This is a genomic window from Hydrogenivirga sp. 128-5-R1-1 (genome assembly GCF_000171895.1).
Map to the genome: position 1 here is coordinate 1 of NZ_ABHJ01000005.1, position 55318 is coordinate 55318.

A 55318-nucleotide genomic window follows, 5' to 3' on the forward strand; every position below is an offset into this window, starting at 1 on the left:
GCAGAGCCCTCTGGAAGGAGCTCATACCGACCCTCGTGCCCGTCCACGACAAGGGGGATAAGCCTGTGGTCAGGAGGTTTGAGAACGAGCAGGAGGAAGCTATATGGGTTGCTGAGGAGGTGAGGACACTGCTTAAATCTCACCAGCCCAGAGATATAGCTGTTCTGATGAGGGTGTCCTACCTTACAGATGTCTTTGAGAGCACCTTCTTCAAGATGGGGATACCCTACAGGGTTGTGGGAACCCTGAGGTTTTACGAGAGACCTGAAGTCAAGAACCTACTCTACTTCTTGAGATTGCTTCAGAACCCTGCAGACGAGCCAGCCTTCAGGAGGGTCATAACCTACTTCCTGGAAGGTTTCGGACAGAGAGCTCTGGAGCTTACAAGGGAGGACTTCCGGGGAAACTGGATAGAGGCTCTCGGTAGGCTTGCGGATAGGCTTTCTTCAACCAGAAGCGCGAAGCTGGAATCCTTCCTTACCTTCTTTGACGAGCTCTGCAGGGAGAGGGAGAACTACCCTTACGTTATAGAGAGGCTCCTTGATGAAACGCCCTTCCTTGAGAGGGTTTTAAAGAAACACAAGGGAGATCCAAGGGAGAGGACAGAGAACGCCCTTGAGTTCCTCAGAACAGCCAAGGAGAAGCTGAAGGAGGGAAGCTCCCTTGAAGACTTCCTGAACGAAGCCTTCATGATGTCCTCGGAGGGAGTTGAGGAGAACGCCGTGAGTATCATGACAATTCACGCCGCCAAGGGGCTTGAGTTCGGTGCAGTTTTCCTTCCGAGGCTTGAAGAGGAGATACTTCCTCACAGGTCTGCCCTTGAAGACGAGGGGGAGCTTGAGGAGGAGAGAAGGCTCTTTTACGTTGCGGTTACGAGAGCCAAGGAGAAGCTCTACCTGTCCTATACGAAGGCTAAGGGTAGGAAGCCGAGCCGCTTTCTCTCGGACATACCCAAAAACCTTTTGAACCTGGAACACTTTAAGAAGAAAAATGGTAAGGTCTCATACAGCGTGGAGCTAAAGCCTAACCAGAGGGTCACCAAGGGAGCTATGGTAAACCACAGGGTCTTCGGTGTCGGTAAGGTGCTTGAACTTGAGGACGATAGAGCCCTCGTTGACTTCAAGGGAAAAAGGAAGACGATACACACCTCCTTTCTGGAGGTGCTTGATTAGATCCTGAGCAGGTCTCTGACGTGCTTTTCCATGTTCTCTTTGACGTAGGTAGCCTTCCTTAGCCTCCTCTTCCTCTTGGGGTCTTTCTTGGTGTTGTAGTGGGAACCTCCGCCTTTCCACCTCTTTATCTTTCCGGTCGCTGTAACCTTGAACCTCTTTTTAGCTGACCTGTTAGTCTTCATCTTAACCTTAGCCATCTCAGACCTCCGAGCGCAATATTATACACCTATTTCTTCTTCTTTGGGGCTAAGGTAAAGAGCAGGAATGGTCCCTCCTTCTTTGGTTTTACCTCAACCTCTCCGACGTCCCCGAGCTCTTCCACTATCTTCTTGAACAGCTTCTCCCCGAGCTCAGGATGTATGTTCTCCCTTCCCCTGAACCTTATCCTTACTCTGACCTTGTCGCCGTCTTCCAGGAACTCCCGCATGTGCTTTAGCTTCACTTTGAGGTCGTGCTCGTCTATCCTTACCTTCATCCTTATGTCCTTGACCTCTATCTGGTGTTCCTTCTGTTTCTTCCTCGCTTCTCTCTCCTTCTTCTTCAGCTCGTACTTGAACTTCCCGTAGTCCATTATCTTGCACACCGGTGGCTTAGCCTGGGGTGCTATCTCCACGAGGTCAAGCCCCTTCTCCTCAGCGAGCTTCAGAGCCTCCTGGGTTGGAACTATGCCGACCTGCTGACCTGTGTCGTCTATGAGCCTGACCTCCCGTGCCCTTATCTGCCTGTTAACGCGGTAATCCTGAACTTTACTCATCCAGCCTCCTTGAGAAGTATTATCGTTGAAAGGAAGAAGTTTAAAAGCAATACGAGGGTTGATAGGTAAGATACCTTTCTGAACCTGACCCTTTCGGGTGCGTCAAAGGAGTAGTTGTCAATACTCCCTAAGGTTTTCTTATAGCTTTTAAGCCACATAGAAATTGCCACGTTCAGAGAAAGCCCTGACAAAAGCAGTATTCCCAACCATTTATTGCCCAATATAAGATACACCAACAGCAAGAAAAAAGCAATCTTGTAAAAGCGCCACAGTATACGACCGTAAAACCTGCCTGCTGTATCTTTGTCCCTGTTAGTTCTCAAAAGCACGGGAGCCACAACGGAAACTATTAGAAACAGTGAACCTGCGTACAGGGAAAGGGCTGCTACTTCCATTCTCCCCTCTTCTTCCCGCTTAGCTCGCTCCTCATAACCCTGAAGGCAAACCCGGACAGGAAGAGAACGGTTATGAGTCCAATTATCGCCAGTATTAAGATGTACTTCAAATCACCTTCTCCGCGTGTCTTGAGGCGTGACACTGGATATTCACCGCAACGGGAAGGGAAGCTATGTGACAGGGGTACATCTCCACCTTAACGTCAACGGCTGTTACCGTACCCCCGAAGCCCATGGGACCCAGCCCGAGCTTGTTTATGTCCTCTATGAGCTCTTCCTCAACCTTGGCTATTAGCGGGTCGGAGTGCCTCTCACCGTGAGGTCTTAGTAGAGCCTTCTTGGCTAGGTAAGCACAATACTCAAAGTTCCCGCCTATACCCACACCAACGGTGAGCGGGGGACAGGCGTTCGGTCCTGCGTTCTTTACAGTTTCAAGTATAAACTTCTTTGCGCCTTCCCATCCGTCCGCGGGCTTCAGCATCATGAGCCTTGAGGTGTTCTCTGACCCAGCACCTTTGGGAGCGACAGTTATCTTGACTCTGTCTCCAGGAACCACTTCTGTGTGTATTATCGCCGGTGTGTTGTCACCTGTGTTCTTCCTCTCAAAGAGGGGATCCCAGACCATAGAAGCCCTTAGAAGACCCTCCTTCGTAGCCTGTCTTACACCCTCGTTCACCGCAGACTCAAGGTCGCCGCCCTCTATAACTACCTCCTGACCGATCTCTATGAAGACAACCGTTACGCCCGTATCCTGACAGTAGGGCATTTTCTCCTTCAGAGCTATCTCCGTATTCAGGAGTATCTGCTGGAGCACCTCTCTTCCGAGGGGAGACTCTTCCCTCTCAACGGCTTCCCTGAAAAGGGCTACCGTCTCTTCAGGTATCTCACAGTTAGCCTTTATGGTAAGTTCCTTAACAACCTCCGTTATCTCATGCGCTTGCACTCTTCTCACCGAGCATCACCTCCGCTATCTCAACGCTCTTCTTTACAGACTCCACAGACCTGTCCCACATCTGACGTTCTTCGTCTATCATAGGCACCTTTATTATGTCTTCAACCCCGTTGGCTCCGAGCTTTACGGGAACGCCAACGCAGAACCCTCTCACGCCGTAGTACTCTCCCGCCTCCCCGTCAAGGTAAACGGAGCAGGGGAGTATCCTTCTGCTGTTGGTCACCAACGCCTCAACCATGTCCACCACAGCTGCAGCGGGCGCGTAGTAGGCTGAGGTGCCCATCAGTTCAACTATCTCACCACCTCCGAACCTCGTTCTCTGTATTAGCTCGTTGAGCTTGTCCCTCGGTATTAAGTCCTTGAGGGGTATACCTCCAACGTTGGACATGGATATGAGGGGCACCATCTCGTCCCCGTGTCCCCCTATAACGTAGGCGTGTATGTCCTTTGGGGAAACCCTTAACTCTTCCGCTATGAAGGTCTTGAACCTGGAAGAGTCAAGAACACCCGCCATGCCTATGACCCTGCTCGCGGGGAAACCGCTGAGCTTTACCGCAGCGTAGGTCATTATGTCCACTGGGTTTGTGACCACTATGAGTATGGAGTTTGGGGCGTACTGGCGAACCCTGGATATTATCGTGGAGAGTATCCTGATGTTGGCTTCCAGGAGGTCTTCCCTTGACATTCCCGGTCGCCTCGGAAATCCTGCGGTTATGACCACTATGTCGCTATCAACCATGGGCTCGTACCCATCTCCTTCGGGAGACACGGTGAAACCGTCTATCTTGGTATCTATGTCCATGGCTGCGACCATCTGTTTCATATCAAGAGCCTTTCCCTTGACGGGCTCAAAGACCTTATCATCAACCTTTCTGGGTATGTCAAAGAGTCTTACGTCTGCAAATCCCTTTATTGCTATCAGACTGGCCACGTGCTCTCCCACGTTTCCCGCCCCTACTATTGATACCACCTTTCTCATAGCCATAGCTTCCACCTCCTCAGCTTCTAACCTCCTGAGCCTGCTTTCTCTTTATGTAGTTCAGCCTTCCGCCTCCGAGAAGGACTTCTATCTGGTACGGCGTCAGGTTGTATCTGCACTTTATCTCTTCACCCGTTGTCTTGTTTATAACTACCACATCTTTGCCTTCTCTCAGGCTATTGGCGAGCTCGGGTATCTCTATCTCGTCTCCGAGGGTGAACTTGTCGTAATCGTCCTTATCTATGAACTCCAGGGGAACTATGCCGAAGTTCACAAGGTTTGCGTGGTGGATACGGGCAAAGGACTTGGCTATCACCACCCTGACACCTAAGAACCTCGGAGCGAGAGCGGCATGCTCTCTGGAGGAACCCTGTCCGTAGTTCTCTCCTCCTACTATAACTCCGGCTTTGCCTTTCTCCTTTATAGCCTTTATTCTGGGAACGAACTCGGGGTCAACGTAGTGATAGACGTACTCAGAGATCGCGTAGATGTTTGACCTGAGGGGCAGTATCTTCGCACCCGCGGGCATTATGTGGTCTGTGGTTATGTTGTCGCCCACTATCAGAGACACTTCAGCGACGAGCTTGTCCGGTAACTCATCAAAGGGTGGCAGGGGCTTTATGTTGGGTCCTCTGTATATCTCTACCTTCTCCACCTCTTCCGGTGGCAACGGCTCTATGAACGCCTCGTCTCCGTAGGGGAACTTCTCGGGCATCTCAACCTTTATCCACTTGGCGCCCGTTTTCTCTGCGAGCTTTCTGGGGTCTACTATCTCTCCCGCTATGGCACAGGCAACGCAGGTCTCCGGAGAGGCAAGATAGACCTTCGCATCGGGTGTTCCAGACCTTCCCTCAAAGTTCCTGTTGAAGCTCCTTATGGAGACTCCACCGCTGGGGGGAGCGTAGCCCATACCTATACAGGGTCCACAGGCGCTCTCAAGTATCCTCGCTCCCGCTTTGAGGAAGTTGAGCAATCCTCCGCTCTCCGTTATAAGCTCAAGAGCCTGCTTTGATCCGGGTGCGACCGCAAAGACAACGTCAGGGTGAACCTTCCTGCCTTCAAGTAATTTTGCACTTCTGGTGAGATCCACGAAAGACGAGTTGGTGCAGGAACCGATGACCACCTGATCCACCTTTATGCCTTCTATTTCCCTAACGGGCACTACGTTGTCGGGGGAGTGAGGCTGGGCTATAAGTGGCTCAAGCTCAGAGAGGTTTATCTCAACCACCTCGTCGTACTCCGCATCTGGATCGGGCAGGAGCTCTACCCAGTCCTCTTCCCTTCCTTGGGCTTTGAGATAAGCCCTCGTTATGTCGTCCGAAGGGAATATGGAGGTAGTGGCTCCCAGCTCGGCACCCATGTTGGTTATGGTTGACCTCTCGGGGACAGATAGCTCTCTGACACCCTCTCCGAAGTACTCAAATATCTTCCCGAGACCGCCTTTGACCGTGAGCCTCCTTAAAAGTTCAAGGATTATGTCCTTGGCGGTAACCCACTCGGGCATCTTTCCCGTGAGCTTCACACCCACTATCTTGGGCATCTTGAGGTAAAAGGGCTCTCCAGCCATTGCGGCGGCAACGTCCAATCCGCCCGCACCTATGGCGATCATTCCCACTCCACCGCTGGTGGGTGTGTGGGAGTCAGAACCCAAGAGGGTCTTTCCGGGCTTTGCAAACCTCTCCACGTGAACCTGGTGGCATATCCCATTACCGGGCTTTGATAACCAGATACCGAAGCGCTTGGCAACGCTCATTAGGTACTTGTGGTCGTCGGGGTTTCTGAAGTCTGTCTGGAGCATGTTGTGGTCTATGTAGCTAACCGACAGGTCTGTCCTGACCCTCGGAACTCCCATAGCCTCAAGCTCAAGGTAAGCCATAGTTCCCGTTGCGTCCTGCGTGAGTGTCTGGTCTATCCTTATGGCTATCTCCTCTCCCGGTTCCATCTTTCCGCTCACGAGGTGCTCTTTGATTATCTTCCAAGCGACCGTGCCTTTAGCCATTTCCTACCTCCTGGTCTTAAAACGACGTTTTAGAAGGATTATCCTATTTTAAGCCTTTTGTCAAGAAAGGCAAAGGAGCTATGCAAGGTAAAATTACCAGCACAACCGAGCTCTCTTTTCAATAGAATAATCCTCCATGGGTAAGATAGCTTACGTTTTCCCGGGTCAAGGGTCTCAGTATGTAGGAATGTCCTACGACTTTTACAGGGAATTCCACCAGTCTGCGGATGTCTTCCACGAGGCTGAACAGGCTCTCAGGATGTCCCTTCCCGACCTGGTTGAGGTCGTCCTAAAGGGTCCAGAGGAGAAGCTCAACAGAACTATGTACACCCAGCCGGGCATACTGGTCGCCTCCTACGCCGTATACAGGGTGATGGAGGATATGGGCTTTCCCAAGCCAAACTACGTGGCAGGACACTCCTTAGGAGAGTACACGGCTCTTCTAGTTGCTGAGGGTATTGAGCTCTTTGAAGCTGTCAGGCTGACCTATCTGAGGGGAAAGTATATGCAGGAGGCTGTGCCCGAGGGTAAGGGTGCAATGGTGGCTGTACTGAAGATACCTCCTTCGGAGGTGGAGAGGATATGTGAGGAAGCCAGAGATTACGGGGTGGTTGAGCCGGCAAACTACAACTCTCCACAGCAGACCGTTATATCCGGGGAGAGGCAGGCTGTTGAGAAGGCGGGAGAGATCGCGAAGGCAAGGGGCGCAAGGGTGATACCCTTAAAGGTATCTGTTCCGTCCCACTGTTCCCTCATGAAGGACGCTGCTGATGCCTTTCGTCTCAAGCTTGCCCAGACGCCCATAAAGAACGTAAATCTACCCGTAGTCCAGAACTACACGGCGAGGGAACACACCATGGCTCACGAGATAAGGGAGAACCTTTACAGACAGATGTTCTCTTCGGTGAGGTGGTATCAGAGCGTTGAGTACATGGTTGCCGAGGGTGTGGACACCTTCATAGAGGTGGGACCAAAGAACGTTCTTTCCAAGCTTATACAGCAAACGTCTCCCGGTGTCAGGGTGTTCAACATAGAGAAGGTGGAAGACCTTGAAAAGGTCAAGTCCGCCCTGTAAATTTAGAAGCTTGGGAGGTAGTGCATGGGGGCTATAGGACCTTATCATTATAAGGTCTGGGTGATAGGAGATATCCTGGACAGATACGAGAGCTGTAAGAACGGTGCGAGAAAGCCCAAGGCAAAGCTTTTCGTAAAACCCAGTGAAGAGAAGAAGCTTAACAGGAACGCCTACTTTGAGAACGTGGTTATATACGCCGTGGACATAGAGAACATAATAGAGTCCCTTGAGAGTCCTCTGAGGGAGATAATAGCCGGAAGGTACTTTGAGGGCGACGTTAGAACCTTCATGGAGGACTTTGGGATAAGGAGCAGGAGGGAAGCGAGGAGACTGATAGTGAGGGCTGTTAACAAGTTCTTCCACGAGGTTGAGAGGTACAGGAGGAGTACCAAGAACACAGCTTAATTCTTGAAAAAGAGCCTCTCCTCCTCGTACCAGCCCCAGACGGTGGGGAACAGGTTCTCAAACTTATCGTAAGCTGCGAGCAGGCTCTTGGGCGTTGCTATGAATATCATGGGTTGCTGCTCAGTTATTATCCTGTACGCCTTTTTGTATATCTCCACTCTCTTCTTGAAGTTCAGCTCCACCGCTCCGCGGTCTATCAGCCTGTCAACCTCAGCCTCCCACTCCGTAGCCGGTTTCTTCTGTATCGGGTTCCACATGTGCAGAGTCCCAGAGGAGTGCCAGACGTTTCTCCCGAAGTGGGGGTCTAAGGAGCCGGTGAGCCCTATTATTACAGCCTCCCACTCGTAAGGTGGGGAGGTGAGCCTTGCAACGAGGGAGTTGAAGTCTATGGGCTGGAAGTGAACCTCAATCCCGATCTTCTTCAGGTCTTCCTTGATTATGTTCCCTATCGTTTCCCTCTCCTTGTTGCCCGCGTTGGTTATCAGGGTGAACTTGAGGTCGTGACCCTCGGAGTCTTCAAGTATCCCGTCCCCGTCCCTGTCCTTGAAGCCTATGCTTTCTAACAGTTCTCTCGCCCTCTTGAGGTCGTACTCGTAGGTTGGGTAGTACCTCTCATCGTAGTAAGGTCTGTTCGCCTCGGTTATGGGCGTATATAGAGGTTTCGCAAGCCCGTTGTAAACGAGGTAGCATATTCCTTCCCTGTCTATGGCGTGGGATATGGCTGTTCTGAACACTTTGTTCTGGAACCATTTGAGCTTGTGCTTTGCCACCTTGGCGTTGGGGTTCTGGTTGAACACGAGGAAGGTTGTTGAGGGTGTGGAGCCAAGGTCGTAGACCTTTATGTTCTCCCTATCAGTCCTGGCTATGTGCTGTATGTCCTGGGGTCTCAGACCTATGTAATCCAGCTCTCCGTTAGTGAACTTGAGGAGGGCTGTATCCGGATCGCCTATTATCACGCCCACCTTCCGTTTGATGTAGGGCAACCTCCGTTCCCTCTCATCCTTCCTGTAGTAGTAGGGATTTCTCTCATAAACTACCCTCTGTCCCTTTATGTATTCCTTTATGACCCACGGACCCGTCCCGACGATCTCCTCCAGGGGTGTGTTTACGTTCCAGGCTGTATTAAAGCTGCCCTCTCTCACGTGTTTCTGAAGTCTGTGCCTGGGCAGTATCTCGGCGCTGAGGGCGTTCAGGAAGGGGGCAAAGGGCTCTGGGAGGGTGAACCTCACCGCGTAGCGGTCTATCTTTTCGACCTTTATCTTCCTGCCCTTTATGGTGAGTATGTCTCTCGTAGAGGAGGGGATGTCGTCGTTGTAGTAAACCTCGTTGAAGGTGAAGACCACGTCGTCTGCCGTGAAGGGCGTACCGTCGCTCCACCTGACGTCCTCCCTGAGGTAGAAGGTCCATACCCTCCCATCCTCCGATACCTCCCACCTCCTCGCGAGGTCTGGTTTAACCTCCATTGTTTTTAAGTCCAGCCTCGTCAAACCGCTGAACACATCGCCTATGACCGCTGTTGAGGTAGTCTCCTGGGCGAGGGCTGGGTTGAGGGTCTTTGGATCACCGCTCAGGACGAAGTAGAGAGTTCCTCCCTCTCTGCCTGGCTTGGGGTTGAACTCTTCTGGAGAGACCTTTATAAGCTCAACCTTTCCCCCTTCCGGGGAGTTTGACATATGAAAGGGGAGAAAGGACAGAAACGCTACCAGCAGGGCTACAAGGACGGGTTTCATACCCTATTTATGATATACTTTTACAGCCATGATAAGGGTTGAGATAGTCACGCCTCAGGGTCTATCCTTCTCACGGGAGGTAAACTCCGTGAACATACCCACCGCGGAGGGAGAGATAGGCGTTCTCCAGGAGCACATGTACCTCATGACCCTCCTCAAGCCGGGACTCGTTTACTTTGACGGGAACGAGAAGGAGGGTATGGCGGTAACCTACGGTGTGGTTGACGTAACGCCCGAGAAGGTTCTTATCCTTGCGGAGGAAGCCTACGAGGTGGGTGACATAGACGTTGGTAAGGCTAAGCAGGAGTTTGAGGAGGCGGTGAAGAAGCTCGCTACCGCCCAGACGATGGAAGACATTAAAGAGTGGGAGAAGATAAAGGAGAAGGCTCAAGCCCTCCTTGAGGTAGTTGAAAGGGTCAGGTAAAGAGTTCACCTTCTTCCGGGGAAAGCTCCGCCTTATACAGCCTGAGGAGCACAGGGTATCCGTTGACCTCGTCGTTTTCCTCTCTCGCCTAAAGGGAATAAAGAGGAATACGAGGGTTGCAGAGCTCGGGGCAGGCTTCGGCTTTCTATCCCTGGTGATCGCCAGAAAGTTCGGGTGTGAGGTCTTCGCTCTGGAGAGAGATGATAAGCTCTTTCACCTCTTGGAGGAGAACGTTAGACAGAACGAGCTCGGGGATCTCGTGAAACCCGTTAAGGTGGACATAAGGGAGCACCGGGAACGGTTCAGGAGGGGCGAGTTCAACGCTGTCGTAACCAATCCCCCCTTCTTTCCGAGGGATTACGGTGTCGGCGACGGGGGCTTTCACTTTGAAGATGATACGGAGTTGAAGGACTTTGTGGAGGCTGCTTCCTACCTTCTCAGGGACGGAGGGTACTTCAATGTCCTCGTACCTGCATTCAGGCTCTACGAGCTCTTCCTTCTCCTTGATAAGTTCAACCTGCCACCGAGGTACCTGGGCGTGATGTATCCGACCGAGGATAAGGGTGGCAAGCTGTGTGCGGTCTCTTCGGTAAGGAACCGACCCGGTCCCCTGAGTGTGGACAGAGCTATAATCATAAACAGCAAGGAAGGTGGCTACACTCCAGAGGTTGAGAGCCTTTTAGAGGGTTTTCTCTGATGTGCTATAATAGACCGAATGAAGCTGCCTGAAAGGCTCGTTGAAAGGATTGCAGATAGAATAGTTGATGAACTGACGGGGGAGAAGATTATAGAACCCGAAGACCCTGAGCTCTTCAAGAGAAAGGTTATCTCCGTTTTCAAGAAGGCTGAGGAGGAGGAGAAGCTCCTTGACGAGAAGACGAAGGAGATCCTGAAGGAGAAGATGAACCTCCTTGAGGAGACAGACCTTGATTACAGGACAGCCTTTAAAGCCGTAAAGGCTAAGCTCGCCGAGGAGATGAAGATAAACGTGAACCGCAGGGAGAGGATGAACCAGGTCGCCAACATGATAAGGGACCTAATAATGGAGGACGAGACGGTTGAGATATACGAAGACCCTCCCCTGATAAGGAAGAGGGTTGCCGAGATCCTCAGGGAAGCCGTCAGGGAGGAGGAGGAGATAGAGCGCAGGGTCAGGGAGAAGATAAGGCAGTACTCAAGGAACATTCTTGAGGGAACTCCCGAGTGGAACATCCTCTACAAGAGGATATACGAAGACGAGCTCAAGCAGAGGGGGCTAGCCTAAGGCAGGTAGGCGATAGGGTTCTGACGTATCCCGTACTTTATAACCTCGTAGTGAAGATGTGGTCCCGTTGTCCTGCCCGATGATCCCACGTAGCCTATAACCCTGTTCTTAGAGACCTCCTCTCCCCGTTTGACCACCACCGAAGACATGTGGGCGTACAGGGTTATGTATCCGTATCCGTGATAGATGATCACCGTCTTGCCGTATCCCCTTATCCAGCCTGCAAAGAGCACGTAACCTGGGGCGGTGGCGACCACCTTGCTGCCGTAGAAAGCTCCTATATCAACCCCGGAGTGGAACTCCTTCGCACGCCCTCTCCTCCTCCAGCCGTAATCCGAGGTGATTATACCGACCACAGGCCATATGTCGGGTCTTGCGTTCTCAACGCTCCTTATGTCTATAAGCTCCCTGAACTCCTCCGGGTAGTTGTCGGTGAAGGGTTCCGCCGGCAGGGGCGTAAACTCCAGCTGTCTCTTGCCGAATACACCCCCGGCGAGCAGGACGATACTAAGTAGTAGAACCTTCCTCATCAAGGTAGAAGACATCGTCCGATATGGGGTCGTTCCATCTCTTAAAGCCGGGCAAGGTCTCTATCCTGTACCACGCCGACCTGTACCATATGTCTGTCGGGTTCTTCCTAACAGGGGCTATCTGGGCAGCCTTGGTCTCGGGGTGGTACTCCCAGTTCATGTAGTGGTTGAAGTCCTGAACTATGTCCGTTATGACGGTCCCGTACTCACCTATCAACGTCTCCTGAAACTCCTTCCACCTGAATATGGAAGAGTCTCTAAGGGTTAGTCCGAAGTATCCTGCGCAACCTTCGTCCCTCAGGGTGGCTATCCCCCTTCCTATGAATGCCCTGAAGGCGGCAAAGGTCTCTGGAGGATCAGTTATGAAGACGTCAAACTGACCGAGCATGTCCTCTCCGTAGGGCTTCCTCAAGTCCCAGACCACAGCCTCCGCGTTGTCTATACCAAGCTCCTTAAATATCCTGTTGTCAAACTCTATCAGCCTATCGTCTATGTCTATCACGAGCACCCTGTTAGCCTTCCTTGTGAGGGCGACTGCGAGCCCCGTGAGGTCGTCCTCCGCACCCATGACTATTATGTCCTTACCCCTCAGGTCTCCCCTTGAGTCTATGAAGAGAACCCTTGAGACCGTAGTTTCTGGCGTTACAGAACCCTGGTCGTAGTCCCTTATGGCTTTGGGTCTGTCCTTGGCGAGCTCAACGAAGGTTCTGTAGAGCTCCTTGTCGGCGTAGAAGGGATAGCCCCTTCCCTCACAGGCTTGGCAGGAGTAGTCCACAAAGGGCTCTATGCCGAGCTCCCCAATTAGATCATAGCCCTTCTGGGTCAGGAGTATGTCCTCCTTGTCGTCTATGAACAGCAAGCCCTCGGATATGAGCTCTTTAACTATACCTGAAGCTGCGGGGACGGGCAGATCTGAGAGGTCCACTATCTTCCAGAAGTCGCCGCTTACCATAACCGCCGAGAGAACTCTCTCCACGTTCCTTCTGTGTAGTCTAACCTTTGTCTCTTCCTGAACCTTCTGGGCTATGCGTGAAAGTAAGTCCAACGCTTCACCTCCGGGAGAATTTGAAAAGGACATACTATTATAAAAGGTTATGGTAAGGCTTGACAAACTTCTTTTTGAGCGAGGTTTGGTTGATTCAAGGGAGAAGGCACAGGCACTCATAATGGCTGGACAGGTCTTCGTTGAGGGGAGGAGGGTGGACAAACCTGGGACAAGACTCAAGGGCGACGAGAGGGTTGAGGTTTTGGAACTTCCCAGGTACGTGTCCCGGGGAGGAGATAAGTTGGAAGGTGCCCTGAGGAGGTTTGGAATAGACCCTTCGGGTAAGAGGGTTCTTGACGTTGGCTCCTCCACAGGCGGTTTTACCGACTGTCTTCTCCAGCACGGTGCAGAAAAGGTCTACGCCGTTGACGTGGGCAGGGCTCAGATGGACTTCAGGCTTAGGGAAGACCCCCGGGTGGTTCTGTACGAGAAGACCGATGCGAGAGATCTGACGGACAACCACGTGCCCGAGAAGGTTGACCTGATAACGATTGACGTGTCCTTCATATCCCTGACCAAGGTTCTTCCCAGTGTGGTGCGCTTTCTTAAGGAAAATGGGCTTATCTTAGCGCTGGTGAAACCTCAGTTTGAGCTCTGCCCCAAGAAGGTGAAAAAGGGTATAGTCAGGGATAGAGAGCACAGGAAAGAGGCTGTGCTCAAAGTGGCTTCCTTCGTTAATGAGCTCGGGTTTAACGTCCTCGGAGTTGTAAAGTCCTTCCCCAGGGGGAGTAAGGGCAACGAGGAGTTCTTTCTGCTCGCGGGCAGGGAAGGCATGCCCGTGGAGCTTGAGGGGGAGTTAGAACGTGCCCTTGATGAGTGAGTGTTAAAAAGGGCTCGTTTTCTCCCGATGATTTGAGAGAGCTTGAGATTATACTATTGGGAGAGTTGCCTGTGTTGAAAGGAGAGGGCGCAGGGAGAGTGGAGATATGGATACGAAGAGGGAAGCGTTAGAGCTGTCCAGAGAGCTCATACCAAGGCTGATTGAGTGCGGCACAGAGATAGACGGATACTTTAGGCAGTTCAGGGAGCTCAGGCTCAGGGAAGACGACCTATCCTTTCAGGGAGCCCTCATAAACGTTGAACACGCCTTCTTCATGGTGGTTCAGTCCATGAACGTTCTCAGGGAGAACCTGAAGCTCCTTGAGGTCGCTTCAAAAAAGAAGGAGATAGGGTGATGGCGATTAAAGCGTTGCTTCTTGACAGGGACAGAGAGGTATTCCCCTTGCTGGGGGACATCTTCAACGTCACGGGACACAAGCTGCTCATAGCCACGAACGACGACATGTTCAAAGACCTCGTGAACTCCACCGACATAGACGTGGTCATGGTTAACCACACGGACGTGAAAGCGTGGCTGTCCTCCTGGAAGGAGGATAAAATTCCCCTTCCCTTCTTCCTCCTGGACAGGGACGAGGAGGAACTCAGGTTCAAGAGCATAGGCTTTTCGGAGCTGAACTACATAAAGAAACCCTTTAACCCCCTTGAACTTCTCAACAAGCTGAACTACCTGTACAGGTTCAAGGCGGAGGAGGACGCCCAGCAGCTCGGGCTCGTCAATACCCTCATAAAGCTATTCAACGACAGGGAAAGCAGGCTCGTTGAGGTCTCCAACTCAAACCTCTGCATCGTGGCTGTGGAGGAGGGGAAGGTTCTGGGAATGGACTGCACCGTGGAGGAGCTCAGAACGATACTTGACAGCGATGAGGTCAAGGTAAGGGTAAAGGAGTTTGACAGGGTTAAGCTGGAACAGAAGTTCGGTGACACCTACGATTTCGTGAAGACGCTGCTGGAGAGAGCAAAACCCGTTCATGCGGTTGTGACCTCCGGAGAGAGAGTGTTAGAGGAGGTCAAGCCCGTAGAGGAAGTGGAGGAAGGACTGTTCAGGGTTTCCAAGTTCTCAAGCGTGCCGGTCTTGCTCAAGAACGTATATCTGAGGGTGTATGAGGGCAGGGGCAGGAGGGCAGCCTTCCTCATAAACATAGGTTCCCTTGACGAGTGGAGCAGCGTAAGAAATCTCGTGGAGGACACCCTCTTCAATTTAGACGAGCTTGATGCCGTCATACTTCTCACGGGAGAACTCTCCAGCGTATACAACAGCTTTATCCTCTCGGAGCAGAAGTTCAACATGAGGTTCATAACCGACTACTCGGTCAAGAGGGAGCTCTCCGAGTCCGGTTGCAAGTCCGGCAGGATAAGAACCTTCGGTGATTTCCCCTCTTACTCGGTCACTATAGCCACGGGGCACAGACTCAGGTTCATACCCTCCAACTTCTCACCCTCCGCAGGAGGGTTCTGTCTTTACGAGGAGGATACTGGCATTCTGTTCACCCCTGAGCTATTCAGTTCCTTCTTCAACGAGCAGTCAAAGGACATCACGGAGGACGTCCGGCTCTACCACAGGGTATTTATGCCCTCGGGTACAGTTCTGAACTCGCTGCTCGGCAGGTTTAACGACGTTAAGGTCAAGAGGGTTCTCCCGAGATACGGGCTTCCTTACGGGGAGTTTGATGAGGCTGTGGATAAGCTATCCGGTATGAAAGCCGGGCTTGATTTCAGCCCTATAGCGAGCAAGGACAGAGCCCTTGACGTGATGAACGGGGTGGTGTCCTTCGTGCTTGACAGCGAGGATAAGAGCGTGGCGGACAAGTTCATAGAGGAGCTCGGGAGGTTTGCTACCGTGGAAGCGGGTGTGGTGACGGACATATACGTTGATCCTCCCTTCACCGTTGAGCTTCTCCTGAACGCTCTCATGCTCGTTCCCGGTATAAGACCATCAACGGTGGTAGGCGTTCTATCAAGGCTTGACAGAGGGGATATCTTTATAAACCCCTTCTAATATATGAAGAAGCGTCCTATACGCTCAATCCGTGGGTTTAGTAAGGCTAAGAATAGCTGACGGAAGCCCGTGAACACTGTCACATCGTCAGGGGTCAGGGGAGGTACCTTCCCCGAGAAGTATATTACGAAAGCCTTTCCCACTATGTTCTCCCTCGGCACAAAGCCCCAGAACCTGCTGTCCTCACTGTTGTCCCTGTTGTCTCCCATGACGAAGTAATGCCCCTTGGGGACACGGAACTTTACGCAGAGGTTGTGTCTCTGTTTGAGACAGTCCTCGCCGTTGTAAGACACAAGTCCGGAGACCTTGGTTGGGTAGGCGGAGTACCATACGAGGTGTCTTATTACCTTGTCCTTCCACCTGACGCTCTCCTCAAACTCGTAATAAAAGCGTCCGTTAAAGCTCCTCAGAGTCCTGTATGTTAGCCCGAACTCCTCTCCGTTCACCTTCACCCTGTACGCCTTCACTTCCGCCTTCGGGTCAAAGAACTCTTCAAACTCAACGAGGTCGCCCGGTGTGGCTATGACCCTCTTTATGTAGTCAAGGCTCGGATTGACGGGATATCTGAAGACCACTATGTCTCCCCTTCTGGGTTCCGAAAGGCTGTAGACCAGCTTGTTGACGAGTATGAAGTCTCCTATAAGGAGCGTAGGCTGCATGGAGGCGGAGGGTATGTTGAAAGCCTGGACGAGCGTAGCCCTTATGAAGAGAACGGCGGCTATTATTACGGCGAATTCAAGGAGCCACTTGGAGGTCTTTTTCATGGATTTGAGATTTTAACATAATCCCTCTTAGCCCTGAGCTGTCCGCAGGCACCGAACACGTCCACCCCTTTGCTGAACCTGACGAAGGTTGATATGCCCCTTTCCCATAGAACCTTCTGGAAGTTGAGCACCCTTGTAAGCTCCGGTCTCTCGTAGGGCAGGTTAGGGTCGGGGTTAAAGGGTATGAGGTTCACCTTGAACCTCTTCCTGTGCCTTCTCAACAGCTCTGCGAGCTCTTCTGCGTCCCTTTTAGAATCGTTTAAGTCCTTTATGAGGACGTACTCAAGGGTTATCCTCCTGTATCTCGGGAGAGGATACTTCACGAGAACCTCCATGAGCTCTGAGAGGGTGTTCTTCCGTGTTATGGGCATGATGCTCTCCCTCGTGGACTGACGCGGTGCGTTCAGGGAGACCGCCAGATTCAGCTCTCTCATTATGGGGTCTTCCGCCATCCTCCTCAGCTGGGCTACGAGCCCGCTCGTTGATACGGTTACCCTCCTCTTTGATAGGTCAAGTCCCCAGGGCGAGACCATTATCTCTGCAGCTTTCCTGACGTTGTCGTAGTTGGCTAAAGGTTCTCCCATCCCCATGAAGACCACGTTCCTTATCTTCTCGGGGGAGTCCTTCTGCACCTGCAGGAACTGGTCAAGTATCTCGGCGCTGGTCAGGTTTCTCCTGAGCCCGTCTATCGCTGTGGCGCAGAATGTACACCCAACGGCACATCCCACCTGAGAGGAGACGCACAGGGTAAGGTGGTCTCTCTCCCTTATTAGCACTGTCTCAACGATGTGTCCGTCGTGGGTTCTGAATAGGTACTTCCTTGAATCGGGGGCATCAACCCTATCCAACTTCTCTAAGGGGTGGAAACGGAACGTATCCTCAAGCAGTCTCCTCTGTTCCTTGGGCAGGTCTGTCATTGAACTGAAGTCGGTCGTTAGCTTCTTGTAGAGCCATTTTAGAACCTGTCCCGCCCTGTACTTCTCCAGCCCGAGGGATACGAATCTCTCTCTGAGCTCTTCAAGGTTGTAGTCTGTTATGAACTCCATAGAGTTGGGTCAGTCCTTCTTTACCACCTTCACCTTGCCTTCGGCTATGTCCTCTATGGACTGGAAGGTCTTCTTTATGAGCTCCCTCTCTCCTCTTATGAAGAAGTCATCCCCTTCCTGCAGGAGTTGCAGCGTTCTCCTCACCGCCGCGTGGACGAGTTCGTACCTTGAGCTGACCTGCTTCAGCGCGTTCTCTATATCAGGTCTCCTTGACATAGCAGTCACCTCCTTCTATCAACCCTATGAGCTCTTCGTTGTGAAGAACACCTTTCAAGTTCTTCAATATGCTCTCCTTCTCACACCTTGAAGCGATAATAATGCTCTTGAGCTGTTCCACGGCTTTGTCTATGAAGTCGTTAATTATAATATAATCAAACTCCCTCGCGCAGGGTATCTCACCCCGTGCCGTTGATAGTCTTCTCTGGGTGTTGCTGTCCCTGTATCCTCTGCCGACCATCCTCCTCTTAAGCTCTTCAAGGGACGGAGGCAGCAGGAACACGCTTACGGCATCCGGATAGAGTTTCTTTACCTTGAAAGCACCCTGAACGTCTATCACGAGTAGAGAGTCGTAGCCTTCCTTCAGGTTCCTCTCTATCTGGTCTCTGGGAGTGCCGTAGTAGTTCCCGTAAACGTTTGCGTACTCAAGGAATAGACCCTTCTCTATACCTTCCTCAAACTCCTCTTTGCTCATGAATATGTAGTCAACGCCGTGCTCCTCACCGGGTCTGGGTTCTCTCGTGGTAGCCGTGACCACCTTCCTTATGCCTTCAAGTTGCTGAACGAGCCTTCCGGCTATCGTGCTCTTGCCTGTGCCGGAGGGAGCTGAGAGTATGAAGAGCTTAGCCATCCTACCTCTAAGGATTATACCACCTTGCCCTCTTTGAAAATTCTGAAGAACTCTCCTCTCTTCTCAACGAGCGTATAAAAGTTGCCCTCCTCAACCAGCCTGCCCTCCCGCATCACCACTATCCTGTCGCACTCCATAACGTTTGAGAGCCTGTGAGCCACTATGAACATAGTCTTGCCCTGGAAAAACTCAAAGATGTTCTTTAAAAGTCTCTTCTCGGTGTTCATGTCCAGTGCAGAGGTGGCTTCGTCCAGTATGACTATCTCCGGGTTCTTCAGGAAAAGCCTCGCTATTGAGAGTCTCTGCCTCTCTCCCCCCGACAGGGAATAACCCCTCTCGCCTACGACGCTGTCCAGTCCCCTGTCCATATCCTCTACGAAGTCGCATAGGGCTAACTTCAAAGCCTGCCATATCTCCCTGTCTGTGGCGTCCGGCTTGGCTATCAGCATGTTCTCCCTTATGCTTGCGTTCAGCAGGAATGTATCCTGAGTAGCCATGCCTATCCTGCTGCGGAGGGAGTGGAGCTCAAACTCCCTCAGCTCGGTGCCGTCAACCTTCACACTGCCTGTGTAGTCTATGAGTCTCGGGATTATCTTCACCAAGGTGCTCTTGCCGGAGCCCGTATGACCGACGATACCCACCCTGTCTCCTTTGCGGACGTTGAGTCTGATGTCCTTTAGGATCTCCCTTCCCTCTACGACGACCCCCACGTTTCTGAACTCTATCATTTCCTTCAGACCAGAAAACTCAACGCTGCCGGAAGGTTCCTCCTCCATACTCAGGAGTTCTCTGAGCCTTGACACCACGGGCAGACTTCCCCTGAGGTTCATGAGGGCTTTCTGGGTGTTAAGAAGGGGCGGTTGAACCATGAAGAGGGCTGTGAGGTAGGATATGAAATCACCCGGGGTCATGTGCCCCTGAAGTATCCTGTAACCTCCGTAAAAAAGCACCCCGGCGACAACGATGTAACCTGAGATGTAGTTTATCGCCGTGTTCCCCGTTATGTAGAACTCCGCTTTAACCGAAGACCTGTATATCTTCTCGTTAAAGGTTCTGAACGCTTCCAAAAGCCTGTCCTCGGCGGAAAAGACCTTAACGTTCTCTATGCCCTGTAGAGTCTGGGAAAGGGTCTGGGTCAGTTCAGCGGTTCCCTCCTGAGTCCTCCTGAGGTGTTTGCCCTTCTTGCCGCCGAAGAACTTAACGGTGTAGCTCATTACCGGCAGCACCACGAGAAGGAGCAGGGTTAGGAGAAAGTCCCTGTAAACGAGCACGCCGAGCAGGGCTATTCCGACCAGGGGTTCCCTCAAAAGGGTGGGTATCTGGTCTATTAGTATCTGTCTCACCTTCTCAACGTCGCTCACGATCCTGCTTATAACGTCTCCGCTCTTACTCCTCACGAAGAAGGTGTAAGGGACTTTGAGGAGCTTGCTGAATATCTCCATCCTTATGTCCCTCAGGGTCTTCTCCGAAGCAAGGCTTACGAGATATTTGGAGGTGAAAAATCCCGCCTGCATCACTAAGGCTGAGGTCAGAAGAAGGGCAACCGTCTGGACAAGCCTCTCCTGGTCTTTGAGGACGAACACGTCGTCTATGATCCCCTTCACGAGCAGGGTTATGGAGGTGGCTCCTCCCGATTGAAGCAGAGAGCCGACGAGGGACAGAAAGAGAAGGGGAAGGTAGGGTTTTATCTTCTTAAAGAGCCACCGCAGGTTCTCCATTCAAGAAATTATAAAGAATTGGGGACACATGCCGATAATAGCCTTTTAAGAACAGGAGGAGGTGGCTTAATGTTCAGAGCGCTCTGGACTTCCGCATCGGGCATGACCGCCCAGCAGACAAACCTTGACGTCATATCCCACAACATGGCTAACGTGAACACTATAGGCTTTAAGAAGATGCGTCCGACCTTTCAAGACCTCATATACCAGACGGTAAGGGAGCCGGGAGCCCCTACCTCACCCACTACGAGGTCTCCCTCGGGCTTCCAGATAGGACTCGGGACTTACATAGCGGACACCTACGGGATCTTTACGCAGGGCAATATAAACCAGACCGGGAACACCCTTGACTTAGCCATTCAGGGGGACGGATTCTTTAAGGTCGTGCTCCCAGACGGAACCATAGCCTACACGAGGAACGGGCAGTTCAGGCTGGACAGGGACGGCAGGATAGTGAACAGCGACGGATACCCCTTAGACCCTGAAATAAGCATACCTCCGGACGCCTTGAGCATAGGTATAGCCGCCGACGGAACGGTTACAGTCCTCAGGCAGGGCGCTACCTCCGTTGAGGAGGTGGGCAGGATAGAGCTCGCAAAGTTCGTTAACCCCGCCGGTCTCAGGAGAGTGGGTAACAACCTTTATATACAGACTGACGCCTCCGGAGAGCCCCTCATAGACAACCCGGGAAACCAGGGTATAGGGACTCTGCTCCAGGGCTACCTTGAGTCCTCAAACGTGAACATAGTTGAGGAGATGGTAAACTTGATAATAGCCCAGAGGGCTTATGAGTTCAACACTAAGGGAATTACCGCGGCTGATGAAATGCTATCTCAGGCGGCTAACTTACGTCGTTAGTCTTTTACTGTTCGTGTCAACAGCCCTGTCAGGCAGCTTAGACAAGGAGGAAGTTGAAGAGCTCGTAAAGGAAGAGCTGCACTCACGCTTTAAGGGAGACGTGAGGCTGAAGAACCTCCGCGTGTTCCTACGTAAACCAATAGAGTTCGTCAGTATAGACAGGAAGGTGCTCAGCGTAAGGAGGGGAGAACCAAGGGGTAACTTCCACCTGTACCTGAAGACCAAAAGGGGATTCAGGAGGATTACAGCCACGCTGGAGCTTGAGTGGAAGTGCTCTCTTATCGTAGCCCAGGAAGACCTTTTGAAAGGTGAGCGTGTGTATCCCTGGCAGGTGGCTTATGAGGAGATGTTCATGGGCAGGTGTCCAAGGCAGGATATTGAATCTACCGAAGAGCTTATAAACTACGTGGCTCTCAGAACCGTTAAGAGGGGGGAGGTGCTCGTTAAGAGCTATCTGAAGAAGGAGCCTCTCGTGAGGAGAGGGCAGGAGGTCAGCGTGATATACAGGAGCGGAAACCTTGAGATAAGCTTCAGCGGAAAGGCTCTGGATACAGGCTTTTACGGAGATGTCATAAGGGTGAGGTCGTTCAACACAGGGAAGGTTCTCAGGGGGAGGGTTATATCCGAGGGCAGCGTCCTACTTAAGTAAAACCTAAGGCAAACGCCGTTATAAGAGAGAGTCATAAGAGTATTAGAAAATTTTTATATGATAAATGACATAAGGGTCATGATAAAATATCGGGGTCAGGAGGTAAGAGGATGGAAGCTTCAAGGAGAGATTTCATCAACGTAGCCATAGGCGGTATGGGTGTTGTCGGCGCGGTGGGTGTTCTCTACCCCATAGTCAAGACCCTTGCACCGAGTGCAGCCTCAACCACGGAGGCTAAGGCTGAGATAGACATTACCAAGGTTCCTGAGCTCGGCATAAGGGTTACCTCCTATAAGGGTAAGCCCCTCTTCGTCGTCAAGCTACCTAAGGATGCCTCTCAGAAATACAGCTACAAACTGAACGAGTCCGCAAAGAACAGCGCGGGCAAGCACAACATGGACATTCTGGGAGACAAGACGGTCTTTGCCCTCATAGGGGTTTGCACCCACCTCGGTTGTATTCCCCTCTGGAAGCCCCAGGGTGCCGACATATCTGGTGGCAATCCAACCTTCCACTGCCCCTGCCACGGAGGCTTTTATACTCCCTGGGGAGACGTTATAGGAGGTCCTCCTCCGAGACCGCTTTGGGTTCCTCCCCAGAAGCTTGAGGGTAACAAGCTCGTAGTAGGTGAAGCAGGATTCGTGGAGCAACTCGTCTAAGGAGGTATAGAGATGTTGAAGCGCTTGGTTGACTGGATAGACGAGAGGGCGCACGTAAGGGACCTTTACAGGGAGCAGATGGTTGAGTACAAGGTTCCCAAGAACCTCACCTTTCCTTACGTGTTCGGTGTTCTAGCCCTTACGACCTTCGCCATACAGATAATCTCCGGGATCATCCTCATAATGTATTACAAGCCCCTCATAGCTCACGCCTTTGACAGCACCAACTTCACCATAATGAAGGAGATATCCTTCGGGTGGCTCTTTAGAAACATACACGCCGCCGGAGCCAACTTCTTCCTCGCAATAGTTTACCTTCACATGTTTACGGGCATATACTACAACGCTTACAAGAAGCCGAGGGAGCTCGTCTGGATAATAGGATGGGTGATATTCTTCGTTCTCCTGATGACAGCCCTTTCAGGGTACCTGCTCCCCTGGGGACAGCTCTCTTACTGGGGAATGATAGTTACCACTGAGATACCCATGTCCCTCGGTGATGCACCCTTCCTGAAGGGTCTGCTCGGAGCCATAGGTGAGACGGTGTCCATATGGATGAAGGGAGGGTACAAGCTTGAGGACCTCGCCCTCGGCAGGTTCTTCGGTCTTCACGTCCTCTTCCTACCGCTGACGCTGCTCGCATTGATAGGCATACACCTCTTCCTTGTGAGGGCTGCGGGTATATCCAACCCGGACGGATACGAGATAGACAAGAAGAACGAGCCCGAGAAGGTAGTTCCCTTCCATCCATACATGACCCTCAAAGAGGGTGCCTATACGATGTGGTACCTCGCTCTATTCTTCTTCTTCGTGTTCTTCCACATGTCCCACTTCCTGCCAGCCGATAACTTTGAGCCTGCGGATCCTCTAAAGACACCACCCCACATAGCTCCCGAGTGGTACCTGCTCGGTTTCTATGAGATATTCAGGTCTATCCCAAGTAAGTTCTGGGGCTTCGTAGCCTTCAACCTGTCACTCGTGTTCCTGCTCATACTTCCCTTCCTTGACTTCTCTCCCATAAAGAGTGCGAGGAGGAGACCTCTCTTCTTCGTTATGTTCGTGGTGTTCGTGATATCTGCAATAGCTCTTACCATACTCGGAACTATGGCACCCACGCCGACCAACGCGAAGCTGGGGATGTTCTTCACCTTTACCACGTTCCTGTTCTTCCTGTCCCTGCCGGTAATCTCCTTCCTTGAGTGGGGCTGGTATAAAGCAAGAGGAGGTCAGTCATGAGCACATGGGGATTAATTAAGACGGTTTTCTTTTCAGGTCTAACGGTCATATTCTTCTTCGTAATATGGATAAAGAACCCATTCGCACCCCACCACGAATACGAGATTCCCGAAGAGGCTGAGAAAATAATCAACGATCCCAAGGCTGCCGTTGAAGGCAGGGAGCTCTTCAAGCAAAACTGCGCGAGCTGCCACTCCCTCAGATACGATGGTATATACCTTATGTCCGTTACCGCAAAGCCCGAGTGGGCTCAGATAGAGAAGACCCATGGAAAACCCATACTTGAGATGAAGGACGGGAAGCCTGTGGTAAGGGGCTACTTCGTTCCGAGGGACGTTTACGAGTCCGTAGCCATAGCCGACCTCCAGGGGCTCAAAGCCTCCTTCGGAAAGATACCCCCAGACCTTTCAACCCTGTACCTGGCGAGGGGCGCAGGCTACCTATACCAGTTCATAGCCGATCCTCAGAAGGTTCTCCCCGGCACGACGATGCCCAAGCTCTTCTTCCCCGAATACGACAAGGAAGCCCCCCAGAAGGTAGCCAAGATAGTCGCCTACATGAGGTCTGTGAACGAACCCCCACCCGGCGAGAAGGCTAAGAGAGCTCTGATGGGTGTCGTAACGATAGGCTACTTCATAGCTATGGGTGCTCTGCTCTGGATATACAGGAAGAAGATAGCCTCTCAGATGGGTCACTAAAGACCACCGCCCCTTCGGGGGCGGTCTTTAAAAACCCCTTACAACCCACTCTCCTCTTATCCTGATGAGTTCCAAGTTGTCAGTCATATAACATGTCCTTCCGCGCTCTATGTAGGACCCTCCGCACCTGCGGATTAGCTCGTTAAGCACCACGGCGCTGACGAAGGGAGTCGGGTTTTTATACAGGTCTGCCAGTTTGAGCCTCTCCCTTATTTCCTTTTCAATCTCCCATAGGTTCCTCTTGAACCTTAGCCCGTACTTAACCTGGGCGAAGTAGGTGTTTTCGTCTATCTTCACCGTGGTGAGAACCCTGACCTCCTCCACCTCTGCAAAGAGCCCGTATCTGCCTTCAAGGAACTTCTCTATGGCGCTTACCGGGGGTTCTTCGCCGCAGGAGAGGGTTAGGAAGAGGAATGCTGTAAAAAGAACTCTTATCATCGTGATTAGTGTAATTTATTTCCGTATCGGGCATGGGAGGGTATATTTTCAGTAAGATGAGGTTCTTACTTGTCTTTGCGCTCGTTCTCTCCGTCCTCGCCTGCGAAAGCTCTCAGGATAGGGAGTACCGCATAGCCGTATTCATATCGGGCGAGGGGAGGATGGCTAAGGTCAAGGGTTTTCAGGACGGTCTGAAAGACCTTGGTATTGATAAGGTTAGCTACGAATTCTACGAGGGGAACAATACCCTCGGCAAGATGGGTGAACTCGCCCAGGAGCTTGCCCTTAGACAGGAGGATTACGACCTCATAGTCGTCGGGGGTAGCCTTGAGGCTTACATGGTTAAGACAGCGAGCGGAAAGCTCAAGACTCCCGTTGTGATACTTGGGGGAACTAGCATACTCCAGTGGGGGCTTACCGAGAGCCTCTCAAAGCCCTCCGAGAACATAACGGGAGTGGACAACCTCAACGCTGAGCTCATGGAAAAGAGGGTTGAGCTCTTCTCCAAGATGTTTCCGAGGATAAGGAAGGTTCTCGTCTTCTGCAACCCCCAGTTTGAAGCTTCCAAGAACGCTACGAGGATAACCATAAGAGCCGGCAGGAAGTTCGGCATAAAGGTAGTCCCCTTGAACGTCAGAGACGTAAAGGAGCTTGAATACATAATAAGCAACATGAGAACGGACGGCTACGATGCGATAATAATAACGCCTTGCTTCTATACGGAGAACTTCCTGACTACGTATATACTGCACTACGCTAACTTTCATCAGGTTCCCGTCTTCTGCCACTCTCCCGGACTCGTTAAGAAGGGGTGTCACGTGGCTTACGGCACCTCGGGCTATGAGCAGGGCTTTCAGGCTGCCCACATAGCCTACAAGATACTGAACGGAACTCCTGTCCAGCACGTTCCCTTTGAGAGAGCCTATTACCCACGCCTCGCTGTGAACGAGACCGCCCTAACGGAACTGGGGGTCGCTTACAACAGAGAGTTCTTCACATACGTTGACGAGGTCGTGAAATGAAGCTCTCCCTTAAGGCGAGGGTCGTCATGCTCCTCGTGGTGCTCACCCTTATTCCCCTCGCCCTTTACTTCTACCACAACTCCGCCATGAGGAAGAAGGTGCTGGATGACAGGCTGAGATTTCACAGCCTCTACGCCTCTTCTGTGGTCAGCCGTGTGGAGCTGTTTCTGGAGAGGGTTATGTCTGAAACGGACTCGGCCGTTTACCTCTACAGGAACTTCGGCTTCTCCGAGGAGGATATAATCTGGAGGGTTACGGGACACATAAAGGGCATATTTGAGGGGGCTTTCTACTCTCCCGACGGCATACTGATGAGCGCTGTCAGCAGAGAGAGCTCTGAACCGAAGTTTGAGAAGTTCATCAGGATAGACAGCTCAAAGAGGATCCTCGGGATACTGCACACCCAGTACAAAGAGCCCTTCCTGAGGTTCTCTATACCGGACGTTGAGAACGGCGTATTCAGAGGGCTATTCGTCTTCTCTCTTGATCTGTCCCTCTTCTGGCAGTCGGTGGTGTCGGCAAAACCCACACCGAACACCGAGGTCTTCCTCGCCGATGGAGAGGGAAACGTACTCGCCTTCAGTGACATGAGATTTTCTGACAGGAAGAAGATGCCCCTCAGGAGGGGCATATACAGGTCAAACATAACGGGTGTGGACGTCGTTGGGGTTTACGCCCGGAGCGAGGACGGCAAGTGGCTCGTCTTTGTGGAAGAGCCGGTGGGTGCGGTGCTGCAGCCGCTATACAGCTTTCAGCAGAAGGCTATGGTTGCCGGTTCACTGTTCATACTGAGCGTAGGAGGGTTCGCTATATTCGTCTTCCTGAGGATATTCAAACCTCTGGAGAACCTCAAGAACCACATAATCTCTTGGGAGGAGGAGAATATAAGGAAGCCAATAGAGTCAGGTGACGAGGTTGATGAGCTCTCCCAGGCTTTTGAGAACCTGATAAGGAGGCTTGAGGAGGATAGAAAACTCTACCTTTCTCTCTTTGAGAACACCCTTGACGGCGTGATCGTCTTCAATTCGGAGAGAAGGATAATAGACGTCAACAGGACTGTCCTTGAGAGCTTTAAGGTGAAAAAGGAGGAACTCATAGGTAAGCACATGAGGGAGCTTGTAGGGGAGGAGCTTCCCTTCATGAGCCTCTTCTTCTCGGAGAAGAAATTGAAGCTCAAGGACGAAGTGTTCTGCCAGTTGAGACAGGAGGTTCTGAGGATAGAGGGCAGGCTTTACGTGCTTTGGAGGATCAGAGACGTATCCCAGGAGAGGGAGTTGAAGGTTCTCCTTGAGCAGACAGCTAAGCTGTCCCTTGCAGGTGAGATAGCCTGTTCCGTTGCCCACCAGATAAACAACCCCCTCGCCTCCATAATGGGCTACGCCGAGAGCATATCCATGAGCACCGAGGACAGGGAAGCCAAGGAGAAGGCGGAGGTCATATTCAAACAGGCACAGAAGTGTGCCGAGACGGTCAGAAAGCTCCTGGACATAGGTAAACCCTTTGAAGGCAAGCCGGACTACGTCAAACCGGAGGAACTGACCATAGACGCTATAAACATGCTTTCACCTAAAGCCAAGAGGAAACAGGTGAGACTTGAGTTTGAAAGCTCCCTGAACGGAGAGAGGCTCTTTACCTTTCCATGGCAGGTAGAGCAGGTCTTGATAAACGTTATAGACAACGCCATTGACGCCTCACCCAGAAACGGTAAGGTCAGCGTAAGGCTCCTGAAGGAAAACGGTAGTATAGTCTGGAGGGTTGAGGACGAGGGACCGGGCATAGAAGAGCTTGAGAAGGTGTTCAAACCCTTTTACACCACCAAACCTTACGGAACAGGTCTGGGACTACCCTTGGCGAGGAGGTTCATGCGCAACCTCGGCGGAGATGTTAAGATACAGAACAGACCTGAGGGGGGAACTTTGGTGGAGATATACGTCTCAGAGGGAAGGACATGAGGGTTCTCGTTGTTGAGGACGAGAAGGACTTCAGAGAGCTCCTGACAGAACACCTGCGAGGTCTTGGCTACCAGACGGAAGGCGCGTGTGACCTTGAGGAAGCCTATGAGGTACTTGAAGAGAGGGATTTTTCCGTGGTTTTGCTTGACCTCTTCTTGCCGGACGGCAACGGAATGGAACTCCTGAAGTGGATAAGGGAGAACTCAGCCCTTACGGAGGTAGTTGTTATAACAGGACACGGTACCATAAAGACCGCCGTGGAGGCTATAAAGCTCGGAGCCTATGACTTCCTGACGAAACCATGCTCGCTCAAGGAGGTTGAGATAACCATAAAGAAGGCTGTTGAGTCAAGGGGAATAAAGAGGGAGAACCTCCTCTACAAGAAGGAAAAGAGGCTATCCCTTGATTACGGGGGGTTCGTCTTTGAGAGCAGGGCTATGAAGGAGGTAATAGAGAAGGTTGATAGGATAGCCTGCTCCGACTGTCCGGTGTTAATAACGGGTGAGAGCGGTGTGGGTAAGGAAGTGATCGCCAGCATAATCCACAGGAACAGCGACAGGGCGGATAAGCCCATGGTGGCTCTCAACATAGCCTCCATACCAAAGGAGCTTATAGAGGCTGAGCTCTTCGGATACGAAAAGGGAGCCTTTACTGGGGCTGATAGTGGGAAGGAGGGTTTCTTTGAGCTCGCCGACGGGAGCACCCTCTTCCTTGACGAGATTGGTGAGATGGATATGTCCCTTCAGGCGAAGCTCTTGAGGGCAATTGAGACGAGCAAGTTTTACAGGATAGGGGGACGCAGGGAGATAGAGAGCAACGTGAGGATAATAACCGCCACCAACAGGCACCTCGGGGAGCTCGTCAGGAGGGGTGAGTTCAGGGAAGACCTCTACTACAGGCTCAACGTCGTGGAGATAAACATACCCCCTCTCAGGGAGAGGAGGGAGGACATACTTCCTTTAGCATACCACTTCTTAGACCTCTTCAACAGGAAGTACTCAAAGAACATAAAGGGCTTTACGGCGAGGGCTGAGAACTCTCTTACCTCTTACCCCTGGTACGGGAACGTAAGGGAGCTCAAGAACATAGTTGAGAGGGCTGTCCTCTTCTCCGACGGGGACAGGATAGACTCGGAGGACATATCCTGTCTGTTCACCCACCAGGAGAGCAAAAAGAGCTTTAAAACCATAAAGGACGTGGAGAGGGAATACATAACTGAGATACTCAAACAGGTGAACTTCAACAAGAGAAAGGCTTCGGAGATACTGGGGATACCTCTAAGGACGCTCTACAGGAAGTTGGAGAGCTACGGTATAGAGTAGTGCCATTTTGGCAAAGGGTTGCCATTTTGACAACCCGAAGGCATCTCTTCTCCCAGCACGGGAACGCACTAAATACGTGAGTATCAACACTTACCCCACTTTGGCACGTACCTTGCAAATAGGCAGGGAAAATCGTAGGAGGTGTGTGCCATGGACAGGAGGAACTTTTTCAAAGTGGGTGCAGCGGCCATGTCCGTGCCAATATTGAGCACTGTAGCGGCTGCCAAGAACGTCAGACTGAGCTTTGACGACCTGAAGAAGGAGGCAAAGGTAAATGTCATATACCACGCCGACTTCCCTCAGGAAAAGAGGTTCAAAACCATGCTCAGGAACATCACCAACCACCTCTCCGTTTACGACTTTGACCCCTTCAAGGTGAAGATAGTTGTCGTGTCCCACGGAGCCGGGGGTAAATTCCTCCTGAAGGACCTGAAAGGAACCAAGTGGGCAAAGGAGCCCATAGACCAGAAAGCCCTCAGGATCAAGATGGAGGAGCTCCTTCAGTACGGAGTGGAGTTCTACCTCTGCGGTATAACCGTCAAGAGGGCTAAGCTGATGGGCAAGCTCTACGACTTTGTGAAGATAGTTCCTTCGGGAGTTGGAACGGTCGCCCACCTTCAGACCCTTGGTTACGCCTACATAAAGGTTCAGTAATTCAAGATTTCTGACTAAAAAGGAGGGGAAGATATGAAGAAGTTAGCACTGGCAGGGGCAGCGCTCGGGGCGGCGGCTCTTCTTACGCCTGAGACCTCCCACGCTATAAGGGTGTGGAGCGCATCCACCCAGCAGTTTTTAGACATAAACTTCCTGATACAGACCTGGTTCAGGTATCAGAAGATAGACGATGAGAACAGACCGAACTTCGTGGAAGCTCCGAGCAATAACTTTGACACATCCTTCAGAAGGATAAGGTTCAGGCTCGGGGGTAGTTACAACAAGTACTTCAAGTTCAACTTCGTCGTAAGGCTCAACAACACAGGCAGAGATGCCTACATAGCACCCTTTGGGGGACAGCCGCCCGGATATCTCAGGCAGGGAGGGCTCCTCGGAGGCAGAAACCTCGCCCTCCACGAGCTTGACCTAAAGTTTGCCCTCCACGAGATGTTTGGGGCGAGCGGGTGGATAATAGACGCCCACCTCGGTTTTCCAAGGGTTCCACTCGGTAGGGAGCAGTACGGAAGGACAGGGTTTGATAACCTTGAGTCCGACAGGACCTTCGCTACGCTCAGGTGGACACATCTAACGGTAGCGAACGTTACGGGTAGAGCCTACGGTGGATTTATACACGTTAGGAAGGGCAACAAGGCTAAGGGCTTTAAGAAGATAACCTGGGACGGCTTCGTTGGTGTCTTTGACGGCTTTAAGGGGATAGAGCAGCCGTGGGATGAGACCGCAAGGGTTGGAGCTGCGGGGACAGTGGATTCTGTATGTCAACCACCCGGACCCAATTTTGCAAAGTGTCTTTCACAACTAAGGAGCAACTCCAAGGATTCATTCCTGTATACCTTCAGGACGACCCTCATGCTAGGCAAGCCCGAGGGTAAACCTAAGGGTCTGAACTGGCTTTACAGGGACACCTACCTCGGAAAGAGGAAAGGCGTGACCCTGGGACTGTCCTACGCAATGCAGAACGACATAGACCAGGAGCTTATAACCGATGTTCAGGGTCCTGCTCCTGGCATTACAGGAAGTGGTGGAACTCAGGCTGGAGCAGGCTCGGTTCAGGTAAGAGTTCCCTATATGATATTACCCAACCCCATTGCTCAATTCAGCAATGTTGCCAACAATCCCGTTGACATGCAGATGTATGGAGCTGACATAGCCATACATTACGGACCTCTCACGCTCATAGGGGAAATAGGTCAACACCAGTTCAAAGGAGTGTGGCTTAGCTCCTCTAATCCAAGTGAAGATTTTAAGAACAAGTGGCTCATAGCTAAAGCAGCATGGGTTATAAACCCCGGAAGCGTCCACCTCTGGGAACCCTACGTCAGTTACTACGAGTGGAATCCTGATATAAAAGAAGCTCCATGTGGTGGAGGAAATGTATGTGCCTACGGTGATGCGGCAAACTTCATAAAGAAGAACAAATGGACAAGCAACGCTACAGCCCAAGCCACACTCGGAAAGATAAAGGTGACCTCCGTTGGAATCAACTACTGGTACGATAAGGCTAAGCTCTTCGGGTGGACCTTTGAGTACCAGACTTACGACGAGGAAAGGAACGAGATAGATAACGACGCCTTCACCGTTCAGTTCAGGTTCGTATTCTAAACCCGGTATGGCTGCTTTCGGTAGCTAAGTGTCCAGCCCCTCTGGACCGCCCCCTTCCTCTTTTTTTTCTTTTCTCTTATAATTCTTCCCTCTATGGAAGAGAAGGAAGTTCTTTTAAGGCTCTCCGAAGAGGGAACCTACACCGCGGAGATGTCCTCGGGCAGTATAGAGGTGGGAGAGAAGGGATTAAAGCCGATGGAGCTCCTCCTTGTATCCCTCGCCGGATGCTCCGGGGTGGACGTTTACACCATCCTCAAGAAAAAGAGACAAAAAGTTGAAGACGTTGAGATAGAGGTTAAAGGTTTCAGAAGAGACGCGCACCCGCGCGTGTATGAAAGTATAAAGATTAACTACAGAATAAAGGGTGACGTTGAACCAAAGGCTGTGGAGCAGGCTATAAAGCTCTCCCTTGATAAGTACTGCAGCGTTCACGCCATGCTTAAGAACTCCTGTGAGATAGAGGTGAGTTACGAGATATGTCAGAGCTGAGAGATAAGTTTGATGAGCTAAGGAAGAAAGGAGAAAGAACCCTTGTAGCCTACCTAATGGTCGGTTATCCTGACTACGAGAGTTCCCTCAAGGCTATAGACATCGTCCTTGAGAATGGTGTTGACATAATTGAGCTTGGCTTCCCCTTCTCAGACCCCGTTGCCGACGGACCCACCATACAGCTCGCCCACGAGGTCGCCCTGAGAAACGGGATAAGGTCGGAGCAGGTGTTTGAAGCCTCTCAGAAGATAAAGGAAAAGTTCCCCGACGTTCCGATACTCCTGATGACCTATTACAATCCCATATTCCGTATTGGACATGAAAAGTTCTGTGAGCTTTCAAGGAATAGCGGTGTGAGCGGTTTTATAGTTCCAGACTTACCACCCGAGGAGTGTGAAGGGCTGAAGTATGAGATGAGAAAACACGACCTATCTCTTGTTCTCCTCGCATCGCCCACGAGCACGCAGGGGCGCCTCAAATTGATATGCGAAAAATCAGACGACATGGTTTACTTCGTCTCCATAACGGGAACGACAGGGGCAAGGACAAAGCTCCCCTTTGAAGAGCTCAGGAGCAACCTCAATACTTACAGGGAGTGCTGTGATAAACCTGTAGTGGTTGGCTTCGGTGTGTCCAGAGGAGAACACGCCAGGAGGATATCCGAGTCTGCGGACGGGGTAGTGGTGGGAAGCCTCTTCGTAAAACTCACCTCTGAAGGGAAGTTTGAGGAGCTCGCTGGAAAGGTCAGGGAGCTTAAGGAAGGGACTATAATTAAATAGTCGGGCGGTTAGCTCAGCTGGGAGAGCGCCATCCTCACACGATGGAGGTCGGCGGTTCAAGTCCGCCACCGCCCACCATTTGAGCAACCTCTACTTCTCACTTGCCGAAGAACTGCCGAAATTAGGAACGGACTCTACCACACTTCGGAGGTAGTCGTCTGTAAGGTGGGCATACCTTTTGGTTACTGAAGGAGATGAGTGTCCTAAGAGGTTCTGGACAGCGTATATATCCTTTGAATTCATGGCGACCCAGCTCGCAAAGGTGTGCCTGAGGTCATGGAACCTGAAATCTTTTATACCTGCTTTTTCACAAGCGGTTTTGAAAACTCTCCTGTAAGTTTTATCCTCGTATTTATATGGAAGTCCGAAGCGGTTGGTAAATATATAGCCGTGTTCTTTCCTCTCAAGCCCTTGAAGGAGCTTCTTCACCGTAGCGTTCATAGGTAACTTCCTTACCTTACCGGATTTAGAGCTTGCTTCCCTCACCGTTATAACTCCCCTTTCAAAGTCCACATCTTCCCACCTCAGGGAGAATATCTCTCCCGCCCTGAGTCCCGTGTTCAGGGCAAATATCACTACGGGCTTGAACCACTCCGGGCAGGCTGAAATTAACCTCTGAGCCTCCCTCTCACTGAGGAACCTCAGCCTCTCCCTGTCCGCATTTCTGAACTTTTCTATCTTCGGCAACTCTCCGTCAAAGAGACCTGCTTCTTTTGCCCGTCTGAGTATGCTCCCGAGTATGTTCAGCTCCATGTTTATAGTCTGTGGCTTGACCCCTTCCTCAAGCCTCTTCTTTTTGTAGCTCTCTACGAGAAAGGTGCTGATCTGGGATAGCTTCCTGCTCCCGAAGAACTCCTCCAGCCTCCTTGCCCTCCTTATGTTTTCCTCTTTGCTCTTTTCCCTTGCTGTGCTCTTCTTCCTGTACCACTCTATATACACCCTAACCGCATCGGAAAAGGTTGTCTTTCTCTCCTTCTGCGGTATATACTCTCCCCTTATTATCCGAGACCTTATCTCGTTAGCTATCTCCTTAGCCACCGTCTTACTCACCACCCCTATCTTCTCGTAATACCTCTGCCCCTTATACATGAACTCAAAATAAAAGACCTTCCCTCTCTTCCTGAGATACCCTTCTCCTCTCGCCATACTTCTTATTTTAGCCTTATCATGAAAACAATGTTTTTCTATTTGGACATAGCAGTGTATCAGGAGTATAATAACGTCATTATGAGGAAGCGGGTGGAAGAAGAGAAGGCTCTGGTGGTGCACCCTATAAACAGGGAGTCGGTGAGGAGCATAGAGGAGATGGCAAAGCTGGGGATGCCTTTTTCTATACTTGCCAAGAACCAGCAGACGTGGCTTATAAGAGGTGGTCTTGAATATTTCAAGGAGGAAAAGCCGTACCTCTACCCGCTCGTAGAGAAGCTGGTGGAGAACAGGGATAGGGCTATTCCCGAAGGGGATAACATGAGAAGTATTGCAAAGGAGGTAAGGAAAAAGCTGGGGTGGGATGAAGAGCAGTCCGCCCTCGTGTCTGCATGGGTTGAAAGGATACTCAGGTGGAAGATAGAGCCCTTTCATGTTAAGAGTAAAAAGATTGTAAGCGTGGCGAGAGCATTAAAGGATGTTATAGAGGAGAAGTATAGAAAGAACCCGGAAGGGTACAGGTACCTATATAAATCTGCGTCCGAGTGGGTCAAGTGGAACGAGAGGATGAAGATGTACAGAAAGGGGTGCAAGGATGACGATGACGAAGGCTGAGGAAGTCCTAAAAGCCTTTGCGGATTACGAGCTTTCAAGGTACAGGCTGGGAATGTTCACCTCAAGGTTTTACAGGGTTGGAGACAAGGAGAAGTGTGAGGAGGGTATAGACTACCGAAAGTTCCACTACATAATGACCTTTGCCCGTGAAGAAAGGAGGATAACCCCTGCCCAGAAGAGGGAGCTTGAGCTAATAGCCAATAGGCTGGAAGAGATAAAGGAGATGGACTTCTCTGTTCCGGTAAAGGTCTTGAGAGAGTTCCTGAAGGAAGTAAAGGTGAAGACCAGAGGTAATAAAGGAAAGTAGGAGTGATAGGAGCGTTTTATACGGTAAATTGTATGTGTGAGTATAGCTCCTAAATTTAAGACATCATTATTTTCTTAGGAAAATAAGACAGATTAATTTGCACTACAGCTTAAGGCAATAGATGGTATTTACTTGCTCGGATAAATGAGGATAGAAAATTTCTCGTCAGGGATTACCTCTTTCCATATCCTTTCGGAAAGCTCCAGTCCCTTCTTCACGGAGCGGACGTTGGTATATACCCGTATTAGAACGCTCTCCTCGTCTATCTCGGCCACATCCACCTTGTATATCCTCACACCTTGATTATTGAGGAATTCTTTGATATTTTTCACCACCTGCTCTGTAGTAAGAACCTTCATACACCGACCTCCTTTAGAGTAAATTTAATCAACTTAAATACATTTAGGTAATGGGAGTGTCAACTTTTTTAAAGCAAAGGAATCCATTCAACTGGAAGGGCAGAATGGAAGCATGAGCGCTATAAACCTTGTTAGAAAGCTATTTAATGAAGTTTGTCACTGGCGTAGAGTTCCTTCAAGTGTCAAGGCAAAAGCAGTCTTGCTTTACTTAAGAGGTGTGTCTCTCAGACGAAAGCTACAAAGTAAGCATAGAAGCGATCAGGGAATGGTTCCACTCAATGAGCAAGATGCTCAAAGCCCTATACACTTATGCGCTATAGGTGTATGTGGACGGGACAAAGATAAAGAGGCAAAGGAGATTCTACTATCTTTGGCTTGTGGTGGGCGAGAGAGGCAGACCTGTGTATGCAGGTCTAACAGCTAAGAGGGACTCATGGACAGCTCAGGTGGTGCTAAGTAATACAAAGCCAGTATATGTACAATTGACAAGTGTCCGTAGTATGTGAGTGCTGTAAGGAAACTTCCAGTAAGGTGGGTGCGCGAGACCTTTGGGAAAAGGAATGTGGTAAAGAGGTGGTTCTTTCCGATAAAGCACAAGCTAAGGAGGTTTTACAAGAGGTTTCCTTGTAACGCCAAGTATGAAACTATTTGGAGCTGGCTGACGCCTTTTATTATACTCTGCACCCTACTGGAGGTTAAAGGTTGACGTGATCCACTTTAAAAAGCCCTTGACCTTGCTAAATTAATTTTCAAGTGGGTAGGAAGATGAAGGTGGTGGATGTGAATACTGCCTTAGAGAAGATTAAGGAATTCCTTGAAGGAAGAGGGGTAAAGATTAAAGATATGTACGTATGGGAACACGACGAAGGAGTCCTGATACAGGTTTATACTATAAACATTCGCTCTATGAAGAATACCACAAAGCTGGAAAAGGAGCTCTGGAAGATAATACCTGATGAAGAAATTTCTATCCTTATTTACCCTGTTGATTGATCCATGTTTTTGATAGTAATTTGGCTGTCTTATTAAAGAGATATGATAGTTAAGATAAACCTGATTGGAGAGGAAGCTATTGCCTTACCCAAAAGCTATAACCATATACTTCAGGCTTTCTTCTACAGTAACATGGATCCTGTCCTCTCAAAATTCCTTCACGATATAGGCTTTACTCACGGGAAAAGAAGGTTCAAACTCTTTACCTTCTCAAAGGTCATAGGTAAGATAACCAGGAGAGATAAGAGAAGGGGTTTTGTGTTTTTTAGTCCTGATGTAACCCTTTACTTTGCCTCTCCGCTTATTGATATAGTTTCATCCTCAGTAAAAACTTTCCTTAAGAGAGGGAACCTCTTCCTGGGTAGGAACACCGTTAGTCTCTCCTCAATAGAGCTCGTGAAACCTGAGGTTGATGGAGAGATGACCGTAAGATGCCTCTCACCCATAACTGTTTACAGGACACCCAAAGGGGAGAAAAGGTTTCAGTACCTAAGTCCGTGGCAGGATGAGTTTTATGAACTCCTCAGGAAAAATCTTGTTAAAAAGTATGAGCTCGTGTATAGTAAGAGCTACAAAGGGGAGTTGGAGATAGAACCAGTTAAGGTGATAGAGGGCTATAGGAAGAAGGTTCTTTATAGGGGAACATTGGTAGAAGCTTGGGAGGGATACTATAAGCTGAAGGGAAATGAAGATATGCTCAGGCTTGCGTTGGAAGCGGGCTTGGGGGCTAAGAACTCGCAGGGTTTTGGAATGGTGGAGAGGGTTCTGTAGTGCTCGGAGCTATAAGGGATATAGGGTTTAGGTTCGGGGAGATTAAGCTTTACGATGATGTTAAGGCTGACAAGGTCTTGGTTCTGAACTTTGACGAGAGAGGAAACTTCAAAGGTGTGGAACTTGAGAAATTTAGCAAAGACAAACTAAATAAGTATCTCTATAAAAAAGCTAAAGGGAGCAATCCACCGACGCTGACGCCAACTCTTATATTAAACAGAGAGAAAAGGAAACCCACGGACAAAAAGTCCCCAATCATGAAGACGCTTGAGAACCTTGAAAAGGCTCTTAAGTCATGTAGTGTGGCTGAAAAAGATATCCCAAACCTGAATTTGGAAAAAGAAAGGACTGAGGAGAGCATAGAAGAGGCTACAAAGGACATACCTAATAAAGAGAAAGTTCTTCTCACCATTAAAGTGGATGGAAAGTATATAGGTGAGTTGGAAGGTTTTAAAAGGGCTGTGGAGAAACTCTCTGCACAGGAAGGTAAAGATAGCAAGGGAAAGGCGGTATGCTCGGTCTGTCTTGAAGAGGGGGAAGTGAGCGGAGATATTTCACCCTACAAGTTTTATACCATAGACAAGCCCGGCTATATCAGCGGTGGGTTTGATAAAAAGGAAGCTTACAGGAATTTTCCTTTATGTTATGAATGCAAACGCTACATAGAGGAAGGGAAAAGGTTAATAGATAATAAGCTTAAATTCAACCTCTCGGGGCTGAGATACCAGCTTATTCCTGAGCTTATGACGGATAAGGAGGAGGTTGTTCTTGAAGTTGTGGAGAGCCTATTTAACAATGATGTGAGAAAGATAAAACTTTCAAACAGAGAAAAGAGACCGCTTCTGAGCGGTGAGGACGATATTCTGGAGCTTTTGAGTGAGGAAAGGGACGTTCTAAGTGTTAACCTTCTATTTTTAGAGTCCCAACAGGGAGCGGAGAGAATTCTCCTTCACCTTCAGGACATATACCCTTCAAGACTAAGACAGCTATTTGATGCCAAAGGAAAGGTAGAGAAATTCCTCGGTCTTGAGAACTTTACCTACGAAACTGTGTATAGGTTCTTCTCAAAGAGTGACCCTTCCAAGAGGAACCCAGACCTTCAGAAGTATTTCCTTGAAGTGGTGGACAAAACGTTCAGGAGTATAAGAATTGATGCCAAGTTCCTGATAAGGTTCCTGCTGGGTAGGATTAGAGATGCTGTTAAGAAATCGGAAGAAGGATATCCTTGGGTTATAAGAGACGCCTTTGGAGTTTTCCTTTTCGTTAAACTTACCACAGGGGAGGTTGTTATGGAAAGGATGGACTTTGAAAATCTTGAGGAGTTCTTAAAAAGTCTTCCAGCCGTTGATACCGACCTGAAAAAGGGTCTGTTTTTGATGGGTGCGCTCACCGAAAGGCTCTTGAGAGTTCAGAGGAACGAGAGGGGAAGCAAACCTTTCCTTAAAAAGCTCAAGGCTCTGAAGATGAACGAAACCGACCTGAAAGGCTTATTACCAGAAATCAGAATGAAACTTGAAGAGTATGACAGATACCGTGCTGGAGAGGATAGGCTCTTTAAGCTCGCCTCTCAATACCTCTCTGAAGCACCTTCAAAATGGAATATGAGTATAGATGAAATGAACTTCTACTTTGCCTTGGGAATGGGGATGTTTGATAAGCTTGCGGAGTTCATATACAGAAAGGAGGATGGTGATGAAGAACAGGCGTGAGTTTTTGTTTCTTTACGACGTTTCATGGGCAAATCCTAACGGAGACCCTATGGATGAGAACAAACCAAGGATTGATGAGGAGACGGGTATAAACTACGTCACCGACGTGAGGCTTAAAAGAACTGTCAGAGACCAGCTTGTAGATATGGGATATGAGGTATTCCTGAAGGAGGAAAGAGGTGAGGACGATAAACTAAAAACCAAAGAAGATATATTCGCCAAATACGACAACGATTACCAGAAGGTTCTTGATAAGTGTATAGATATAAGGCTTTTTGGAGGAACCTTTGCAATTAAAAACCAACAGAGGTCTTTCACGGGTCCCGTTCAATTTAAGTTCGGGAAATCCCTACACAGGGTAAAGCCTGAGCTTGTTAAAGGCACCACCGTAATGCCTTCTGCGGAGCAAAAGGCTCAGGGAACCATGACGGAAGTCCACGTTTTACCATACTCTCTGATAGTCTTCTACGGAATAGCCAATGAAAAGGCTGCCGAAGACACACAGTTGAAGGATGAGGATATAGACACGATGCTCAAAGCCATGTGGCTTGGGCACAAAGGTTCTACGGATGTGATCTCGCGTTCCAAGTTCGGACACGAACCTCGCCTTCTGATAGAGATAATTTACAGGGAGGGAACTTTGACTCACATGGGTGAACTGGACAAGCTGGTGAAGATAAATACGGACAAAAGAGACGAGGAGATAAGGGACATAGAGGAAGTAGAGATAGACCTAACAAAGCTGAAGGAGAAAGTTCAAAAATACAAAGACAAGATAGAAAAAGTCAGGTATAAGTTGGGGGATAGGGTCAGGCTAAGGGAAAATGTAGAGAGTATATTTGAGGGTTTGCCTATAGAGGAACTTAGCTTCTGAAGGACTTAAATTATCACTTAAGGAGGCTTGGGAATGGAAAGAAGGTTCACTATGGTAGTAGAAAGATGTCCAGAGACTGGGCTTTATGTTGGATACATTCCCGGAATACCGGGAGCTCATACACAAGGTGAAACTATAGAGGAGCTTGAGAGAAATATGAGGGAAGTTCTTGAATTACTTCTTGAGGAAGGTGTTCAGGTAGAATCTGAATTCGTAGGTACACACACTGTAGAGGTTTGAAATTGCCGAAAATACCTGTTCTGAAGCCAGATGAGGTCGTGCGAGCGCTGAAAAATCTCGGTTTTAAAGAGGCAAGGCAAAAAGGTTCCCATAAGGTTTTTAAGCACGATGATGGTCGCGTAACCGTAGTGCCTATACACAAGGGAAGAGACATCTCTCCTGTCTTACTGAGAAAGATACTGAAAGACATAGGTATTCCTGTGGATGAATTCTTGGAGGCTTTGAAGAAATGAAGGTTCTATCCTTCTCCCTTTTCGGAGACTTTGCACACTTCAGGAAATTCTATACCACATCATCGCCCCTGAGTTTCCCATTCCCTCCGCCACCTACCATCAGAGGGATAATAGGTGCGATAATGGGGTTTTCCAAGGAAGAATATCTTGATAAAACTAAAGGTATTTCAGTGGGAGTTTCCCTAAAAGCTCCTCTCAAAAAAGTCAGGATGGGCTTGAATCTCATATTTACAAAGGGAAGCTCGGGGAAATTTGACCCCACCCTCGTGCCCTGGAGGAAGGGGGACGTAAACAAAACCCTCAGGACTCAGATAAAGGCTGAGTTCATCAAAGACCCGATTTACAGGATTTATCTGAGTGCGGACGAGGACTTTATTGAAGAGCTTGCGGAGTTGCTCAAAGAACATAGAAGCTACTACACAGTCTCCTTAGGTCTTTCGGAGCTTATCGCAGATTTTAGCTTTGAAGGTATTTACGAGGGCAATAAAATTAATATTTCAGCCAGAGTTGATAGCGTGGTTTCTACAAAGTTCGTTCAGGAGATAGACCTTGAAAGACCGCAAAGGATAGGAAAAGAACGCATACCTGCCGATATGTGCACCGATAGGAAAGTTCTTAGATATGAAGATGTAATCTTTAACATGGAGGGAGGAAGCCTGTTCGGAAAGTTTAAAGACCTTGTAGAGCTTGAAAACGGGGAGGTGGTTTATCTGTGCAAGCAAAGTCAGAACTATACTCCCACCCAAGTGTCTTCATAGAAGACCATATAAACCGCTGTCTTGAGCTTATGAACTTCTATATGGAAGAAGTTCCTCTTTTGGATAACGAGACTAAGACCACGATAGCGGTATCTACGGCTCTACACGACTTCGGGAAGTGTACCTCTTACTTTCAAGAGTATATGAGAGCCTTAATGGAAGGCGTCAGACCTAAAACAGATAGGCTCAAGGAACATGCCTTTCTTTCGGGAGTTTATACCTTTTACTCTCTCAAAGAGCTTGTAGATGACCCTCACCTTTTTCTCTTTTCCTTTGTAGCCTGTAAAAGACACCACACCAATCCCTACTCTTTTACTGAGGAAACGTCCATAATTGATGAAGACCTTGAGTTTCTTAAAAAACAGATAGAAAGCATAGATGAGGGCAAAGCGAATATATTTCTGTCTAATCTAAACCTGCCTGAACCGGTGAAAGATGCGGTTTACTTTAAGAAGAGAGAGTTTCTGGACAATTTGCCAGACGTTTTGGGAGAAATCAAAAGACTAAAGCGTGATGTAAGGAAGTGCAAAACGGAAATAAAGGACTTCGTGAAATTTCAGTATATCTTTTCTCTTATTCTTGACTCAGATAAGACGGAGGCAGGTGCAAAACCCTTCAGACCGGAAAGGGTAGAAAAAATACCGCCGAAGGCGGTGGTTTCGTTTAAAGAAAAAAATCTAAAAGAGGATTCACCTATCAACAGACTAAGGGAAGAAGCTTTCAGGGAGGTTTTGGAGCATAAGATAGATACTTCTCAAAGGCTTTACTCTATAACCCTTCCAACCGGCATGGGTAAGACTCTTACAGGCTTTGCCTTTGCTTTGAAGCTGAGGAAGACAATAGTAAAGGAGACTGGAACAGTCCCAAGGATAATATACTCCCTGCCGTTTTTGAGCATCATAGACCAGAACGCAGAGGTGCTTGAGAGGGTTCTTGAGGAGGAATTCAAAGAGGTTAGCGGAAGGCTCCTTTTAAAGCACCATCACCTCTCGCAGGCAGGAGACTTTGGTGAGTTTGAGTTTTCCGTCTCAAGGGTTCTTACGGAAGGGTGGAACTCGGAGGTGGTGATAACTACGTTCGTTCAGTTCTTTGAAGCGCTTATCTCCTGCAGAAATTCTACCTCAAGGAGGTTTAACAAGCTCGCCAACTCAATCGTAATACTGGACGAAGTCCAGTCCCTTCCCACTAAATACTGGCATCTGCTGAGGGAAATGATAAAGGAAGTTTCCGAAAGCCTCGGCACCTACTTCATATTCATGACCGCAACACAGCCATATCTCGTGGAAGAGTGCGTAGAGCTTGCGTCAAAGGAGAGGTATCTTAAAGACCTTGATAGAATCACCGCACACTTTGACCTTGAGGAGAAAACGATAGATGAGTTTTTAGACGGCATAGAGTTCAGGAAAGACAAGACATACCTCTTTATAGCTAACACCATAGCCTCTTCAAAGGAACTTTATGAAAAACTGAGAGAAAGGTTGGAGGAAGATATATGTTATCTATCCACCTCAGTGGTTCCCTACGAGAGGAAGGAGAGGATAGGCAGGATTAAAAAGGGAGACTATAGAGTGGTCGTGAGCACTCAGCTCGTAGAAGCTGGTGTGGACATAGATTTTGACGTAGTTTACAGGGATTTTGCTCCTCTGGATTCCCTTAACCAGTCTGCGGGAAGGTGCAACAGAAACATGGCAAGGGGAAGGGGAGAGTTCAGAGTTGTTAGGCTCGTTGATGAGAAAGGGCACCCTTTTACAAAGGGAGTTTACGATGCGGTTCTTCTTCACATAACCCAAACACTGCTGGAAGATATAGACAGCTTGTCGGAAAAAGATTTTACCCTTTTGATAGAGGATTACTTCAAGAAAGTGTGGGAAGGTATGAGCAAGGATAAGTCGGAAGAAATCCTTGAGGCGGTTAAGTGCTTCAGATTTACAGGTCAGGACGTGTCTATAAGGAACTTTAGACTTATAGATGACCAACCTTACAAAAGAGACGTCTTTATCCAGCTCAACGAGGAAGCGGTGGAGGTTTGGGAAAGAGCGAAGACAGTATTGAAGGATTTAAGGGCTAAAAAATTAAATGTGTTTCAAGCCAAGGAAGAGTTTGAAAAACTCAAATCTGATTTCTATAAGTTCGTCGTGTCCGTCAACGTTAGAGACAACCAACCTCTCTTAGACAGCGACCTAAATATGTTCCTCGTCAATACGGAAGAGCTTGATAGATACTACGACCCGGGAACGGGATTTATAAGCGCCGGAGGGAGCTTTATTGGAATCTAAAAAGGGTATCAGTATTGGCGGAACTCTCATCTGGTACTACTACATCTGCAAAAGGGAGGTCTGGCTCATAGGACACGGAATAGAACCCGAGCAGGACAGCGACTACATAGCCTTGGGAAGGCATATCCATGAGATTTTCTACCAGCGCAGGAAGAAGGAGCTGAGCATAGACAACACCATAAAGATAGACATACTCCCGGGAAGGAGAGTAATAGGAGAGATAAAGAAAAGCTCCCGATACCTTGAGAGTGCAAAGATGCAGGTAGCCTTCTATCTCTATTACATGAAGAGGGAGAAGGGAGTGGACATGGAAGGATTGCTACTTATCCCCGAGGAGAGAAAGCGGATTAAGGTCTCACTCACACCGGAGCTTGAAAGGGAGCTTGAGGAAACCGTAAAGAATATTGAGGATATTTTAGAAATGGAGAGACCGCCTTCGGCGGTGAAGATTCCTTATTGCAAAAAGTGCGCCTATAGAAGTATGTGCTGGGCATGAGGAAGCCTTTGTATATCTTCTCCAGCGGCAGGCTTGAAAGGAGAGAGAACACCTTAGCTTTGGAAACCGAAGAGGGAAGGAGAGTAATACCCGTCAACTCGGTCTCCGAAATTAAGGTCTTTGGCGAGCTTGACGTAAACAAGAGGGCACTTGAGTTCATCACCAAAAACCAGATACCAGTTCATTTCTTCAACCACTATGGATACTACATAGGAAGCTTCTACCCACGGGAGGCTTTAAACTCAGGATACATAATCCTGAAACAGGCACAGCACTACCTTGACGAGGAAAGTCGCATTTACCTTGCAAAGAGTTTCGTGGTCGGTGCGGTGAACAACATGCTCAAGAACCTCCAGTATTACAGAAGAAGAGGCAAAAACCTGAAAGACTCCATTGAGAGGATTGAAGAAGCCGTAAAGGAAATTTCCGAGGTCTCCTCAATTCTGGAGCTTATGCAGATAGAGGGTGAGATAAGAAAAACCTATTACAGCTCCTTTGACCTAATAATCCAGCTTTCCGAGTTTAGCTTTGATCATAGAACCAAAAGACCACCAGAAAACCCTCTCAACGCACTTATAAGCTTTGGGAACTCTCTTCTCTATACCACCGCTCTGAGCGAGATTTACAGAACCCATCTTGACCCCCGTATAGGATATCTGCACGAGACCAATCAGAGAAGCTTTACCTTGAACCTTGACATAGCAGAGGTTTTTAAGCCTGTCATAGTGGATAGAGTCATATTCTCTCTCCTTAATAAAGGACAGATACAGCTCAAGCACTTTGAGGAAGAAGTTAGCTTTTCATACTTGAACGAAAAAGGCAGAGCAATATTTGTCAAGGAATACGAAGATAAGCTAAAGACGACCATAAAACATAAAAACCTTGGAAAGGTTTCGTATAGAAAGCTTATAAGAGTTGAATGCTACAAGCTTTACAAGCACTTCATGGAAGAGGGGGTTTATACACCTTTCCTCGGAGAGTGGTAATGTTCGTAATACTGGTCTATGATGTCAAGGAAGAGAGAGTCGGCAAGGCTCTTAAAATATGCAGAAGGTATCTGACCCACGTTCAGAACTCGGTATTTGAGGGAGAGACAAGTGAAGCTAAACTCAGGATGTTGAAAGACGAGCTAAAGTCAATCCTTGATGAAAACTACGACTCTGTAATTATCTACAAATTCCGAACCAAGCACTACTACGAGCGCGAAAGCATAGGTGTAGATAAACCCTCCCATGAAGACTTCATAGTGTAGCTCTCCCAACACTTCTGTCTATCCTAATGGGTTTTTGCAGGATTGGAGATGGACAGGGAACGAACTCAATTTGACGAATCTTGGATGTGGGGATAAAATTTCCATGTAGTCCTACGGGACTGCCGGGTTCCTTGGTAATGGAATAGGCTTATTAGTTAGCTGGTTTATTAAGTACCTATAAGGGATTGAAACTGTTGTTTATTCCAGTTGCTATTGGTTTCGTTGTTTTTGTTTATTAAGTACCTATAAGGGATTGAAACTTTTCTGTGCTCGGAGAGCCACTGCCTACAATCACAAGTTTATTAAGTACCTATAAGGGATTGAAACAAGCTGGAGGCGAGGAAGTGATAGGGCTTGTGTTCGGGTTTATTAAGTACCTATAAGGGATTGAAACCCTCAGCGGTGAAGGAGACCGTTGCGGTCGCTCCTGCGTTTATTAAGTACCTATAAGGGATTGAAACTTTCAACATTGTTAATAAATCCCCTGAAGACTTCAGTTTATTAAGTACCTATAAGGGATTGAAACAAAATCTGCGTATCAGGGCTGATGGCTATGTTCATGGTTTATTAAGTACCTATAAGGGATTGAAACTCCAGCCTCAGCTTTCTCTCTACATCTTCGGGGTCGTGTTTATTAAGTACCTATAAGGGATTGAAACAGGGGTCTTACGTTTTTCCCTCTTCCCTTCCTTATTTAGTTTATTAAGTACCTATAAGGGCTGACTGATACCCCTATCTGCATAACTATGTCAAGATAGGGTCAGTGACGCAAATGACGCAAAAATTTTGGTTAGTGACGCAAAAATAGTTTTTGCGTCATAGGTTTTTTATACGAATACCAATAGCTTATGGTTTTTCATGACGCAAAAAGGGGGTCTTTCAGTACATCTGGTAAGGTATGTGATAGAGCCCAGGGAGGTCGGGAAATTCCTGTGTATCAAAGGGTCAAGCCCTGTGGCGTAAAATTCCCTCGTGTAGTGACACAAAGGCTGAGAGTGACGTAGTGGGAAGAGAGAATTTTCCGTCTTTTGCGTCATGGATATGTGTAAGTTGTTGATATGCGGGGATTGTTCTTATGACGCAAAAGGGTTTTTATCCGTCACCTGTTATAGGTTTTGCGTCTCGGGGCGGTCAAGTGGTTTGGAGACAGGGGAGGTGACGGTAATGACGCAAAACTCCTTTTTACGTCATAAGGGGTGACGCAAAAGGTTCCCTTCTTTGCGTCACTGATTTTGAGTCATGAGTGACGCAAAAAGATTTCTAACAGGTTTTGCGTCATCTGGGCAAATACATTTAACTAAATTTACGCCCTAAGTACCCTTCCGTAAGGGAAGGGATACAGGGCGTCGTTTGTGAAGGGCGTTGACAGAAGATAGGTTCTACCATAGATTATTGCTATGGAATATAAGTTAGACAAAGGTTGTCATTCCGTCTATTCTCTTCAGTTCCACTTGGTCTTGGTCACCAAATACAGAAAGGAAGTCCTTGTAGGAAAACTCGCTCAAAGGCTCAAAGAAATTGTTGAAGAAGTGGCTAAACACTTCAAAGTCAGAATAATTGAGCAGGAAGCGGATAAAGACCACATACACATACTATTCTCAGGAAAACCAACCCTCACGCTTTCTAAATTCGTGAATTCGCTCAAATCGGTTACGTCAAGAAAGCTAAGAAAAGAGTTTCCTGATGTAATGAGAAAAGAGCTTTGGGGTGGTAGGTTTTGGTCTCAATCATACTTCATAGCAAGCGTAGGACAGGTAAAATTGGAAGATGTAAAACGTTATGTCCAGAGCCAAGGAAGAGACTAAGTTCTTATTGACCTACAAGTTCAGAGCTTATCCTTCAGCTCTGCTGGAATATAAAATGGAAAGCTGGCTCTACATTCTTTGCGACCTTTACAACCATGTCCTTGAGGAAAGGAAAAGAGCATGGAAAGAGGAAAAGAAAACCATCACATACTCTCACCAGCAGAATTCTCTACCTGAACTAAAGCGGAAAGACCCATTTCTAAAACTCGTCCATTCTCAAGTCCTTCAGGACTGCCTGAGAAGAGTAGATAACGCATTCCAGAAGTTCTTCAGAAAAGAAGCAAAATATCCCAAGAAAAAGAAGCTCTCCAGATACAACTCCTTCACTTTCCCGCAGATATGGATGAAACAAAAGGATAAACTCACAGGAGACCTAAAGCTTACAGAAGTTATCAAGCTTGAAAGAAAAAATAACAGGTTTGCATACCTATACCTTCCCAAACTCGGGAAACTCAAGATAAGACTTCACAGAGAAATAGACTGGGTAAAAGCGAAAACAGTTACCGTCAAGAGAGAACCTTCAGGCAAATGGTATGTGTGCATAACCGTAGAGTCAGAGCTTGAACAGATACTCAGAGAAGCTCAGGAGAAAGCGGTAGGAATAGACCTCGGAGTAAAGAACCTTGCCACCACCTCAGAGGGAGAGTTCATACAGCACCCAAAGTTCCTACAAAAACTTGAGAAAAGACTCAAAAGAGAGCAGAAAAAGCTCTCAAGGAAGGAGAAAGGCTCAAACAATTGGGAGAGACAGAGAAAGAGAGCAGCTAAGGTTCACGAGAAGATAAGGAATGCAAGAAGAGATTTTCTACACAAGCTCTCAAGACACCTTGTAAACAATTACGAGTATATAAGCTTTGAAAACCTGAACATAAGAGGGCTTGTTCAAAATAGTAGCTTAGCCAAGCTAATACTTGATGCAGGATGGGGGACACTTATCACCTTTGCTACCTACAAGGCTGTAACGGCAGGGGCAAGGGTGGTAAGGGTTGACCCGTCCTACACGACGCAAGATTGCTCTGTGTGCGGATTTAGAGTTCCCAAGACCTTAGCCGAGAGGTTGCACAGGTGTCCTGAGTGTGGGACTGTGATGGACAGGGATTACAACGCAAGCGTGAACATACTAAAGAAAGGTCTCGCCCACCTGACGGGCGGTAGGGTCGGAGCGACCCGAACTTACGCCTGTGGAGAGAGCACTGGCGGGGCACCTTCAGAAGGAGGTGTTAGCCATCCCTCGTTGAAGCAGGAATCCCATACGGGTCTTCCGGGTGGGAGCAATCTCTACCGGAAGCTCCGTCCGTAAGGGCGGAGAGGTTCACTTCCATTAGTGGAATTAAACCAGAAGTAGGTGGAGGTAAGAGAATTTTAATTCCACTAAGATTTTATGCAGTATATCAATAACTTATGATTAAAAGAAGGCGTTTAGTGGAGATAAAGGGGGTGTATTTCAGACCACGCCATAGAATTGTCCCTGTCCGATCCACTCTGAGGAGGTGAGATTATTTCAGGAAACAGGTCTTTATTTCCACTAAGACGCATAAGTCTTTGATATATGGAGTAAAAGTTCAGTGGAGATAAACTCTTCGTTTATTCCATTAATGGAGAAAAACCCTCTACACGGAAGCCGAGTGTGGTGAAAAAGCTATGGGGCTTATCTCCACTAAAGGTGTAAATTGTTGATAGACGAGGGAAAGTTTTTAATTCCACTAAGATGGGGGTGGGTGGAGATAATGGAGATAAACTTTCCGGACGGAAGACTTATGTGGAGATTTTAATTCCACTTATACTGAGGCTGATGTTTTAATTCCACAAAGGTGGAGATAACGGAGATAGTGGAAATAAGTTTTAATTCCACTGAGGTTAAGGTGGAGATTGGGTGGAAGATGGGGTGCAGAGAGTTTTATCTCCACTTAGGTAGGAGTGGGTGGAGATAGTGGAGATAAAGGTGAGTTTTTAATTCCACTTAAGTGGAGATAAACTTCACAGGAGGATGACCCTTTCAAGGGGCAGGATGGCGGTGAAGGTTTTATCCCACAGTCTCAGCTTTAGTTTGAGGCTCAGGTCTTCATAGACCTCCTCTATGACTCCTTCGGCTCCTGTCCACTCTCCTGAGACTACCTTTACCCTCATGCCTCTCTCGGGCAGGAGAGTCTTGAGCCTCTCCCCTTTCTCCACCCTCTTCTGGAGGTCTGAGACCTCTTCGTCCGTGAGAGTCCTGACCTTGCCTCCCATAATAAGGAAGCCTACAACGTCAAGGAGGTTCTCGGTCTTGGAGAGTATGTCTTCATACCTCCCCTTTACGAAGAGGTAGCCTCTTAAAGGAGACTCCCCGTCGGAGATAACTACTCTGACGTCAGGGTGGTTGTTGTCGGTGAAGACCTCTCCGTCCCTTATCCTTATGTTCACTCCCCTCACGCTTATGTCTTTGTCCTTTGACAGGGAGAAGCTGTACCTCTTCTTTCCGTTTACATACACGTTAAGCTTCTTCCGGGAAGGGTAGAGGACTTCAAAGTCTCTGCCCAGAAGCTCTTTCAGGGCTTCTTCCTTCCCAGACCTTACCTTCAGCACATACCACATCACAATACAGGGTTAGACTTCTGTAACTGCTTCACCCACATCCTCACCTCATAGGGGTCTTCCACGTCCTTCTCTTGTCCCATGTAATACAGCCTGACCCTTTCCTTGTTCACCACCACATACGCTTTCCTGCCCAGGACGTAATCCTCATCCGCCAGCTCTTCCTCCGTAAGGCTCTCCTTAGTCTCTACGGGCACGTTCTCCACGAAAAGCTGAATCGCAAGCCTGTCCCCTACGTGGGCAAACATGGTCTTCACCGACTCTTCGGGGAAGGTAGATACGGGTATTAGGGTATAGTTACCGGCGGCTCTCCTCTTAACGAGGAACCCGAGATTCTTCCTTATCTCCCCCACATTCCTCCTGCCCGCACTTATCCCTATCTCCCTGAGCAGGTCTATGAACTTCTCTCCCCTTATCCAGAGGTACCCGTCCTTGACGGTCTCTATGAAGACGCTCCCATAGACCTCAAGCACCTCCTTCATCTCTCCCAGAGTCCTCTCCTTCTCTTCGTCCACGTACTCGGCACAGGAGAACTTAACAGCCTCCACGTAGAGCCACTCCCTCGCTATCTGGGAAAGGAAGTGCCCTCTCTTCTCAAGGTATGAAGAAAAGGTCTTGAAGGAGGATAGGACTTTACCGTCCACCTCTATCCTGTCCCCCTCTATCACCACCTCAGCCTTCACCACGTCTCCTGTCCTGACGTCCACCCTCTTGTTCTCCACTCTCGGGAGCGAGTCCCTGAACCTGTAATAGGGACAGGTCTCGGTGCAGTGCCTCTTTAGCAGAGGGTTGCTGCACCTGACCAGACCCCACAGGGCGTCAGAACCCTCCACCTTCTTCTTAGCCTTCGTGGTCTTTATCTCCCCTCTGCCTATGCCCTTGCAGGTGGTCATGAGCACTACCGCTTCCGCATAGGGGTTGTCGGTAAGCTCCTTGAGGGGAAAGTCCGAATAGAGGACTTCCCACGAAGAGGACGGCATCATGAACGCCGTGTAGAGGAGGTTGGTCACGTACCACTCCGTCTCCCCGTTTTCTACGGTAGAATACTCCCTGAGGGCTCTCTCAAGACAGGGAGGAAGCTCAAGTATAACCCCTACCTTAGTCTCCCCCTTTTCCTCCCTCTTTTTACCATCCTCATCCTCCACGACGTAGGTGGCTCTCATGGTGGAGTAGAGGAAGCCCGAAGGCAGGTGGAATATGCCCCTGTGATCTTCGTAAACTTCCTCCCCTGAGAGCTTGAGGAGCTCTACAAACAGGCTCGGCGGAACCGCCTTCCCGAAATCCCTCCAGCTGAGGGACACCTCCTCTCCCCTGAGAGACTTCACAAGGGAAAGGAAGTCGGAAGGGTAGTCCCCCTTCAAGGAGTAGGTCTTCCCCTCCTTATAGACCCACTCTATCGTCTGCTTTATCCTCGTGTGGGGTCTCTCCCTCTTCTCAAGGTCTGAGAGGTGCTCGTAGTAGAGCTCTATGACCTCTTCCTTATCCACGCCTGCGGAGTACATCTCCCCCGCAAGTCCGAGCATAAAGTCGTTCCTCTGTCCGTCCAGCTCCCCGTAAAACTCCCTCGCCCTTTTAAAGACCTCCTCCGGTGTGACCTTCTTCACACTACCCTTCAGCTCTATGCCAAACTTCTCTCTGAGGCTGTTTTTCAAACCCACAGGTGCCTGCGAGAGGACTTCCCTCTTCACACCTAAGACGAGTTCGCAGAGGTCAAACTTCTTACCCTCCTCCCATATCAGCCACTTCGTATCCGTGCCTCTCTTCCTTGAACGGGTGCCTATGAGCCTCACACCTTTGCCGAGATTGAAGGAGGACTCGTCAAACTTACCCAGAACCTTCCTCACTCCCTTCAGGAGCTTCTCCCTTATGCTCCTGAAAGTCTCCCTGTCCTCTACCTTCACCGCATCGTCCAGCTCAAGGACTACGAGGAGACCTCCTCCCGTGTAGCCTACCTTCCCTATCCCCTTCTTCTTTAGCTCCTGAGCCTTCTTCAGGGCATCTTCCTCACTCAGCTCCTCAAAGTCCACATCTACCAGCACCCTGTCTATGAGTATGTAGCCGTGAGAAAACAGCTCCCCCTCCGTCCACCTTGAGAGCTTCCTCTCCAAAAGCATATAGGTTATGTCCTCTTCGCTCTTCGCCTTCCACTTGAAGGGCATTATCCCGAAGTCGTTGGGCTGGAGGGGAGTGCTCTTTACCGCCTCCGTCAGGAGCTCCGGTGTGACCCTGAGTGCCTCCGAGTGGGGCAGGTACTCCCCGTCCTTTTCTCTGCCGTAGGACATGAAGAGTAGGTCTGAGCCCTCAAAAAGGGTTAGTGTCCTGGCTAACTCTTCCATACCTCTAACCTCCGAAAAGGTTTTAAACTGCTAACTTCTCGCCCTCTTCGGTAAGGAACACCCTGTAGGTCTTCCCCTTGCCCGAAGTCTCCACGAGACCCTCCCTCTTCGCCCGTGATACTATCTGGAGGACGGAGAACCTCTCAATCCCCATCCTCTCCGCTATCTCATCTATATCAAGTCCCTCCCTCAGGTACCTGATAAGCTCCTGTACCCTCGTCTCCTTCTTCTTGGGAAGTCGGTATCCCCTCCTCTCAATAGCCCTCACACGGAAGTCGTAATACTTGTCCTTGTCAATCCCCATAGCCTCCATGACCTCTTCCCTGCTCAGCCCCCTCTCGTGCAGGTATATGTACATATCAACCTTCGGTATCTTCCTGGGTGCCTCGTCCCCGAGAGAAAGGATGCTCCTGACCACCTCTGCGGGAGAGAGCCCCATCTCCCTCTCTATCTCGTACAGGCTTGCCCCCTTCCGCAGAAGCTCAAGGAGTAAACCTTCCTTACTGACCACCTCAATACTCATCTTCCCTTTTCCTCCAAAGTGGTGTATATTTTAGTGAATATACCACTGATACACGGAGGTGTCAAGTTATGAACACAGTTTACGCCTGGGGTTATGGAGACATACTTGCATGGGTTCTTAACGGCATCAGCATGCTCGTCACTCAGGCTGAGTATGTGACCTGGTTGAAGATAGCGATACTGATAAGCACGAGCGTGATAATAATGGCATGGATAAGGGGTAGGGCTTCGGGAGAAGGAGGCATAGCCCTTGAGGCGGGGCTGAGGAACCCCTGGTATCCCGTAACCTACTTCCTTGCCAGCTACATGATATTTCTTGCCTTCGTGAAGATCACCACCACCGTCACAGTCCACGACAGGACTACCGGCAACAACGAGGTGGTGACCAACGTCCCCATAGGCGTGGCGTGGCCTCTGGCTTTCTTCTCCACCTTTGAGCTGAAGATGGGGGAGCTGATAGAGACTACCTTCGGTGTCCCCAACAACATCAGCTACACCGATACGGGATTCTTCTCGGGGATAGTGGCTCTCAAGAGTGCTGTGGACTTCAGGGTTAAGGACGAGAGGCTCATGGGCAACATAAACAACTTCTCTGTGGACTGTGTAGTCCCTGCCATACTCTCAGGGGACATAAGCAGGGATAACCTATTGAACGGGGACTTTGTGGCGGAGCTCAATAACGTTAACCCAGCCCTCGCTACCACCTACAGGGACTCTTCCAACAACCTCCTCGTCCTGGACTGCCAGACAGCTCTGGGGAACATAATCGCCGATATGAACGCCTACGTGAACCCTACTACGGGAGAGGCTTTCGCCTTCCTTGAGAAGGTCACGGGTCTGGGGGCGAGGCTGTCCCCCGTCCTGAACGAGAGCCTGACCTACTTTCTCGGCTATACGGGGAGTGCTCAGGACTTTCTCATGCACAACATATTCATGAATCAGTTTCTCATAGCCCAGACGAGCTGGCTTCAGGCAAACGGAGTTTCCGCCTCTCAGGTTGCGGTAGGTACAGCCCTTGCGGAACGTCAGCTTGCCTCCCAGGGGGCGGTCAGCGGTTTCCTTGCAAGGAGCTATATGCCCGTCATAAAGGGGATAATGACCGTCATAACGGTCGCTTCCGTCCCCATAGTGGTGATACTCCTTATGCTCGGGGGCTTCCTCTACTCAAGGAGGGTGATACTCACGGGCATAACCACAGTCCTCCTGTGGCTCTCCCTCTGGCACATAGTTGAGGTCGTGCTGAACATGATAGTGATGGTGAAGACGGGAAGTCTTCTCCAGGACCTGTTAGGGAGCGGGTGGTCTTCTATGGCTCTTTACAAACAGAGCCTCATATCCTCTGAGGTCATGAGGTATGCCAATATGGTGGGTCAGTATTACTGGAGCATACCTTTCTTCTCCCTCCTTATAGCGGGCGGGTTCTCCGTGTACACCATGAACTCCCTTGCGGGGAGCGGAGCGGGTGTGGTGTCGGGTGCTTCGTCGGGTGCGGTGGCTCAGGCGGCTACCGGTTCCTTTAAGGCAGGAGAGGTGGGCATAAACAACATAAGGATGAACACCTTTACGGACAGGATACTGACCTCTGACGTGTTTACTTCGGGGATAGTGAACAGGAATAACTGGACTGAAAGCCAGGCTGCCGTAAGAGACCCGGTAAGCGGTGCCCAGCTGAACGGTTCTTTTTCTCCTGACGGGAATTCGTTTACGGGAAAGGTAGAGGCGGGTAGTTATTCGGGAAGTGGAGTGTGGCAAAGAGATGGTGACGGGTGGAGGCTTCAGAACGGGACTGCCCTTGCCACCACCTCTGAGGCTCTGAAGAAGATAACGGGCGGGCAGATGACGGGACTAACCAACGCTCAGGTGACCATGAGGAATGGGCAGGTGGCGTCTGTAAAGGGTATAGACGAAGATACGGGAGCACAGGTAACTATAAGGAGAGGTGAAGATGGAAAGCTGTGGATGACCTACGAGAAGGGAGGGGCTAAAGCTGAAGCGGTCAGTAATGATGGAGGGCAGAGCTGGCAGACAACCCGTGCCGACCTCCCCATCATGGCGAGGTACATGGAGAGGTTTGCTCAGCAACTTTCTGAATCTATTGAAACTGCTCAAAAAGTCCAAGAGGCGCTTAGGAAGGAGGATGGACTTGCAAATACAAGTACAAACACATTTGCCACAGGTTTTGGCTACTCATGGGATATTTCCACAGGTAAGGGACAGGCAAACGAGAACGAGAGGACATTTGGAAAGGAACTTATCAAGAATGTAGGTGCTAAAGCACTGGAGCAGCTTGGAAAGGAAGGACACGTAAGAAAAGATGGAACAAGAATAAGTGAACAGGAAGTAAGGGCAAAGGGAGCTATAAAACTTGGACTACCGAACCTCTTGAAACAGGGAAAACTCCCCTTCAAATTGCCCGCTAATGTCGGTGTGGATACAGTTTTCATGACAAGGGAAGGATGGGTTGTAAAAGACTCTAAGGGACAGTATTGGTTTTTTAAGAGGACTGAAGATGAGTGGAAATCAGTCCAGGAAGCATGGAAGACAACGGTCAGCGGGAAGAATAAAGATTTTATGGATTCTATGGAGAAGATAACTGATAAAACTTATACAGACGCCAATTTTAAGGAAGATTTACAAAATTTCAGGAAAAGGGTAGGTTCCTATGTGGCTCAAATTGAAGATACCTTGAGGAACAAACTTGAGCATACAAAACAAAACTCAAGAGAAATAGTCGCAGAGGCCGCACATCTCTTTCTTCAATCGGTGGCAGACGACCTGTTCGGTGGTGATGTAAGAAAAGCAACAGAGTGGGCAATTGATGTTATCTCTAACCCTCGGACAGTTCAAGGTAGGCTTGAATCTGTCAATAAACAGATACAACAACTCCAGAGCTTAGTGGAGTCAAACGACCTTTCGGAAGATGAAAAAGCCCAATACCAGCAAAAGATACAACAGCTCCAGAAAGAATCCCAATACCTTTCTACCTTAACGGGAGAGGGCAAGGGAGACAGTAATTTGGTGATGGGAATAATGGATAAGGTGATGGATAAGTTTATGCAAGACAAGAACATAACTAAACCCGATGCAAATGCAGAAAATATAAGGAAAGCAGCCGGAGAAGCAAAAAAGGAAGGCTATGGTGCGAGGAATGTAGAAGTTAAAGCTCCTTCTAAGGATGCGGGAACCGCATATAGAAACACCACTAAGACAATAGAAGATAGGCGAGAAGAACTTAATCAAGAGTTCAAAGACAAAAGATCAGGGACAGATGTCCAGATACAGCTTTATGACAAGTATGCAAGAAATAAGGACTTTATGACCTTTAAGGACGATATGAGTAAATTTAATAATGACCTCAGGGAACTTGCAGGACTGTATGGACAAAGAGATGCTTTTGAGCAAAAATTTGCTGAACTTAAAGCTCAGCGAGACGAAATAGCCAGCAAGATTACATCGGCGGAGAATGAACTTTACGCTGATGTTTCTACCCTTTCCAAGTTAGGTGTAGCTGCAAGTGACATCTGGGGACTCATAACTAACGAGGATAAACTAAAGGAGTATGAGGAGTTTGTGGAAGGATTGCCTAATGTGCAAAAGGCTAATTACATAGACCCTAATATTATTAAAGGGATGAGAGAAAGGTGGATGAATATTATGAGAACTAAAGGAAGCTTGAATATTCTTGATGCTGCCATAAACCAATCACAAGGAAACATAGACAAGGCACAAGAGCTAATAAAA

At 49.2% G+C, this 55318-nt stretch carries 57 protein-coding genes, 1 tRNA gene and 1 CRISPR repeat array (1 of these 59 cut by a window edge); of the genes, 38 read left to right on the plus strand and 20 right to left on the minus strand.

From position 1 onward, the window contains the following. The coding region (locus HG1285_RS11715; protein ID WP_008286949.1) for an ATP-dependent helicase at positions 1-1172 on the plus strand (1172 nt) is incomplete at its 5' end. Here HG1285_RS11715 and rpmI read toward each other — a convergent pair. From rpmI to HG1285_RS11685, 6 genes are all read right to left on the minus strand, one after another. After that, positions 1169-1369, minus strand: coding sequence for a 50S ribosomal protein L35 (rpmI, locus tag HG1285_RS11710; RefSeq protein WP_008286950.1), 201 nt, complete (start codon positions 1367-1369; stop codon positions 1169-1171). The two genes, HG1285_RS11715 and rpmI, sit on opposite strands and share 4 nt — an antisense overlap. A 29-nt stretch (positions 1370-1398) precedes the next feature. Next, entirely contained in the window at positions 1399-1926 is a 528-nt protein-coding gene (gene infC / locus HG1285_RS11705) for a translation initiation factor IF-3 (RefSeq protein ID WP_008286951.1), read from the minus strand. Then, entirely contained in the window at positions 1923-2321 is a 399-nt protein-coding gene (locus HG1285_RS11700; protein WP_008286952.1) for a hypothetical protein, read from the minus strand. The genes infC and HG1285_RS11700 overlap by 4 nt, the downstream gene beginning before the upstream one ends. 106 nt (positions 2322-2427) lie before the next feature. Beyond that, positions 2428-3273, minus strand: coding sequence for a fumarate hydratase (locus HG1285_RS11695; RefSeq protein WP_032496514.1), 846 nt, complete (start codon positions 3271-3273; stop codon positions 2428-2430). Next, entirely contained in the window at positions 3251-4258 is a 1008-nt protein-coding gene (mdh, locus tag HG1285_RS11690; protein WP_008286955.1) for a malate dehydrogenase, read from the minus strand. The genes HG1285_RS11695 and mdh overlap by 23 nt, the downstream gene beginning before the upstream one ends. A gap of 13 nt (positions 4259-4271) precedes the next feature. Beyond that, positions 4272-6251: an aconitate hydratase gene (locus tag HG1285_RS11685; RefSeq protein ID WP_008286956.1), complete on the minus strand. Its 1980-nt coding sequence runs from the start codon at positions 6249-6251 to the stop codon at positions 4272-4274. A 136-nt stretch (positions 6252-6387) separates the two neighbouring features. On the opposite strand from HG1285_RS11685, the gene fabD reads away from it, so the two are divergent. Together fabD and HG1285_RS11675 are read left to right on the plus strand one after the other, a co-directional pair. Next, positions 6388-7326 (plus strand): ACP S-malonyltransferase, encoded by a 939-nt coding sequence (gene fabD / locus HG1285_RS11680; RefSeq protein WP_008286957.1) that lies wholly within the window; start codon positions 6388-6390, stop codon positions 7324-7326. Positions 7327-7350: 24 nt separating this feature from the next. Further along, entirely contained in the window at positions 7351-7731 is a 381-nt protein-coding gene (locus HG1285_RS11675) for a hypothetical protein (protein WP_008286958.1), read from the plus strand. Here HG1285_RS11675 and HG1285_RS11670 read toward each other — a convergent pair. After that, positions 7728-9461 (minus strand): ABC transporter substrate-binding protein, encoded by a 1734-nt coding sequence (locus tag HG1285_RS11670; protein ID WP_008286959.1) that lies wholly within the window; start codon positions 9459-9461, stop codon positions 7728-7730. The genes HG1285_RS11675 and HG1285_RS11670 overlap by 4 nt on opposite strands. 28 nt (positions 9462-9489) lie before the next feature. Here HG1285_RS11670 and atpC point away from each other — a divergent pair, with 28 nt between their 5' ends. The 3 genes from atpC to HG1285_RS11655 are packed head-to-tail and all read left to right on the plus strand — an operon-like array spanning position 9490 to position 11149. Further along, on the plus strand, positions 9490-9885 hold the full coding sequence (gene atpC / locus HG1285_RS11665; RefSeq protein WP_008286960.1) for an ATP synthase F1 subunit epsilon: 396 nt from the start codon (positions 9490-9492) through the stop codon (positions 9883-9885). Next, positions 9869-10582, plus strand: a complete 714-nt coding sequence (locus HG1285_RS11660) for a methyltransferase (RefSeq protein WP_008286961.1) — start codon at positions 9869-9871, stop codon at positions 10580-10582. Before atpC ends, HG1285_RS11660 begins: the two co-directional genes overlap by 17 nt. 18 nt (positions 10583-10600) lie before the next feature. Next, entirely contained in the window at positions 10601-11149 is a 549-nt protein-coding gene (locus HG1285_RS11655) for a DUF507 family protein (protein ID WP_008286962.1), read from the plus strand. On the opposite strand, the gene HG1285_RS17275 is transcribed toward HG1285_RS11655, so the two are convergent. Beyond that, positions 11146-11679: a M23 family metallopeptidase gene (locus HG1285_RS17275; RefSeq protein ID WP_008286963.1), complete on the minus strand. Its 534-nt coding sequence runs from the start codon at positions 11677-11679 to the stop codon at positions 11146-11148. The two genes, HG1285_RS11655 and HG1285_RS17275, sit on opposite strands and share 4 nt — an antisense overlap. After that, positions 11657-12757 (minus strand): bis-aminopropyl spermidine synthase family protein, encoded by a 1101-nt coding sequence (locus HG1285_RS11650; RefSeq protein ID WP_050777668.1) that lies wholly within the window; start codon positions 12755-12757, stop codon positions 11657-11659. The genes HG1285_RS17275 and HG1285_RS11650 overlap by 23 nt, the downstream gene beginning before the upstream one ends. Before the next feature lie 16 nt (positions 12758-12773). Between HG1285_RS11650 and HG1285_RS11645 the strand changes: the two genes are divergently transcribed. The 3 genes from HG1285_RS11645 (at position 12774) to HG1285_RS11635 (ending at position 15560) form a co-directional block, all read left to right on the plus strand. Then, entirely contained in the window at positions 12774-13544 is a 771-nt protein-coding gene (locus HG1285_RS11645; protein ID WP_008286965.1) for a TlyA family RNA methyltransferase, read from the plus strand. Positions 13545-13650: 106 nt separating this feature from the next. After that, entirely contained in the window at positions 13651-13899 is a 249-nt protein-coding gene (locus HG1285_RS11640) for a hypothetical protein (protein ID WP_008286966.1), read from the plus strand. Beyond that, positions 13899-15560, plus strand: a complete 1662-nt coding sequence (locus tag HG1285_RS11635; protein WP_008286967.1) for a hypothetical protein — start codon at positions 13899-13901, stop codon at positions 15558-15560. The genes HG1285_RS11640 and HG1285_RS11635 overlap by 1 nt, the downstream gene beginning before the upstream one ends. On the opposite strand, the gene lepB is transcribed toward HG1285_RS11635, so the two are convergent. From lepB to HG1285_RS11610, 5 genes are read right to left on the minus strand one after another with little or no spacing between them, the layout of a single operon-like run. Then, a complete protein-coding gene (lepB, locus tag HG1285_RS11630) occupies positions 15557-16324 on the minus strand; it encodes a signal peptidase I (RefSeq protein ID WP_008286968.1) in 768 nt (255 codons plus the stop codon). The genes HG1285_RS11635 and lepB overlap by 4 nt on opposite strands. Further along, positions 16321-17370 (minus strand): 23S rRNA (adenine(2503)-C(2))-methyltransferase RlmN, encoded by a 1050-nt coding sequence (gene rlmN / locus HG1285_RS11625; RefSeq protein WP_008286969.1) that lies wholly within the window; start codon positions 17368-17370, stop codon positions 16321-16323. The genes lepB and rlmN overlap by 4 nt, the downstream gene beginning before the upstream one ends. 9 nt (positions 17371-17379) lie before the next feature. Next, the gene (gene rpoZ, locus HG1285_RS11620; protein ID WP_008286970.1) at positions 17380-17586 is read right to left on the minus strand and encodes a DNA-directed RNA polymerase subunit omega; all 207 of its coding nucleotides are present in this window, start codon (positions 17584-17586) and stop codon (positions 17380-17382) included. After that, the gene (gmk, locus tag HG1285_RS11615; RefSeq protein WP_008286971.1) at positions 17570-18217 is read right to left on the minus strand and encodes a guanylate kinase; all 648 of its coding nucleotides are present in this window, start codon (positions 18215-18217) and stop codon (positions 17570-17572) included. The genes rpoZ and gmk overlap by 17 nt, the downstream gene beginning before the upstream one ends. A 14-nt stretch (positions 18218-18231) precedes the next feature. Beyond that, on the minus strand, positions 18232-19935 hold the full coding sequence (locus tag HG1285_RS11610) for an ABC transporter ATP-binding protein (protein WP_008286972.1): 1704 nt from the start codon (positions 19933-19935) through the stop codon (positions 18232-18234). A 69-nt stretch (positions 19936-20004) separates the two neighbouring features. Here HG1285_RS11610 and flgG point away from each other — a divergent pair, with 69 nt between their 5' ends. The 5 genes from flgG to HG1285_RS11585 all read left to right on the plus strand — a co-directional run bounded on the left by flgG (position 20005) and on the right by HG1285_RS11585 (position 24035). After that, positions 20005-20793, plus strand: a complete 789-nt coding sequence (flgG, locus tag HG1285_RS11605) for a flagellar basal-body rod protein FlgG (protein ID WP_008286973.1) — start codon at positions 20005-20007, stop codon at positions 20791-20793. Then, positions 20756-21442: a flagellar basal body P-ring formation chaperone FlgA gene (gene flgA, locus HG1285_RS11600; protein WP_198005430.1), complete on the plus strand. Its 687-nt coding sequence runs from the start codon at positions 20756-20758 to the stop codon at positions 21440-21442. The genes flgG and flgA overlap by 38 nt, the downstream gene beginning before the upstream one ends. A gap of 110 nt (positions 21443-21552) precedes the next feature. Further along, positions 21553-22101, plus strand: coding sequence for a ubiquinol-cytochrome c reductase iron-sulfur subunit (gene petA, locus HG1285_RS11595; protein ID WP_008286975.1), 549 nt, complete (start codon positions 21553-21555; stop codon positions 22099-22101). Between the two features lie 12 nt (positions 22102-22113). Beyond that, positions 22114-23337, plus strand: a complete 1224-nt coding sequence (locus HG1285_RS11590; RefSeq protein ID WP_008286976.1) for a cytochrome bc complex cytochrome b subunit — start codon at positions 22114-22116, stop codon at positions 23335-23337. Further along, positions 23334-24035 (plus strand): c-type cytochrome, encoded by a 702-nt coding sequence (locus tag HG1285_RS11585; protein ID WP_008286977.1) that lies wholly within the window; start codon positions 23334-23336, stop codon positions 24033-24035. The genes HG1285_RS11590 and HG1285_RS11585 overlap by 4 nt, the downstream gene beginning before the upstream one ends. A 27-nt stretch (positions 24036-24062) precedes the next feature. On the opposite strand, the gene HG1285_RS11580 is transcribed toward HG1285_RS11585, so the two are convergent. Continuing rightward, positions 24063-24473 (minus strand): hypothetical protein, encoded by a 411-nt coding sequence (locus HG1285_RS11580; RefSeq protein WP_008286978.1) that lies wholly within the window; start codon positions 24471-24473, stop codon positions 24063-24065. 56 nt (positions 24474-24529) lie between these two features. Here HG1285_RS11580 and HG1285_RS11575 point away from each other — a divergent pair, with 56 nt between their 5' ends. The 8 genes from HG1285_RS11575 (at position 24530) to HG1285_RS11545 (ending at position 32389) form a co-directional block, all read left to right on the plus strand. Next, complete coding sequence (locus HG1285_RS11575; RefSeq protein WP_008286979.1) at positions 24530-25495, plus strand: ABC transporter substrate binding protein; 966 nt, start codon at positions 24530-24532, stop codon at positions 25493-25495. Continuing rightward, a complete protein-coding gene (locus tag HG1285_RS17280; protein ID WP_008286980.1) occupies positions 25492-27447 on the plus strand; it encodes a PAS domain-containing sensor histidine kinase in 1956 nt (651 codons plus the stop codon). Before HG1285_RS11575 ends, HG1285_RS17280 begins: the two co-directional genes overlap by 4 nt. Then, on the plus strand, positions 27444-28769 hold the full coding sequence (locus HG1285_RS11570) for a sigma-54 dependent transcriptional regulator (protein WP_008286981.1): 1326 nt from the start codon (positions 27444-27446) through the stop codon (positions 28767-28769). Before HG1285_RS17280 ends, HG1285_RS11570 begins: the two co-directional genes overlap by 4 nt. 150 nt (positions 28770-28919) lie before the next feature. After that, positions 28920-29423 carry a DsrE family protein gene (locus HG1285_RS11565; RefSeq protein ID WP_008286982.1) on the plus strand — a complete coding sequence of 168 codons (504 nt, stop codon included), beginning with the start codon at positions 28920-28922 and terminating at the stop codon, positions 29421-29423. Positions 29424-29456: 33 nt separating this feature from the next. Then, positions 29457-31043 (plus strand): hypothetical protein, encoded by a 1587-nt coding sequence (locus HG1285_RS11560; RefSeq protein ID WP_008286983.1) that lies wholly within the window; start codon positions 29457-29459, stop codon positions 31041-31043. A gap of 93 nt (positions 31044-31136) precedes the next feature. Next, positions 31137-31532, plus strand: coding sequence for an OsmC family protein (locus HG1285_RS11555; protein WP_008286984.1), 396 nt, complete (start codon positions 31137-31139; stop codon positions 31530-31532). Beyond that, positions 31520-32311 carry a tryptophan synthase subunit alpha gene (gene trpA / locus HG1285_RS11550; protein WP_008286985.1) on the plus strand — a complete coding sequence of 264 codons (792 nt, stop codon included), beginning with the start codon at positions 31520-31522 and terminating at the stop codon, positions 32309-32311. Before HG1285_RS11555 ends, trpA begins: the two co-directional genes overlap by 13 nt. 2 nt (positions 32312-32313) lie before the next feature. After that, positions 32314-32389: transfer RNA gene (locus HG1285_RS11545), tRNA-Val, on the plus strand. A 12-nt stretch (positions 32390-32401) separates the two neighbouring features. On the opposite strand, the gene HG1285_RS18715 is transcribed toward HG1285_RS11545, so the two are convergent. Beyond that, positions 32402-33457: a site-specific integrase gene (locus HG1285_RS18715; protein WP_008286986.1), complete on the minus strand. Its 1056-nt coding sequence runs from the start codon at positions 33455-33457 to the stop codon at positions 32402-32404. 81 nt (positions 33458-33538) lie between these two features. Between HG1285_RS18715 and HG1285_RS19665 the strand changes: the two genes are divergently transcribed. Next, positions 33539-34072, plus strand: coding sequence for a hypothetical protein (locus tag HG1285_RS19665; RefSeq protein ID WP_008286987.1), 534 nt, complete (start codon positions 33539-33541; stop codon positions 34070-34072). After that, complete coding sequence (locus tag HG1285_RS11535) at positions 34053-34379, plus strand: hypothetical protein (protein ID WP_157560517.1); 327 nt, start codon at positions 34053-34055, stop codon at positions 34377-34379. Before HG1285_RS19665 ends, HG1285_RS11535 begins: the two co-directional genes overlap by 20 nt. Positions 34380-34507: 128 nt before the next feature. Here the strand turns inward: HG1285_RS11535 and HG1285_RS11530 are convergent, their stop codons facing one another. Continuing rightward, entirely contained in the window at positions 34508-34738 is a 231-nt protein-coding gene (locus HG1285_RS11530) for a hypothetical protein (RefSeq protein ID WP_008286989.1), read from the minus strand. Between the two features lie 765 nt (positions 34739-35503). On the opposite strand from HG1285_RS11530, the gene HG1285_RS11520 reads away from it, so the two are divergent. The 13 genes from HG1285_RS11520 (at position 35504) to HG1285_RS11460 (ending at position 47445) form a co-directional block, all read left to right on the plus strand. Next, complete coding sequence (locus HG1285_RS11520) at positions 35504-35731, plus strand: hypothetical protein (RefSeq protein WP_008286991.1); 228 nt, start codon at positions 35504-35506, stop codon at positions 35729-35731. A 42-nt stretch (positions 35732-35773) separates the two neighbouring features. Beyond that, positions 35774-36502, plus strand: coding sequence for a CRISPR-associated endoribonuclease Cas6 (gene cas6, locus HG1285_RS11515; protein ID WP_008286992.1), 729 nt, complete (start codon positions 35774-35776; stop codon positions 36500-36502). Then, the gene (locus HG1285_RS11510; protein ID WP_008286993.1) at positions 36502-38211 is read left to right on the plus strand and encodes a TIGR02556 family CRISPR-associated protein; all 1710 of its coding nucleotides are present in this window, start codon (positions 36502-36504) and stop codon (positions 38209-38211) included. The genes cas6 and HG1285_RS11510 overlap by 1 nt, the downstream gene beginning before the upstream one ends. After that, positions 38195-39085, plus strand: coding sequence for a type I-B CRISPR-associated protein Cas7/Csh2 (cas7b, locus tag HG1285_RS11505; protein ID WP_008286994.1), 891 nt, complete (start codon positions 38195-38197; stop codon positions 39083-39085). The genes HG1285_RS11510 and cas7b overlap by 17 nt, the downstream gene beginning before the upstream one ends. 33 nt (positions 39086-39118) lie before the next feature. Next, positions 39119-39325: a type II toxin-antitoxin system HicB family antitoxin gene (locus tag HG1285_RS11500; protein WP_008286995.1), complete on the plus strand. Its 207-nt coding sequence runs from the start codon at positions 39119-39121 to the stop codon at positions 39323-39325. A 2-nt stretch (positions 39326-39327) separates the two neighbouring features. Then, positions 39328-39558 (plus strand): type II toxin-antitoxin system HicA family toxin, encoded by a 231-nt coding sequence (locus HG1285_RS11495; protein WP_157560519.1) that lies wholly within the window; start codon positions 39328-39330, stop codon positions 39556-39558. Next, positions 39555-40316 carry a type I-B CRISPR-associated protein Cas5b gene (gene cas5b / locus HG1285_RS11490; RefSeq protein WP_008286997.1) on the plus strand — a complete coding sequence of 254 codons (762 nt, stop codon included), beginning with the start codon at positions 39555-39557 and terminating at the stop codon, positions 40314-40316. Before HG1285_RS11495 ends, cas5b begins: the two co-directional genes overlap by 4 nt. After that, positions 40271-42592 (plus strand): CRISPR-associated helicase/endonuclease Cas3, encoded by a 2322-nt coding sequence (locus HG1285_RS11485; protein ID WP_008286998.1) that lies wholly within the window; start codon positions 40271-40273, stop codon positions 42590-42592. The genes cas5b and HG1285_RS11485 overlap by 46 nt, the downstream gene beginning before the upstream one ends. Further along, a complete protein-coding gene (gene cas4, locus HG1285_RS11480) occupies positions 42582-43088 on the plus strand; it encodes a CRISPR-associated protein Cas4 (RefSeq protein ID WP_008287000.1) in 507 nt (168 codons plus the stop codon). Before HG1285_RS11485 ends, cas4 begins: the two co-directional genes overlap by 11 nt. Then, positions 43085-44074: a type I-B CRISPR-associated endonuclease Cas1b gene (gene cas1b / locus HG1285_RS11475; RefSeq protein ID WP_008287001.1), complete on the plus strand. Its 990-nt coding sequence runs from the start codon at positions 43085-43087 to the stop codon at positions 44072-44074. Before cas4 ends, cas1b begins: the two co-directional genes overlap by 4 nt. Continuing rightward, a complete protein-coding gene (gene cas2, locus HG1285_RS11470) occupies positions 44074-44340 on the plus strand; it encodes a CRISPR-associated endonuclease Cas2 (RefSeq protein ID WP_008287003.1) in 267 nt (88 codons plus the stop codon). The genes cas1b and cas2 overlap by 1 nt, the downstream gene beginning before the upstream one ends. A gap of 162 nt (positions 44341-44502) precedes the next feature. Continuing rightward, a CRISPR array of direct repeats spans positions 44503-45067; the repeat unit is 30 nt; unit sequence GTTTATTAAGTACCTATAAGGGATTGAAAC. Positions 45068-45737: 670 nt separating this feature from the next. Next, complete coding sequence (gene tnpA, locus HG1285_RS11465) at positions 45738-46145, plus strand: IS200/IS605 family transposase (RefSeq protein WP_008287004.1); 408 nt, start codon at positions 45738-45740, stop codon at positions 46143-46145. Then, complete coding sequence (locus tag HG1285_RS11460) at positions 46120-47445, plus strand: RNA-guided endonuclease TnpB family protein (protein ID WP_008287005.1); 1326 nt, start codon at positions 46120-46122, stop codon at positions 47443-47445. Before tnpA ends, HG1285_RS11460 begins: the two co-directional genes overlap by 26 nt. Before the next feature lie 677 nt (positions 47446-48122). On the opposite strand, the gene HG1285_RS11455 is transcribed toward HG1285_RS11460, so the two are convergent. Genes HG1285_RS11455 through HG1285_RS11445 form a run of 3 tightly spaced genes read right to left on the minus strand, consistent with a single transcriptional unit; the run spans position 48123 to position 51578 of the window. Further along, a complete protein-coding gene (locus HG1285_RS11455; protein ID WP_008287006.1) occupies positions 48123-48719 on the minus strand; it encodes a transcription termination/antitermination NusG family protein in 597 nt (198 codons plus the stop codon). Then, positions 48719-51055: a hypothetical protein gene (locus tag HG1285_RS11450; RefSeq protein ID WP_008287007.1), complete on the minus strand. Its 2337-nt coding sequence runs from the start codon at positions 51053-51055 to the stop codon at positions 48719-48721. The genes HG1285_RS11455 and HG1285_RS11450 overlap by 1 nt, the downstream gene beginning before the upstream one ends. Before the next feature lie 22 nt (positions 51056-51077). Then, a complete protein-coding gene (locus tag HG1285_RS11445) occupies positions 51078-51578 on the minus strand; it encodes a hypothetical protein (RefSeq protein WP_008287008.1) in 501 nt (166 codons plus the stop codon). A gap of 68 nt (positions 51579-51646) precedes the next feature. On the opposite strand from HG1285_RS11445, the gene HG1285_RS11440 reads away from it, so the two are divergent. Beyond that, positions 51647-55318 carry the 5' portion of a conjugal transfer protein TraG N-terminal domain-containing protein gene (locus tag HG1285_RS11440; protein WP_008287009.1) on the plus strand. It continues 207 nt past the right edge of the window, so 3672 of the gene's 3879 nt are visible here — the first part of the coding sequence; its start codon is at positions 51647-51649; the stop codon falls past the right edge of the window.

Excerpts from the sequence above, each read along its gene's own strand:
- HG1285_RS11445 (WP_008287008.1), bottom strand. The coding sequence starts at position 51,578 with ATGAGTATTGAGGTGGTCAGTAAGGAAGGTTTACTCCTTGAGCTTCTG.
- HG1285_RS17275 (WP_008286963.1), bottom strand. The coding sequence starts at position 11,679 with ATGAGGAAGGTTCTACTACTTAGTATCGTCCTGCTCGCCGGGGGTGTA.
- HG1285_RS11555 (WP_008286984.1), top strand. The coding sequence starts at position 31,137 with ATGGAAGAGAAGGAAGTTCTTTTAAGGCTCTCCGAAGAGGGAACCTAC.
- HG1285_RS11655 (WP_008286962.1), top strand. The coding sequence starts at position 10,601 with ATGAAGCTGCCTGAAAGGCTCGTTGAAAGGATTGCAGATAGAATAGTT.
- HG1285_RS17280 (WP_008286980.1), top strand. The coding sequence starts at position 25,492 with ATGAAGCTCTCCCTTAAGGCGAGGGTCGTCATGCTCCTCGTGGTGCTC.
- petA (WP_008286975.1), top strand. The coding sequence starts at position 21,553 with ATGGAAGCTTCAAGGAGAGATTTCATCAACGTAGCCATAGGCGGTATG.
- HG1285_RS11585 (WP_008286977.1), top strand. The coding sequence starts at position 23,334 with ATGAGCACATGGGGATTAATTAAGACGGTTTTCTTTTCAGGTCTAACG.
- HG1285_RS11535 (WP_157560517.1), top strand. The coding sequence starts at position 34,053 with ATGACGATGACGAAGGCTGAGGAAGTCCTAAAAGCCTTTGCGGATTAC.
- rpmI (WP_008286950.1), bottom strand. The coding sequence starts at position 1,369 with ATGGCTAAGGTTAAGATGAAGACTAACAGGTCAGCTAAAAAGAGGTTC.
- HG1285_RS18715 (WP_008286986.1), bottom strand. The coding sequence starts at position 33,457 with ATGGCGAGAGGAGAAGGGTATCTCAGGAAGAGAGGGAAGGTCTTTTAT.
- atpC (WP_008286960.1), top strand. The coding sequence starts at position 9,490 with ATGATAAGGGTTGAGATAGTCACGCCTCAGGGTCTATCCTTCTCACGG.
- HG1285_RS11635 (WP_008286967.1), top strand. The coding sequence starts at position 13,899 with ATGGCGATTAAAGCGTTGCTTCTTGACAGGGACAGAGAGGTATTCCCC.
- HG1285_RS11670 (WP_008286959.1), bottom strand. The coding sequence starts at position 9,461 with ATGAAACCCGTCCTTGTAGCCCTGCTGGTAGCGTTTCTGTCCTTTCTC.
- flgA (WP_198005430.1), top strand. The coding sequence starts at position 20,756 with ATGAAATGCTATCTCAGGCGGCTAACTTACGTCGTTAGTCTTTTACTG.
- flgG (WP_008286973.1), top strand. The coding sequence starts at position 20,005 with ATGTTCAGAGCGCTCTGGACTTCCGCATCGGGCATGACCGCCCAGCAG.
- rpoZ (WP_008286970.1), bottom strand. The coding sequence starts at position 17,586 with ATGTCAAGGAGACCTGATATAGAGAACGCGCTGAAGCAGGTCAGCTCA.
- HG1285_RS11640 (WP_008286966.1), top strand. The coding sequence starts at position 13,651 with ATGGATACGAAGAGGGAAGCGTTAGAGCTGTCCAGAGAGCTCATACCA.
- HG1285_RS11460 (WP_008287005.1), top strand. The coding sequence starts at position 46,120 with ATGTCCAGAGCCAAGGAAGAGACTAAGTTCTTATTGACCTACAAGTTC.
- HG1285_RS11610 (WP_008286972.1), bottom strand. The coding sequence starts at position 19,935 with ATGGAGAACCTGCGGTGGCTCTTTAAGAAGATAAAACCCTACCTTCCC.
- HG1285_RS11565 (WP_008286982.1), top strand. The coding sequence starts at position 28,920 with ATGGACAGGAGGAACTTTTTCAAAGTGGGTGCAGCGGCCATGTCCGTG.
- lepB (WP_008286968.1), bottom strand. The coding sequence starts at position 16,324 with ATGAAAAAGACCTCCAAGTGGCTCCTTGAATTCGCCGTAATAATAGCC.
- cas6 (WP_008286992.1), top strand. The coding sequence starts at position 35,774 with ATGATAGTTAAGATAAACCTGATTGGAGAGGAAGCTATTGCCTTACCC.
- HG1285_RS19665 (WP_008286987.1), top strand. The coding sequence starts at position 33,539 with ATGAGGAAGCGGGTGGAAGAAGAGAAGGCTCTGGTGGTGCACCCTATA.
- HG1285_RS11685 (WP_008286956.1), bottom strand. The coding sequence starts at position 6,251 with ATGGCTAAAGGCACGGTCGCTTGGAAGATAATCAAAGAGCACCTCGTG.
- cas7b (WP_008286994.1), top strand. The coding sequence starts at position 38,195 with ATGAAGAACAGGCGTGAGTTTTTGTTTCTTTACGACGTTTCATGGGCA.
- mdh (WP_008286955.1), bottom strand. The coding sequence starts at position 4,258 with ATGGCTATGAGAAAGGTGGTATCAATAGTAGGGGCGGGAAACGTGGGA.
- fabD (WP_008286957.1), top strand. The coding sequence starts at position 6,388 with ATGGGTAAGATAGCTTACGTTTTCCCGGGTCAAGGGTCTCAGTATGTA.
- trpA (WP_008286985.1), top strand. The coding sequence starts at position 31,520 with ATGTCAGAGCTGAGAGATAAGTTTGATGAGCTAAGGAAGAAAGGAGAA.
- HG1285_RS11575 (WP_008286979.1), top strand. The coding sequence starts at position 24,530 with ATGAGGTTCTTACTTGTCTTTGCGCTCGTTCTCTCCGTCCTCGCCTGC.
- cas1b (WP_008287001.1), top strand. The coding sequence starts at position 43,085 with ATGAGGAAGCCTTTGTATATCTTCTCCAGCGGCAGGCTTGAAAGGAGA.
- gmk (WP_008286971.1), bottom strand. The coding sequence starts at position 18,217 with ATGGCTAAGCTCTTCATACTCTCAGCTCCCTCCGGCACAGGCAAGAGC.
- HG1285_RS11500 (WP_008286995.1), top strand. The coding sequence starts at position 39,119 with ATGGAAAGAAGGTTCACTATGGTAGTAGAAAGATGTCCAGAGACTGGG.
- HG1285_RS11520 (WP_008286991.1), top strand. The coding sequence starts at position 35,504 with ATGAAGGTGGTGGATGTGAATACTGCCTTAGAGAAGATTAAGGAATTC.
- HG1285_RS11700 (WP_008286952.1), bottom strand. The coding sequence starts at position 2,321 with ATGGAAGTAGCAGCCCTTTCCCTGTACGCAGGTTCACTGTTTCTAATA.
- HG1285_RS11455 (WP_008287006.1), bottom strand. The coding sequence starts at position 48,719 with ATGTGGTATGTGCTGAAGGTAAGGTCTGGGAAGGAAGAAGCCCTGAAA.
- cas2 (WP_008287003.1), top strand. The coding sequence starts at position 44,074 with ATGTTCGTAATACTGGTCTATGATGTCAAGGAAGAGAGAGTCGGCAAG.
- HG1285_RS11580 (WP_008286978.1), bottom strand. The coding sequence starts at position 24,473 with ATGATAAGAGTTCTTTTTACAGCATTCCTCTTCCTAACCCTCTCCTGC.
- HG1285_RS11650 (WP_050777668.1), bottom strand. The coding sequence starts at position 12,757 with ATGTCCTTTTCAAATTCTCCCGGAGGTGAAGCGTTGGACTTACTTTCA.
- HG1285_RS11450 (WP_008287007.1), bottom strand. The coding sequence starts at position 51,055 with ATGGAAGAGTTAGCCAGGACACTAACCCTTTTTGAGGGCTCAGACCTA.
- HG1285_RS11530 (WP_008286989.1), bottom strand. The coding sequence starts at position 34,738 with ATGAAGGTTCTTACTACAGAGCAGGTGGTGAAAAATATCAAAGAATTC.
- cas5b (WP_008286997.1), top strand. The coding sequence starts at position 39,555 with ATGAAGGTTCTATCCTTCTCCCTTTTCGGAGACTTTGCACACTTCAGG.
- infC (WP_008286951.1), bottom strand. The coding sequence starts at position 1,926 with ATGAGTAAAGTTCAGGATTACCGCGTTAACAGGCAGATAAGGGCACGG.
- HG1285_RS11645 (WP_008286965.1), top strand. The coding sequence starts at position 12,774 with ATGGTAAGGCTTGACAAACTTCTTTTTGAGCGAGGTTTGGTTGATTCA.
- HG1285_RS11570 (WP_008286981.1), top strand. The coding sequence starts at position 27,444 with ATGAGGGTTCTCGTTGTTGAGGACGAGAAGGACTTCAGAGAGCTCCTG.
- tnpA (WP_008287004.1), top strand. The coding sequence starts at position 45,738 with ATGGAATATAAGTTAGACAAAGGTTGTCATTCCGTCTATTCTCTTCAG.
- HG1285_RS11560 (WP_008286983.1), top strand. The coding sequence starts at position 29,457 with ATGAAGAAGTTAGCACTGGCAGGGGCAGCGCTCGGGGCGGCGGCTCTT.
- rlmN (WP_008286969.1), bottom strand. The coding sequence starts at position 17,370 with ATGGAGTTCATAACAGACTACAACCTTGAAGAGCTCAGAGAGAGATTC.
- HG1285_RS11675 (WP_008286958.1), top strand. The coding sequence starts at position 7,351 with ATGGGGGCTATAGGACCTTATCATTATAAGGTCTGGGTGATAGGAGAT.
- HG1285_RS11590 (WP_008286976.1), top strand. The coding sequence starts at position 22,114 with ATGTTGAAGCGCTTGGTTGACTGGATAGACGAGAGGGCGCACGTAAGG.